Genomic DNA, 55,962 nt, shown 5'->3' with positions numbered 1-55,962 from the left:
CAATCGCTGGCCCGGATCACCGAAACGGTGCAAAAGCTGCTGAGCTTCAACCCGGATCGCGTGGCGCTCTATGGCTATGCGCATGTGCCTTGGATGGCCAAGCGGCAGCAGATGATCCCGTCGGAGTCGCTGCCGACACCGGCCGAGCGCCTCGCACTTTTTGAAACCGCGCAACGTCTGTTTCTGTGGGACGGCTACGAGGACGTTGGCATCGACCATTTTGCGCAGCCATCGGACGGGTTGGCGATTGCGCGTAAGGTGGGCAAACTGCGGCGTAATTTCCAGGGCTATACCGACGACACGGCCACGGCGTTGATCGGTATCGGGGCGTCGTCGATCTCGCGGTTCCCGCAGGGGTTCGCCCAAAACGCATCGGGCACCTCAGCCCATACCAACGCGATAAGGAGTGGGTCGTTCTCGACGGCGCGTGGACATGTCTTCCAGGGCGAGGATCTGCTGCGCAGCCGTTTGATCGAGATGATCATGTGCGATTTCCGGATCGACATCGCTGAAATCCTGCAGCAATTCCAGATTTCCCGCCCGGCGCTCATGGCGATGCTGCGGGATGCGTCCGGGCAGTTTGAAGACCTGCTGCACCTCAGCGATGAGGCGCTGGTCGTTCCCGTCCATGCCCGCCCCCTGACGCGGATGGTGGCGCGGGCTTTCGATGCCTACGATCTCAGCAAGGCCGGGCACAGCTCCGCGATCTGAGCCCGTTGCCCTGCGTTCGGCAGGACCGGTCAGGTGGCGGGTTCAAGGAACGCCGCATCGAACAGCGCCCGGGTGTAGGCATCCTTCGGGTTGGCGAACACCTCTGCGGCGTCGCTGGCCTCGACCACATCGCCCTGTTTCATCACGATGACCTTGTGACTCATGGCGCGCACCACCTTCAGGTCGTGGCTGATGAACAGGTAGGCGAGGTTGTGCTTGGCCTGCAGTTTGCGCAGCAGATCAACGATCTGCACCTGCACCGTCATATCGAGTGCGCTCGTCGGTTCGTCCAGAACAACCAGCCGGGGGCGCAGCACCATGGCGCGGGCGATGGCGATGCGCTGGCGCTGGCCGCCGGAAAACTCGTGTGGATAGCGGTGCATGGTGGCCGGATCGAGGCCAACCTCAAGCATCACCTCTGTTACGGCCTCGCGGTGGGGGCGGCCATCGGGCGAGCCGTGGACTCCAAGGCCTTCTGCGATGATCTGTTCGCAGGTCATGCGCGGGCTGAGGCTGCCGAAAGGGTCCTGAAAAACGATCTGCATCTCCGAGCGCAAACGGCGTAGTTCGCGCGTCGACCATTGGCGTACATCCTGCCCGCGATAGGTTATGCCGCCCTCCGACTGGATCAGCCGCATGATGGCCAGTGCGAGCGTGGTCTTGCCCGAGCCGCTCTCTCCCACGATGCCCACGGTCTCCCCGGCGCGCACAGACATGCTTGCGTCATTGACCGCCTTTACATAACCGACCGTGCGTTTGAGCAGGCCCTTCTGGATCGGAAACCAGATTTTCAGATGATCGGTCCGCGCGATCTCTTCCGCGCCTTCCGCCACCGGCTCAGGCAGGCCGGTGCTTTCGGCCGACAACAGCATCTGCGTATAGGCGTGCCGTGGATTCTCGAAGATTTCCTGCGTCGGCCCCTGTTCGACGATCTCGCCATCCTTCATCACGCAGACCCGGTCGGCGAATTTGCGCACGATGGTCAGATCATGGGTGATGAACAGCAGGCTCATGGACTCCGCGTCCTTCAGGTCGGCAAGCAGCTGCAGGATCTGCGCCTGGATCGTCACGTCGAGCGCCGTGGTCGGCTCGTCCGCGATCAACAGGTCCGGCCCATTGGCGAGCGCCATGGCGATCATGACACGCTGCCGCTGCCCGCCGGACAGCTGGTGCGGATAGGAGGACAGGCGGCTTTCGGGATCGCGGATGCCGACCTTGTTGAGCAGATCGATGATCCGGGTTCGCGCTTTGTCGCCGCTCAGCCCCTGATGCAGCAGGAGGCTTTCGGCCAGCTGCTTTTCCAGCGTGTGCAGCGGGTTGAGCGAGGTCATCGGCTCCTGGAAAATAAAGCTGATGTCATTGCCGCGAACCTTGCGCAGGAGCGTGTCCGCAGCGCCGATCATTTGTTGCCCTTCGTAGACGACAGACCCCTCGACATGCGCGGCATCGCCCAGCAGCGAGACAGTCGACAACGCAGTAACCGACTTGCCCGAGCCGCTCTCCCCGACAAGTGCGACCGTCTCGCCGCGCGCGACGTGAAAGCTGACGCCTTTGACAGCCATGTTGCTTTGCCCGTTCTGTCGGAACGTGACCTTGAGGTCCTTCACTTCGAGGATATTGCTCATGAGAAGGTCTTTCGCGGATCGAACGCATCGCGCACGCCTTCGAAGATGAAGACGAGCAGGGAGAGCATCACCGCAAAGACGATGAAGGCGGTGAAGGCAAGCCATGGTGCCTGCAGGTTCTGCTTGGCCTGCAGGGTCAGCTCGCCGAGGCTCGGAGCGGAGGAAGGCAGACCGAAACCGAGAAAATCGAGGCCTGCCAGCATGGCGATCGTGCCGGTTACGATGAACGGCAGCATCGTCAACGTCGCCACCATGGCGTTGGGCAGCATATGTCGGAACATGATCGTCCAGTTCGACACGCCAAGAGCCCGTGCGGCGCGCACATATTCGAGGTTCCGCGCGCGCAGGAATTCGGCGCGGACCACACCGACAAGCGCCGTCCAGCCAAACAGGATCGACAGGATGACCAGAAGCCAGAAACTTCGTCCCAGGATCGCAAAGAGGATGATGATCACGTAGATCGACGGAGTCGCGCCCCAGATTTCAATGAGGCGTTGGAAGATCAGGTCGAGCCAGCCGCCAAAGAAGCCCTGCAACGCGCCGGCGACGATGCCGAGGATGGAGGCACACACCGTGACAATCAACGTGAAGAGGATCGACAGCCGGAAGCCATAGATCACCCGAGCCAGAACGTCCCGTTTGGTGTCATCAGTGCCAAGCCAGTTTTGCCCGTTCGGCGGCAGGGGCGCGGCGCCGGGGCGGTCGACGGGGGTGTTGTAGCTGTAGGGAACAACCGGCCAGAGCATCCAGCCCTTCTTGAAATCGCCATCGAGCGTTTCGCCGTTGTCCACCGCCTCGATCAGCGCCTCGGGCTCGTCGAAGCACTCTTCAAGACCACCGGTCCGGATCAGGCAGCGCACTTCGGGATCGCGGTATGCCGCCTCTGTCCGGAAATCGCCGCCAAAGGCTGTCTCCGGATAGAAGCTGAAGATCGGGGTGAAATGCGCGCCCCGATAGTTGACGAGGATCGGTTTGTCGTTCGCGATGAACTCCGCAAAGAGCGACAACACGAACAAGACCAGAAAGATCCAGAGCGACCAGAAGGCGCGTCCATTGCGGCGAAAATTCCGCCAGCGGCGTTTGTTCAATGGAGAGAGGGTGAAACGACCGCGGGTCTGCGGAACTGGCGGTGCGCCGGGTTCGGGCTGCGCCCGGATACCATCGTGATGGGGAGCTGGTTCAAGAGACATGCCTCAGCCCTCCCGCTTTTCAAAGTCGATGCGCGGATCGACGAAGACATACATCAGGTCGGACAGGATGTTCACCAGCAGCCCGATCATGCCAAAGATGAAAAGCGTGCCGAAGATCACCGGATAATCACGCGCTACGGCTGCCTCGAACCCGAGCCGCCCGAGACCGTCGAGCGAGAAGATGGTTTCGATGATCAGCGAGCTGCCAAAGAACACGCCGACAAAGACCGCCGGGAAGCCGGCAATCACGATCAGCATCGCGTTGCGGAAGATATGACCATAGAGGACACGGCTTTCGCTCAGGCCCTTGGCGCGGGCGGTGATGACATAATGCTTCTTGATTTCGTCAAGGAAGCTGTTCTTGGTCAGCAGGGTCAGTGTGGCAAAGGCCGAGATCGTCGAGGCGATGACGGGCAGGGTGATATGCCAGAAGTAATCACCGATCTTGCCGATCAGGCTCAGCTCATCGAAATTGTCTGACGTCAGCCCCCGGAGCGGGAAGATCTGCCAGTAACTGCCACCGGCAAAGAGCACAAGCAGCAGGATGGCGAACAGGAACCCGGGGATCGCATAGGCCACGATGATCGCGCCGGAGGTCCATGTGTCAAAGCTGCTGCCATCCTTGACGGCTTTTCGGATGCCAAGCGGAATCGAGATGAGATAGGCGATCAGTGTGGACCACAGGCCAAGGCTGATCGAAACCGGCATCTTTTCCAGAACGAGGTCGATCACGCTGATCGAACGAAAGTAGCTCTCTCCGAAATCGAGCGTCATGTAGTTCCACATCATGTTCAGAAAGCGTTCGAGCGGCGGCTTGTCAAAGCCGAACTCCTTTTCGAGCTGGGCAATGAACTCCGGCGGCAGACCGCGTCGGCCCACGCCTTCCTCGCCGGCGGAGGCCACTTCTCCGCCCCCGCCCGCGATGCCCTGGAACACGTCCCCTTCGCCCTCGATCTGCGCCATGATCTGTTCGATCGGTCCGCCGGGGACGAACTGGACGAGGGCAAAGTTGATGATCATGATCCCGATCAAGGTCGGAATGATGAGCAGAATGCGTCTTAGGATATATGCGCCCATGGCGGATTAAAGCGCCCCTGCATCGCGAAGACGCTGTGCCTTGTCTTCATCCCACCACCAGATGGAGGTTTCCCCCATCGACAGCGGCGGCGGGTTGTCGGCGTAGGGGCGGCCGAACACGTCGCGATAAGCGATGTTGTGCACACCCTTGTACCATTGCGGCACCCAGATGTGCATGGCGCGCAGAACCCGGTCCAGCGCGCGCACGGCAACGTCGAGTTCTTCGCGGCTCTGAGCGTCGGCGATGATGCGGATCAGCTTGTCGACACCTTCGTTCTGCAGGCCCGCGACATTCGCGGTCCCGGGCGCGTTGACCGAATCCGATCCAAAGATCTGGCGCAGCTCATCACCGGGGGTTTGCGACATCGCGAAACGCTGGGTCACCATGTCATAGTCGAAGTTCTTTTCGCGTTCCTGGCTTTCCGCCGGATCGACCCGGTTGAGAACCGCGTCAATGCCGAGGCGCTTGAGGTTCTCGATGTAGGGGTTGATGATACGGTCAAAGCTCGGGCTGTCGTTGAGCACTTCAAGCGTCAGTTTCTGTCCGTCCTTGTAGCGGATGCCGTCGTCCCCAACGATCCAGCCTGCCTCTTCCAGAAGCCGCCCCGCGCGGCGCAGAGTGCGGCGGTCGGCGAGTTCATCGGCGCTGGACGTGGCCGGAACGAAGGCCTCTTCGGTAAAGACGCTCTCCGGGAAGTGCTCACGCAATGGTTCGAGCAGGGCGAGCTCTGCTTCGGTCGGCATGCCGCTCGCTTGCAGGGTTCGGGAGTTTTCCCAAAAGCTGTCCGTCCGCTCATAGAGGCCGTAGAACAGGCTTTCGTTCGACCACTCAAAGTTGAAGGCCATGCCGATCGCTTCGCGCACACGTGGATCGCTGAACTTGTCGCGGCGCAGGTTGAACCAAAAGCCCTGCGTGCCAGCGGGACGCCCATCCGGCAGGTCCTCCTTGATGACGTAGCCGTCGTTCAACGCTGGAAAATCATACCCGGTGCCCCAGACCTTGGAGCTGTATTCCTCACGGAACAAATAGGCGCCGCCCTTGAAGGCCTCGAACGCGGTTGTGTAGTCGGCGAAGTACTCGAACTTGAGGATCTCGAAGTTGTTTTGGCCGATGTTCACGGGCAGATCCTTGGCCCAGTAGTCGTCACGCAGGCGATAGCTGACGGACGTGCCAGGCTCGATCTTGTCGAGCAGATACGGGCCAGAGCCGAGTGGCGGCTCAAGACTGCTTTCGGTGAAATCGACGGTTTCGTAATAGGCCTCGGACAGGATCGGAATGGTGCCTGCCGTCATCAGAAGTTCGCGCAGCGGACCGTCAGGGTCAAACGTGAACTTGACAGTGAAGTCGTCCAGCGCCTCGACCTTTGTGAAGTCCTTGTAGGCGAGCCTGTAGCTAGGACGCCCCTGCTCCACGAGGGTTTCATAGGAGAAGACCACATCGTGGGCCGTGACCTGGGAGCCATCGCTGAACTTGGCCTCGGGGCGCATGTGGAAGATGACCCACTCGCGGTTTTCCGGATATTCGAGGCTTTCGGCGACAAGGCCGTACATGGCGTCCGGCTCTTCGAGGTTGCCGGTCATCAGCGAGTCGTAGAAGACAGTGGCTCCTGCGGCTGCGTTGCCTTTGATGATGAACGGGGTCAGGCTGTCGAACGTGCCGGAGGTCCAGGTCGAGAACTCGCCGCCCTTGGGCGCGTCCGGGTTCACGTAGTCGAAATGGCTGAAGTCGGCGTCGTATTTGAGATCGCCGAATGTCGACACGCCATGCGCCGAAATGACGTCGTCCTGCGCGGAAGCAAAAGTCGCGGCAAAGGCCAACACCAGCGCGCCGAGCGCAAGGCTTGTGAGTTTCATGCCGGTTGGTCGGGACTTGGTCTGGCTGATGCTCTGGCTGCGGGCTCGGGTCCGATCCATGTGCTCTCCCTGTTTGTTGTCTGCCAATTCCGGCCTGTTAACCATGTTATTGGGTCTAGCCTTGCATTGATCAAGTTGAGATTGCGTAAACGTGAGAGTTGCGGCGCGGCGCGTGTGTGACAACCCCGATGACGACAAATTGCACGAAAAAAGGCCACACCCGGGAAGGTGCGGCCCTCAAAAAATCGGCTACGAGCGAAGATCAGCCTTCCAGCGTCTGGAGATAGGCGATCAGGTTCGCGCGGTCTGTGTCCTTCGGCAGCCCGTTGAAGCCCATGGTGGTTCCGGGTGCGGCGCTCTTGGGGCTGGTCAGGAAGGTGTTCAGGTGCTCCGGGGTCCAAACATCACCAACCTGCTCAAGCGCACCGGAGTAGCCAAAGCCCGCGACAGAGTCGATTTCACGACCCACGACACCGTTGAGGTGCGGACCGGTTGCGTCGGTGCCGTCGATCTTGTGGCAGGCCCGGCACTTGCCGAACACCTTTTCGCCTTTTGCCGGGTCGGCCGAGGCAAGCAGGGTTGCAAAGTCCACGGTTTCCTCCGGTTCGGCGGAGCCGGTGTCAGCAACCTCGATCACATAGGACGCCGTCTGCTCGCCGCCGTGGCCACCGCCGGTGTGATAAAGCGCTTCAGCGCCCCATTTGCCCAGCAGGAACACCAGAAATGTGCCGCAGACCCCGCCCACGATTTTTGTGAAAGTCATCGTATCAAGCATGAGAAGCCCTGTTCGTCTGAAACTTGGTTCGGCGGGTATCTACGGCTTCCCTTCGCACATGGCAAGGTATAGAAGCCGCGACCAATCGCCCGATGCCGGGATTTCTGCTTGGGGAGCATGTCCATGACCAAACGCATAGCCTTTCAGGGCGAGCTTGGCGCCTATTCTCATCAGGCCTGTGCGGAGGCGCGCCCGGATATGGAGGCGCTGCCCTGCAAGACCTTCGAAGATGTGATCGAGGCGGTGCGCTCCGGAGTGGCGGAGCTGGCCATGCTGCCGGTCGAGAACACCACCTATGGCCGGGTCGCGGACATTCACCGGCTGCTTCCCGAGAGTGGATTGCGCATCGTCGACGAGGCCTTCGTGCGGGTCCACATCAGCCTGATGGCGATGCCGGGGGTGCAGATCGAGGATCTCAGGAAAGTCCGCGCCCATCTGGTGCTTTTGCCGCAGGCGGCGAGCTTTCTGTCGCAATATGGCATACGCGGAGAGGCGGCTGCGGACAGCGCCGGGGCGGCGGCTGAACTGGCACAATCCGGCGCGCGGGACGAGGGCGTTCTGGCATCCGACATGGCGGCAGAGACGCATGGTCTGCAGATTCTGGCCCGGCACATCGAGGACCACGCCCACAACACAACACGGTTCCTGATCATGGGCAAGGCGGCGGATCTGTCGCGTCGGGGCGAGCATGGCATGATGACCACCTTCGTGTTTCAGGTGCGCAACATTCCAGCGGCGCTCTACAAGGCGATGGGCGGGTTTGCCACCAACGGCGTCAACATGACCAAGCTGGAAAGCTACATGGTGAGCGGGTCCTTCACCGCAACGCAGTTCTATGCCGACATCGAAGGGCATCCGGATGATCCCGCTGTCAAACGCGCGCTGGAGGAACTGGATTACTTTACGTCCGTTCTGGAAATTCTCGGGGTCTATCCGCGCGATCCGCGACGGGACTGACCCTGCGGCTCAGGTCTAGAGCGGTCAGATCAGCAAGGACGCGGCGCCTTCGTGTCGCAGCAGCTGCACCTTGGTCTCGATCCCGGTTCCGCCGGAAAATCCACCGAGGCCGGTGGCGGCCAAGACCCGATGACACGGGATGAGGATGGGAATCGGATTGCCGCCGCAGGCCTGTCCGATGGCCTGCGCAGACACGCCGAGGTCGCCGGCGAGATCGCCGTACTGCCGTGTCTCGCCTAAGGGGATCGCTTGCATGGCTTCGCAAACACGCTGCTGAAATGGGCTGGCCTTGATGTGCATCGGCAGCTCAAAGGCCAACAGACGATGCGCGGAGTAGGCGGCAATCTGGGCTTCGGCCTCCAGAAGTACAGGTGTTTTGTCCCTTGCACCATCGCGCCACATGACGCGAATGATCGCATCGTTTTCCGCGACCACGGTCATTCGGCCGAAGGGGGTGTCGAAGGCACGTTCAGGCATGGGCGCGGCCTTTGTCGGACGGGTTGCGCCACAGCATGTGACGAAGCGGTTTCAAATTCACCCGAAGACGCGGTAAAGGCAAGTCAGACACCAACAGGGGATGGGTATGGAGCAGAACGAACTGGCGCGGATCAGCGCCTCGGCGCCGCGGCGCATGATTGGCGTGGGCGCTCTGCTGGGGCTGGGCGGGTTGCTGCTCTACGTGGCGCTCGCAACGCCGATGAACAGTGTGCTGTGGCAGGGGGTGTTGTTGCTGTGCGGCCTTGTGGCGCTTTGGGCGTCGCAGATGATGTGGAAGGCCACGGGCATCACCCTGATCCTGACGGAAGACGGGCTTTTCGAAGACACCGGCACGGTGCTGGCGCTGATGGACAACATTGCAAAGGTGGACCGCTCGCCCTTTGCCTTGAAGCCGTCGAACGGGTTCCTTGTGCTTCTCAAGGAGCCGGCGCCGCGTGCATGGCGTCCGGGCCTGTGGTGGCGGACCGGCAAACGCGTGGCCATCGGCGGTGTCACATCCGGCGGCGCCACCAAACCGGTTGCCGACATCATGACCCTGCGCCTTGTGCAGCGGGCCGAAGAGGCCGCCGGCAAGAACGACTGACTCCCGGAGCATGTCCGGGGGCCTGGTCTTTCGGGTGTCGTGTCCCGGTCAGTCAAGCCCGGCGATCACCATCTTCGGCGAGTAGCGCGGACGCGTGAAGCTGTAGGCGGTGATCGTGAAGGCATCGAGGCCGATCTTGAAGACAGGATTGTGATCGTCCCAGTTCTCCACGAGGATCAGCTGGTCCCCGGCAATACCGGAGGGCAGGCGGTCCTGGTAGTTCTGCATGTCCCCGGAGCCGAGCGCGCCGATGTCGCCGCGGGAATCGGACCAGACAAAGTCCCAATGGTCCGTGTCGCCGTTGTATGTGACCAAGGTCAGGCGCAGCGCGGTGCCCGTGCCATTGGCCTGCGTCAACACGTTCAGCAGCGCGTAAGTGTTGTCGACATAGCTGCCGTCGATCTCATCGGTTTCGCGCGACAGCATGTCGGAAATCACGAAGTTTGCTTTCTGGTTCACCGACTGCTGACGAAATGCATCGAAATAGACCCAGCAGGCGGCAAAGAGCCACAGCAGCACCGGCATGACGATGAGCGCTTCGAGGGTGACATATCCTTCTTCGTCACGGCGAAAGCGCTTGAGAAGACGGGCGGGTGTTTTGAGATCCATAGGTCCTCTCCTTAGCTGGGTTCGTTGACGAAGGCGGTGGAGGAGACGATGGCGGTATAGCCCGCCTCGTCCTTGGCCAGGCTCGAACTGAGCGTGCCTGCCGGCGTGATCGGCTGATACTTGTAGCAGGCGCGCAGCAGCATCATTTCCTGCTCGCCACCCTTGTAGTAGCTCCGCACCGGATTGACCGGCTCGCTCACATCTACGCAGTCGGCGACGGTCTCCGGAGCTTGCCAGTTGCGCATGTCGAGTCGGACCATTTCGAGACGCAGCATATCGGTGCAGGCGGGCAGCACGGCGGCGGACTGGCAGATCTTGTTCTTCAGGTCGTCGTGTGAGGCGACCGAGGTGCTGTCGAGGCGCAGATCCCGAACGGCGTCGTCCAGGGCCCGTTCCAGAGCCGTCTGTCGGATGGTCACGGTGCCAAGCTCGATGGATGACAGGATCAGTCCGAGAAAGACAGGCGTCCAGAGAGCGAAGGGAACAACCATGGATCCGCTTTCTTCCCGGCGGAAACGGGCGAGGGTATTCTTTACACAAGCAATCATTGGATCAGCCTCAGGGTCTGAAGGGTACGGGCAATGGTCGAGAACGTCTCGTTCAGGTCGCTGCCGTTGACATCGTAGTAATGGGCGGGAGAGGTTGCGCAGTCCCGCATGGCGTTCCGGCCACGCTGCGGGGCCTCGACGCCGATTGCATAGACCACCACGCCCTGTTCCTTGGCGGCGGAGCAGACCGTGGAGAGGTATGCGTCCGCCGTTGTGCCATTCTGGATGGTTTCGTAGGCGTAGTAGGCGTCGAGGTACTGGTCATAGCTCACTTTGCCCTTGGTGTAGGCGAACCAGTAGTATTCGTTGCCGAAAGCAGGTGTCTTCATTCGGGCGTACAATTCGGCGTTGGTCATCTGGCGTGGTCCGCCGCCCTGGGTCATCGGGTAAAGATCGGAAGCCGTGCAGGTCTTGAACGAGGCATTGCAGTTTGCGTTGGCGTAGGCCGAGGCGCTCGGATCCGCGTTTCCGGTCAGGTTCCCGACGGTCGCCGTCACGTCATAGAGCACATCATCGAGGACCCAGCTGTAGATCGAGTTCCTGAAGGCATTGTTCGGGTCGCTGTTCTTCTTGTGCGTCCAGAGATAGACATCGTTGTTGCTGCCATAGCGATCCACGACCTTGATGGAATAGCGGTCGTCGGACAGGTCCGCCGTGCCGTGGTCGTCGACCCAGACATTGGAGAGGCCATACTTTCGATTGTCCTTCAGGTCGAACTGCGAGGTGTTTTCCCCGTCGGTCATGACCACGATGAACTTCATCGTCTCGCTGTCATCAAAGGCGGCAGGGCGCGGCGTGGTTGTGGCTTCGATCTGGCCGGAACTGACCATCTCGTCGAGGATCGGCCTTGCGGACGGGTCGAGCAGCGATGCGCCCCACTTCACGCCAAGGTCGATGGCGGTGTTGCCGCCCGCTTCCAGGGCGTCGATCTGGCTCTTGAGGTACTCGGGATTGGAGCTGTGCGGCACGATCCGGGACTTGTTGCCCATCGGACACCAGAAGTTCGAGGCCGCGATGCCGCCATCGAAGGGGTCGAAATGACCGATCTGTGTCAGCTGATCAATGGTGTTGATGGCGGTCGTGTTATAATCCGAGGCATCAAACGTCACACAATGCGAGAACGGCTGGGCGTCTTCGATGTTGAAATAGGAGGCCAGGTCCGGGCCGAGGTTCACGGTCGCATTGTACGGAACCAGCGAGATCGACACGAGTGGGTCGACATTGTCCGCCGGCAGCAACGTGTCGATGAACGACTTCGCCGCTTCCTTGAGCTGCCCGATCTTGGTGCCGCTCATCGAGCCAGAGATGTCCAGAACCAGCGAAATCTCGACGTTGCCGACGCCGTTCAATGCCGTGGCAAGACCTTCGGCAGTCAGCGTATCGACACCGATCAGCCCCATCAGGTGCGAGGGCATCGTGACCTTGCCAGTCGCCGTGACCTGGCGATTGTTGGCGTCCTGAGTGACGGTGACGCCCTGCAACGCGTCGGACATGTTCATCGCCGCAAAGTAGGTTTGCACCGTTTCGGTCGGGTCCATTTCGTTCTTGACGTTCGCGGCGGCGAGCACGGCGCGGTCAAGCGTGTTTTGCACCTTGTTGCGTTTGAGCTCGGCATAGATCATGTCGATGCCGATGCCGCCGAAGACCATCATGACCAAGGCGCCTACGACGGCGAAGTAAGACATGCTGCCGCGCTCTTCGGCCCAGAAGCGTCCCAACCAGCCATTGGTCGGAGAAGCGCTGATTTGACCGGGATATTCTTTCAGGCGATTGAACGCGCTCAAAACCATATTCATTTCGTTACCTTCCCCCCGAAGATTGTTCGGGTGTAAGCCACACTGCACACGTTGCGATTGGGGAATTTATGCTTTCAGAACGGGGCCAAAATGGGGCGATTTGATCGGTAATTTCCCTTAATTTTATGGAAATTTGAGAACAATCTCCGCCGCATTTGCGACTTTGTTTCATAGACCTGCACAGACCCGCGCATTGGAAAGAATGCAGGTGCAGAATCGCGCGGTGAATTGGGCGAAAAGATGTTTGGGTCCTGCCGACGCCCTTGTTAGGGTCGGGGTGCAACAGGGGCGCGCGTGGCTGAGTCTGAACCTTGGGCCTGCCGTGTGCACAGGAGGAGAACCCACCATGTCCGCAGTGCCGTCGAATGAGCCGACATTCCGCCAATCCGTCGATCTGATGTACAATCGAGCCGTGGCGCTGATGGATCTTCCGCCCGGTCTCGAGGAGAAAATCCGCGTTTGCAATGCCACCTATACGGTGCGCTTCGGGGTGCGGCTGCGCGGCAAGATCCAGACATTCACCGGATATCGCTCGGTGCATTCGGAGCATATGGAGCCGGTGAAGGGGGGGATCCGCTACGCCCTTGCCGTGAACCAGGACGAGGTCGAGGCGCTCGCGGCGCTGATGACATATAAATGCGCGCTCGTCGAAGCGCCGTTTGGTGGTTCCAAGGGCGGGCTCTGCGTCGATCCGCGCCTTTATGACGAGCACGAGCTGGAACAGATCACCCGGCGGTTTGCCTATGAGCTGGCCAAGCGGGACTTGATCCACCCGTCGCAAAACGTTCCGGCGCCCGATATGGGGACCGGCGAGCGCGAGATGGCCTGGATCGCCGACCAGTATGCCCGGATGAATACGACGGACATCAATGCCCGGGCCTGTGTCACCGGCAAGCCGCTCAATGCGGGTGGTATCCATGGGCGCGTGGAGGCGACCGGTCGCGGTGTGCAATACGCCCTGCGCGAGTTCTTTCGGTATGCTGATGACAAGGCCGCCGCGGGTCTGTCCGGCACGCTAGACGGCAAACGTGTCATCGTGCAGGGGCTGGGCAACGTCGGGTTTCACGCAGCCAAGTTCCTGCGCGACGAGGACGGGGCCAAGATCATCGGGATCATCGAACACGACGGCGCGTTGCTTGATGAACGCGGGCTGGACGTCGAGGCGGTCCGCGACTGGATCGTTCGACATGGCGGGGTGACCGGCTATCCCGATGCCACCCACACGGCCGAGGGGCACAGCGTTCTTGAGGCCGAATGCGACATTCTGATCCCGGCGGCTCTGGAAGGGGTGATCAACCTGTCGAATGCGCATTCGATCAAGGCGCCGCTGATCATCGAGGCCGCCAATGGTCCGGTAACGGCGGGTGCGGACGAGATCCTGCGAGACAAGGGCGTTGTCATCATTCCTGACATGTTCGCCAACGCCGGGGGGGTGACCGTCTCTTACTTCGAATGGGTCAAGAACCTCAGCCATATCCGCTTTGGCCGGATGCAGAGGCGTCAGGAAGAGTCCCGGCATCAGCTGGTTGTCGATGAGTTGGAACGGCTCGACGCAGCGCTGGGCGATACATGGGACCTCGCGCCGAGTTTCAAGGAAAAGTACCTGCGCGGGGCCGATGAGCTCGAACTGGTTCGGTCGGGGCTCGATGACACCATGCGTATCGCCTATCAGGCGATGCGGGAGGTGTGGCACGGGCGGCCAGAAGTCAAAGACCTCCGGACAGCGGCCTATATCGTTGCCATTGAACGCGTGGCGGCGAGCTATCGGGCCAAAGGCCTGTAATCCCACACCAAAGCATCCCTTCCGGTACGCCGGGTGGGATTTGCCGCGCCACGGCGCTCCCGGCACAGCCGTTGTGGAAACTCTCCATTCATCAAACAGTCTTTGTCGCAGAGGGGGTGGTGTTTCCTGATCCAGCATCCGGTCACGTTGCCTTCACACTTTGGTTGAGAATTAAATGCGTGGGTGTTGGCGGGTCCCCAAAAGCGTGTGGGCCCGCAGTTGCCCAAAGTTGCACGGCTTTGCGGTATGGGGCGGACAACCCCGGTTGAGATTGCCCCATCCGGTTTGGGACGGGGCTTTTAAATTTCATTATATCAATAGGTTGAGTTCAGGGTTCCCTGCGCTGAATCCGGCGTTCGCGGCGGGCGGTTAAGTTGGGAATCGACCCAAAGCGCATGCGGTTTTGTGAAAAATCGGACGGGAAGTTCTAAATCCGGCCACAATTTCGGACGGTTTGGCGACCGCTTTCTTCACTAGCGTTAACTGATCCGCAGCGCCGTTGTGTGCGGAGACAGGAACAAAAGGGACACTGGACATGCATGGCTATGCCAGACGACTCCCGTGCTTCTTGGGGGCAGAAGACGGTACAGCAATCGGACGGCAGCGCGTTCGACCACACAAGAGGAGACGGCGCTGCCCGGTCTGCCGCGCGCGGTTTTGGCGATTTCCCAGGTACGCCCGGCATCTGGCCGAGGAACAGGCTCAGTCGGCTTTCGAGCCTGGTTCTGTGGCCCCTCGGACCGCAGGACCGGACGCCCGTACTCGGCCGGAGAGTTGCCAGGCAACCGTCACACGCCTTGGCGGGGCCGAGATGAAACGCCCGGCACCGACTCGGTCCATCGCGCGGGTTGACCCGATATGAGGCCGCGCAGCACCGAAATCGTCAGACATAATCTTTCGGATAGGTCGCTATCCGAAATAGCCGAAAATGGATGCCTTGGCTTGAGTGGAAAGCCTCTGGAATTGCGTGAATCGGGCGAAGCGAGTCCAATTCGCGCCCAAATCCTGACCGATTCACAATTCATTAACCATTTAACCCCGCTGCGAGTGAGGGGATGGAAAAGAGGAAATCACGTTATGAAACGGACAGATGCTTTGGTCGCTGCCGTCGCGGGGGACGAAGACGGCAATGTCACGATCTTCTCGGTCTTCATGGTTATGCTTACTCTGATCATCACGGGTGCGTCGATTGACATCATGCGCTTCGAGGCAACCCGGGCCAAGATGCAGAGCACAATGGACCGGGCCGTTCTGGCCGCGGCCGACCTTGATCAACAACAGGACCCGGTCGCCGTGGTTCAGGATTACATGTTCAAGGCCGGGCTTGAGTCTGCACTGGCGACGGTGGAAGTCGACAGCGGACTCAATCACAGAACAGTGACGGCGAACGGGTCGGTCGATCTCAAAACCTTCTTCATGAAGATGTCCGGTTTCGACACCTTGACCGCGCCGGCCCGCAGCGTTGCGGAAGAAAAGATTTCGAATGTTGAAATCTCTTTGGTACTCGACATCTCCGGTTCGATGGGGGGATCGCGGATCGCAAACATGCGCGACGCGGCAACCGAATTCATCGACACCGTGATCCGCCCGGTAGACGAGGGCTCCGGTCTGACCACTGTGTCGCTGGTGCCCTACAACGCGACGGTCAACCTCGGTGACCAGGTGGCTTCGTACTGGACGCTCGACACGCTGCACGACTACTCGAACTGCGTGATCTTCGATGACAATGACTTTTACCAATCGGCGATCAGCCCGTCCGACGAACTGACCCGTCTGGCGCATTTCGATCTGTATTCCACCGATGAGAACACGACCGAACTGCCCTCGCCATGGTGTGCCACCGGCAACGACGGCGCAGTCACGATGCACAGCGCCAACGCAACCCTGCTCAAGTCGCAAGTCAATGCGCTTCAGGCTGGCGGCAACACGGCCATCGACCTCGGAGTCAAATGGGGCGTGGCGCTTCTTGACCCGGCGGCCAATCCCGCAGTCGCTGCTGCGGCGGCTGATGGCTTGGTGCCGGTCGAAGCGGCGGACCGCCCTGCTGCCTATGATGATCCGGAGGCGATCAAGTTCGTCGTGGTCATGACTGACGGCGAAAACACCACCGAATACGACCTCAAGTATCACCTCAAGTACGGTCTTTCGAACGTTTGGATCGACGATCGTGGCAACAACAATCCATCTGACGACCGGTTCTCCATGCGGGTCCGTGACTGGAGCGGAACAAGCAACGATGTCTGGTATTGGGACCGCTATAAGAACTACGGTTACAACGACCGGTATCGCGGCTCGCCGGACGGTGGCAGTTCTGCCCGGCAGATGACCAACGCGGAGCTGTTCGGGCGTTTTGGCACCAAGGCTGTCGCACGCAAGTTCTATCTCAAACCCTATTATGACAACTGGGTTTCCTCGGGGCAGTACAACGATGTCTACTACGGTTACGAAAGCATCGTGAACGGTTACCGTGCTGACAACCGGCTGCATAATATCTGCTCGTCTGCCAAGGACGAGGGGATCGTCATCTTCTCGATTGCCTTTGAAGCCCCGTCCGGCGGCAAGGCCGCTCTGAAGGACTGCGCCTCTTCCGAATCCCATTTCTTTGACGTCAACGGGGTCGAAATCACCGAGACCTTCCATGCGATTGCGCGTCAAATCAACAGCCTGAGGTTGATCCAATGATTGCCTGTATTACGAAGCACCTTGCCCGGTTCCGCCGCGACGAAGATGGCAACAGCACCGTCGAATTCGCGCTCTACTTCACCGTATTCTTCCTTATCCTCGCGGCGGGGGTGGAGATCGCCTACATCAACCTGCGCCATGCCATGCTGGAGCGTGGGGTAGATCTGGCGACACGGGAAATCCGGCTCAGCACCGGGCATGTTCCCAGCTATACCGATGTGCGGGGAATGATCTGCTCCAAGGCGGCGGTCCTGGATGACTGCGAAAGCAACCTGCGGCTGGAAATGGTTCAAGTTGCCCCGCGTGATCTGTCCGGCGCACCGAATGACGCCGATTGCCAAAATGCCGCGCAAGATCCCCGTCCGGTTCGGAACTTCGTGGCCGGACAGGACAACGATCTGATGCTGATCCGGGCTTGCCTCAAGTACAAGCCCATGTTGCCGACCACGTCGATCGGCAAGGAACTCAACAAGGACGCGGAAGGTTACGCCCAGATCGTGGTGACCTCTGCCTTCGTCCAGGAACCGAGGTAAGACCATGCTTGCGACTGTTCTATCCAACCTGCGGCGCTTTCGCCGCGACGAAGCCGGAAACGTCACCATCGAGACTCTGATCTGGATGCCATTGATCCTGGGGATACTGGCGGCCACGTTCTCCCTGCATGATGCATTTCGCTACAAGAGCCTGAACGTGAAGGCCGCCTATACGATCTCCGATGCGCTATCGCGTGAGACCGATCCGATCGACAATGCTTACCTCGACGGGATGGTGGATCTTTTGTCGTATCTGACGCGCTCGGAAGGGCCGTATTCTTTGCGGGTCACATTGGTGCGCTACAACGCCAATCAGGACAAGTATATTTCTGAGTGGACCCAGACACGCGGCGATTTCACCAACCTCACGACACAGGACCTGGGTTCGATGCATGAGAAACTGCCAAATCTGCTTCACAACGAACGGGTCATCGTGGTTGAAACCGCGACGATGTACAAACCGCCGTTCGAGGTGCCAGGCTTGAATACCGATAGCCTCTTCTACAACTACGGATTCACGCGTCCACGTTTCGCTCCGAAGATCGTGTGGAGCGACGCCTGATCCGGAACCATTTCGGATGGACCGGGCCTGACGAAAGGTCTCCTGCATCCATCGTGTTGCGTTTCGCAGAGTAAACAGGGCTGCCAGAGGTGGCCCTGTTGTCTGTTGCTCGCTGCTCCATCGGTGTTTGGTTGCCGGACGCGGTTGCCGAGTTGAAAGGCGCAAACTATGTAAGCGCAAACCGGACCGGAGAATTTTCATGCGTTTGTCTTTTGCGAGCCTGCTTTGCCTCACCCTTGCCAGCCCGGCTTTCGCGCAGGAGGCCGTGGCCGACTGTGATGCGCAGTTGGTCGTTGTTTCAAAGGCGGTCGACGCGCGCGAAGCGGGACAGAGCAAGGGCAAGACCCGCCGTGAATTGCGCAGTGAATACGGTCGCACCGCCGCCGATATGCTTGTCGATTTTGTCTACGGCGTGCCGGACGATCAGGTCGCCGAGATCAAGGACGCGTATCGCCAGCAATGTGAGGCGATGTGAGCGCGGCTTGCCCGCTGAACCATTTTCCCTGTGGACAATCTGCTCTGTGATCTGGACTCGGGCGCTGTCTGAGCCAATATAGGTCCCCATGAGCCTACCCCCCGGATTTTTGGACGAACTGCGAAACCGCACCAGCATGGCCCAGGTGGCCGGGCGCAAGGTGCTGTGGGACAGCCGCAAATCCAATCAGGGCAAGGGTGACATGTGGGCGCCGTGCCCCTTCCATCAGGAAAAATCCGCGTCATTTCATGTGGATGACCGGAAGGGATACTACTATTGCTTTGGTTGCCAGGCCAAGGGCGATGCCATCTCCTTCGTCCGCGAAACGGAGAACGTTGGCTTTATGGAAGCCATTGAAATCCTTGCCCAAGAGGCCGGGATGGAGGTGCCCAAACAGGACCCGAAAACCCAGGAAAAAGCAGACCGCCGCACGCTTCTGGCTGATGTCATGGAGCAGGCCGTGCGCTTCTTTCGCCTGCAGCTGCAGCGCGGTGTGGCCGAGGAGGCGCGGCGCTACCTCACCAAACGCGGCCTCGATCAGGGCGCGCTGGATCGGTTCGAGATCGGGTATGCGCCCGGCGGATGGGAAAATCTGCGCGAGGCGTTGAAGGCCAAAGGCGTGCCTATGGAACTGATGCTGGCCGCCGGATTGGTCAAGACGTCCGACAAGGGGCGCGAACCCTACGATGTGTTTCGCGACAGGATCATGTTCCCGATCCGCGACGGGCGCGGCAAGGCAATCGCCTTTGGCGGGCGGGCCATGGATCCGAACGACAATGCCAAGTACCTGAATTCGCCGGAAACCGAACTCTTCGACAAATCGCGAAATCTCTACAATCTGCGGCCTGCCCGCGAGGCCTCGGGCAAGGGGCAGCCGTTGGTCGTGGCCGAGGGATACATGGACGTCATCGCGCTCAGCGAGGCGGGGTTTGGCGCATCGGTTGCGCCGCTCGGTACGGCGGTGACGGAGCCGCAGTTGCAGCTGATGTGGCGGCTCAGCGACGAGCCGATCATTGCGCTCGACGGAGACAAGGCGGGCCTGCGCGCAGCCTATCGGGTCATTGACCTCGCTTTGCCGCTGCTGGAGGCGGGCAAGGGGCTGCGCTTTGCGATCATGCCTGACGGCAAGGATCCTGACGATCTGCTGCGCGCCGAAGGGCCGGACGCTGTAAAGCGTGTGCTCGACAGTGCCATGCCCATGGTGCAGCTGCTTTGGCGGCAGGAAACCGAAGACAAGGTCTTTGACAGTCCGGAGCGCAAGGCCGGGTTGGACAAGACGCTGCGCGCCCGCATCGCCCGGATTCAGGACCCCTCGTTGCGGCATCACTACGGCGAAGAGATCAAGGAACTGCGTTTTGAGCTGTTCCGTGCCCGGCGGGGCGGGCAAACAAATGGCGGACGTGGGCAACGGCAAGGCAACTGGACCCGCCGTGACTGGCGTGCGCCGCCGCCGGCCTCGGCGGGGGCCAAAAGCTCGCTTCTGGTCTCGGCCGGTGACAAAGCGGAGTTTCAAATGCGCGAGTCGGTGGTCCTTGCGGCCATCTTGTCGTCCCCGGAAATCGCGGCGGAATTCGAAAGCCAGCTCGAAGCCATGCCCTGCACGGACCCGCAAAGCAGCGTGATCCGGGACGTGATCCTGCGGTGCATCGGGACAGAAGATCAGATGCGCAGCCGTGTCGAGGACGCTATTGGCATCGAGTCTCTTGAAACGTTGCTCTCCGCGCGCCATCTGTCCGTGGTGCCCTGCATCCGCCGCCCCGGAGATGCCGAAATGTCACGCATGACGGTGGCCGAAGAACTGGCCAAGATGGAAGCGCACAAGGGGTGGCAGGCAGAGTTGAGCGAGGCCGAGGAGGATCTCGAAGATCTGGCAGACGAGGCGATGACCTGGCGTCTGGCGCAAGCGGCGCAGGCCAAGGCGCAAGCTGGCCGGATCAGCGACGAGGACGATGCGGACTTTGACGTTGGTCCCAACGGGGCGCATATCGATAAATCGGAGCGCAGCGCGCTTGATTCGCTGCTGTCGCAGATTCGCTTTGATAAACAACGCCGCTGAGTGTGATGCAGAAACCGACGTGGTGAAGAAACAGTAAGTAAAACAGGGTAAACGAGTCTGCGAATCACTCGAATGCCATGATGATTCGTGATAACGAATCACATCGCGACCCGAATCCCCGACGAGGAGAGCCTGATGGCCGCCAAGGATAACGACGACGCCAAGCCGCAGGATCAGGACGAGGATGTCAGCCTCGACATGAGCCAGACGGCGGTCAAAAAGATGATCGCAGAGGCCCGCGAGCGCGGCTACATCACCTACGATCAGCTCAATTCGGTGCTGCCGCCGGATCAGGTCAGTTCGGACCAGATCGAGGACGTGATGTCCATGCTCTCCGAGATGGGCATTCAGGTCACCGAGGATGACGAAGAGGCTGACGACGACGACAAGGGCTCAACCGACCTTGTCGAGACGAAGAAGGCGGGCGAGGTTGCCGTCTCCGCCGGCAGCTCGGAAAAGCTTGATCGCACGGATGATCCGGTTCGCATGTATCTGCGCGAGATGGGCAGCGTCGAACTGCTCAGCCGCGAAGGCGAGATTGCCATCGCAAAGCGCATCGAGGCGGGCCGCAACACGATGATCCTCGGGCTTTGTGAAAGCCCGCTGACCTTCCAGGCGATCACCATCTGGCGCGAGGAACTTCTCTCCGAAGACATCCTTCTGCGCGATGTGATCGACCTTGAAACCACGTTCTCCGGCCAGATGGGCGAAGATGGCGACGTGGAAGAGCCGGTGGTCGACACGTCTGGCGTCGAAGCGGCGGCCAAGCCGAAATCCGATCAACCGGAGCTTGATGCCGACGGCAACCCCATTGCCGACGACGACGACGACGACGACGACGAGCAGGCCAACATGTCGCTCGCCGCGATGGAAACGGCGCTAAAGCCGCGCGTGCTTGAAACGCTGGACCGCATCGCTCAGGATTATGAAGAACTGGCCGAGATGCAGGACAGCCGGATCTCGGCGACCCTGAACGAAGACGGCACCTTCAGTGCCGGCGACGAAGAGCGCTATCAAAAGCTGCGCGGCGAGATTGTCGAACTGGTGAACGGGCTTCACCTGCACAATAACCGCATCGAAGCGTTGATCGACCAGCTCTACGGCATCAACAAGCGCATCATGTCCATCGACAGCGCCATGGTGAAGCTGGCCGATCAGGCCCGTATCAACCGCCGCGAGTTCGTTGACGAATACCGCGGCCACGAGCTTGATCCGAACTGGCTGGAGCGCATGGGCGAGAAGGCCGGTCGCGGCTGGCAGATGTTCATCGAGCGTTCCTCCGACAAGGTCGAAGAACTGCGTGCCGACATGGCGCAGGTCGGCCAGTATGTCGGTCTCGATATCTCCGAATTCCGCCGCATTGTCGGTCAGGTCCAGAAGGGTGAAAAAGAGGCGCGTCAGGCCAAGAAGGAAATGGTCGAGGCGAATCTGCGTCTGGTTATCTCCATCGCGAAGAAATACACCAACCGGGGCCTGCAATTCCTTGATCTTATTCAGGAAGGCAACATTGGCCTGATGAAGGCCGTGGACAAGTTCGAGTACCGCCGGGGCTACAAGTTCTCGACCTACGCGACGTGGTGGATCCGCCAGGCGATCACTCGCTCGATCGCCGATCAGGCGCGCACGATCCGTATCCCGGTGCATATGATCGAGACGATCAACAAGCTGGTTCGTACAGGCCGTCAGATGCTGCACGAGATTGGCCGCGAGCCGACGCCGGAAGAACTGGCCGAGAAGCTGCAAATGCCGCTCGAAAAGGTCCGCAAGGTGATGAAGATCGCCAAGGAGCCGATCTCTCTCGAAACGCCCATCGGCGACGAGGAAGACAGCCAGCTTGGCGATTTCATCGAGGACAAGAACGCGGTTCTCCCGCTCGACAGCGCCATTCAGGAAAACCTGAAAGAGACCACCACCCGTGTTCTGTCGTCGCTCACGCCGCGCGAAGAGCGTGTTCTCCGTATGCGTTTTGGCATCGGCATGAACACGGACCACACGCTCGAAGAGGTCGGTCAGCAGTTCAGTGTGACCCGCGAACGGATCCGGCAGATTGAAGCCAAGGCGCTGCGCAAGCTCAAGCACCCGTCGCGGTCGCGCAAGCTGCGCAGCTTCCTCGATCAGTAAGGCGGGCGCATGTCCTTTTGGAAGAAACTTTTTGGCGGCGGTGGGGAGCCTCAGGCACCCGCCGCCGATCCGATTGAGTACAAAGGCTTTCGTATCACGCCGCAGCCCATAGACGAGGGCGGGCAATTCCGCATCTGTGCCGTGATCGAAGGAGAAGTGAACGGCGAGGTAAAGACCCATCGCCTGATCCGGGCTGACATGATCCGCGAATTTGACGTTGCGGCCGAGGCCTCCGTGGACAAGGCTCGCCAGATGATCGACCAGATGGGCGAGAGTCTCTTTCGTACATGAGGTTGCTTTGCGCCGTTGAAAACGCGCTGACCTGGCCGATCCTCATATTTCTTTGTGCGACCGTGGGCCTGGCACCTTTCTTTCCGGAGCCGCATATCTGGGAAAAAATGAAAATGTTGGCGGCCGGTGATCTCGTGCGACCGACCGACAGGTTCGATCTTGCGCTGCACGGTATTCCTTGGGTTTTTCTTGTTCTGAAGCTGGCGCTTACGCGGAGACGCACGCTATAGGCGAGGCCTGAGTCAACGGTTTACCAACGGAACGGAATTTAGCCAAATTCGGTGTATTCTGCGCCTGAGCCAAAGGTGATCTGCACCATTTCTGCGGAACCTAAGTGTCATAATCCACGTTAAGCACTCAGGAGGCCCAAGCAGATGAAGAAAATTCCTCTCTACACCATCGCTCTGCTCTTTACTGCCGCAGGGACATTTGCTGCCACGGCAGCTCTGGTTGATCGCGAGCCGAGCGTGATCGAAATCGAAGTCGATGCTCAGGACTTGGCGCGATGTCAGGAGACCTTGGCGCAGGTCGCCCAGATGCCGGCTGTTACAGACGGCGGATCCCCGATTTTGTTCGACAGTGCAGACGATCTCCCGCAAGTCGCCTGCGTCGTCCGGGACGTTTGATTTCGTGAGCCATAAGGCCCCGGCCCGAACCGGGGCTGCTTCAATCAAACACCTAATGATTTCTCGTGGCGCAATCTTGCTACCGGCCAGATCGACGGGCACCTTTACACTGCGTCGTTTGAAGCAGGAAACTCGAAATGCCATCTACGACCTTTACGATTTCAACCAGCGGACAAGGGCTTTACGAGTTCAGCGATGACGTCGCTGCATGGGTGCAGGGCAGCGGTCTTCTGACCCTTTTCGTGCGCCACACGTCTGCAAGCCTGCTGATCCAAGAAAACGCGGACGCGGACGTTCAGAGTGATCTTCAGGCATTCTTTCACAGATTGGTCCCGCCAAGCACCGACCCATCCATGTCCTATCTTACGCACACCTACGAGGGCCCCGATGACATGCCGGCCCACATCAAGGCGTCCATGATGCCGGTGAGCCTGTCGATCCCGGTCAGCAATGGACAACTGGCGCTCGGCAGATGGCAGGGCATTTACCTGTTCGAGCACCGCACCGCGCCGCACCGGCGACAGGTTGTTGCACATTTGGGCTAGGATGGCGGGACGGGAATCTGCCACTTGCAGGCGACAGCGCGCATGGTACCTTCACAGCCATCTGCTCTGCCGCAAAACAGGTCCGTGAATGTCGCGTATGCCATCGGGAAAAACGCTTGCCGTTGTTGCGGTCCTGCTCGCCGGGGCTTTGGCGTTTGGTGTTCCGGAGTTCCTTGCCGATCGCGCGGACCGGTCCGGCGCGCTCTGTCTGGGGCCGGGGCAGGAGGGCACGATCTGCCGTTTCGTGGGTGGCCCGATCGAGATGGGTGGAACGCCTGTTTTCGTTGCGAAGTTCAAGCACGCGTTCCTGCCGACCACCCGGAAAATCGATTTTATTGATGGTTTCGGACAGACATGGACCGCTCCGCCAAAAACGCTGACGGACGGGGCGTCTATTCCGATCCTGTTCGAGCCACTGATGGGCGACCGGCAAAGCCGCGAATACCTCGAAGCGGCCGCGCTGCATGATGCTTACTGCGGCGTCGGCAACGAGACGCTTGAAACCTACCAGACGAAACGCTGGGAAGAAGTGCACCGGATGTTTTACGAGGCACTATTGGTAGCCGGAACGCCCCCGATCCGCGCCAAGATGATGTTTGCCGCTGTCTATCTCGGTGGGCCGCGCTGGGATGATCCTGAGCGTTCGCTTGACGATGTCGACCCCGAGGCGATGAAGCGCGAAGCCAAGTGGTGTTTCAAGTGGATCGAGGACACGGACCCGACGGCCGAGGAAATCATCGCGTGGATGACCCGCCGGGAGGCCGCGTTGAAAGCCGGCGAAAACACCAAGCCGGTTTATTCCGTGCCCGAGGGCCTCTGATATGCCGAATGCCGCAATCCGGGTGGTGGATGATTTCATCAGCGCGCGCCGCGAAGATTTTTCCGACTGGTGCGCGACAATCTTCGATTTCGCCGAACCTGCATGGCGGGAGTATCGCTCCTGCAATTGGTACGTGGCGCGGCTGCGCGCCGAGGGTTTCGAGGTCGAGGAAGGCTCCGGCGGAATGCCAACCGCGTTCTGCGCCCGTTGGCGCAATGGCGACGGGCCAACCGTCGGGTTCTATGCGGAATATGATGCGGTGCCGAGCAATTGTCAGGCGGCTGTGCCGGAGCGCGCCCCGCGTGAGGGGCTCGGCTTCATGGCGGCAGGGCATACCGACCCGCATTCGGCTCTCGGGATGGGATCGCTCGCGGGTTTGCTTGCGACCAAGGCGGCAATGGAGGCGCAGGGCATTCGCGGCATTCTGCAAATCACTGGAGAGCCTGCGGAAAAGGTTCGTGGCTCCAAGCCCATCCACGCGGCAAAGGGGTATTATGACGGGCTGGATGCGATGCTGTCCTTCCATCCGTTTTACATGCTGCCGCTGTGCAACACCGTGCGCTGGGACACGCATTGCGGCGCGGCCTACAGCTTTGTTTACCGCTTTCTGTGTGAGGCGCCGCAGCACTGGGGGGCGACGGACGGCGCACCAATCCCGCAATCGCATTCGGATATCCGCGCGCCGGGCGCGAATGATGCGCTGATGCAGATGTATCAATCGGCCAGGGCGCTGCGCGGAAGCATGTTGCCGCACCAAGGCGGCTGGTCCGTGTCAGAGGCCATCCTATCGACCGGGCAGGCGACGGCGGACAACCTTCCCGCCTTGATGGCAGATTTGCAGTATATGATCCGGGTGCCGGATCTCGCCATGGCGGAACAGATTACGGCGCAGCTGGATCGTCTCGCCGACCTCGCGGCGCAGATGACCGGATGCCGTGTCGAAAAGCACTGGGTGTCGAAGTCCCGTCCCGGCTTGGCCAATCATGCCATGGCGCGGGCGGTCTGGACGGGATTGCAAGAGGTTGGGCCGCCGGATTGGGACGAGGCTGCGCTCGATCTCGCGCGGCAGGTGCAGGTGGCTTGTGGAACGGAGCCAGACGCGGTCCCGCTGATCTCCGAATGCACACGCTTGATTGATCCCGAAACTGCCGAGGCGATCCTGCGCCGGGACTTGCCGCCGTCCCAAGCGAACAGCACATCCGACGATTACACGGATATGACATGGCATTGTCCGACCGCGCGGTTCTATGTCGCGCGCCCGGCTTTGCGGGGCGGGCCCTATCCACCCTGGGCGATGAATGCTCTGGGAGGCATGCCGGACTTGATCGACCCGACAGTGATCTGTGCCGGTCGTGTCTTGGCCCGAGCGGCCTTGCGGGTTCTGACCGATCCCGCGCTGCGAACGGCGGCTTGGGCGGAATTCGAAGCGCGGCGCGAAGCCGCGGGTGGGATCCCGCCGCTTGCCGATTATCCGGCGCCGACGCATCTGCCCTGGCCGGAGTATGTCGAAACCCGGCGCGGACGCGATTGGCATATCCCTTCATAGCCGCGCAAACCGGACTGAGTCTCTTTCGCCACGGCGGAAACAGTCACCATATAGCGGCCAAAATTGACCACTACCCAAAACCTTGGGACTGACCTATAGTGGCTGTGGATAAGTGCGGGAAAACCGCGCAATCAGGCAAGAAGAGCAGAAAAACGGAACGAGGGGGACGGCCAATGCGCTGCCCGTTTTGCGGTAATATTGACACTCAAGTGAAAGATTCGCGCCCGGCGGAAGATCACGTCGCCATTCGGCGTCGGCGCTTTTGCCCTGCGTGCGGAGGACGGTTTACGACCTATGAGCGTGTGCAGCTGCGCGACCTCGTGGTGATCAAGTCCAACGGCAGGCGTGAGGATTTTGATCGGGACAAACTCGAACGGTCGATCCGGATCGCGATCCAGAAACGACCGCTGGAACCGGAACGCGTCGATCAGATGATCTCCGGTATCGTGCGGCGGCTCGAAAGCATGGGCGAGACCGATATTTCCTCGCACCAGATCGGGGAGATCGTCATGGAGACGCTGGCCCGGATCGACACCGTCGCCTACGTGCGCTTTGCAAGCGTTTACAAGAACTTCCAGGCTGCGGATGATTTTGACAAATTCGTCTCCGAGCTGCGCCCGGAAGCAGCGGTCCCACCGGCCGAAAAGTGAGCGAAGCCGATCGGCATCACATGGCCCACGCGCTTGCGCTGGGGCGTCGCGGGATGGGCAAATGCTGGCCCAACCCGGCGGTTGGCTGTGTGATCGTGCGCGATGGACGTGTCGTGGGCCGAGGTTGGACACAGCTCGGCGGCAGGCCGCACGCAGAGACCGAGGCGTTGGCCATGGCGGGCGCGGCGGCGAAGGGGGCAACCGCCTATGTCACGCTTGAGCCCTGCTCTCATCATGGCAAGACGCCGCCCTGTGCGCAGGCGCTGATCAAGGCCGGGATTGCGCGGGTTGTTGCGGCGGCGCCGGACAGCGATCCACGGGTGTCGGGCAAGGGCTTTGCCATGCTGCGCGATGCGGGGATCACGGTGGAAACGGGCCTTCTCGCCGACGAGGCCCTGCGCGACCATGCTGGTTTTCTACTCAGGACAGAACACGAGCGCCCGTGGCTGACACTGAAGCTGGCGATGAGTCTGGATGGTCGGATCGCAACTGCAACGGGAGAGAGCCGCTGGATCACGGGTCCGGACGCCCGCCGCGCGGTCCACGCGCTGCGCAATACGCATGATGCGGTCATGGTCGGGGGCGGAACGGCGCGTGCGGATGATCCGTCGCTGACCGTGCGCGGCTTTGGTGCCGTGCCACAGCCTGTCCGAGTGGTGGTATCCCGGTTTCTCGATCTTCCACTGATGGGGCAATTGGCGCGCACGGCGCAGGACGTTCCGGTTTGGGTCTGCCATGGCCCTGACGCCGATCCGCAATTCCTGCGGACTTGGGAGGGGCTAGGCGCGCGCCTGTTGCCGTGCCGCGTGCAAGGCGGTCGTGTTGATCCTGCGTCGGTTCTGTCGGCGCTCGGCAAGGCGGGGCTGACCCGTATTTTTTGCGAAGGGGGCGGACAGCTGGCGGCGTCCCTGCTCGCCAGTGATCTGGTGGACGAACTTCAGGTCTTCAGTGCCGGGATGACGCTGGGCGCCGAAGGGCATCCGGGAATTGGTGCCCTGGGCGTGGAAAGACTGAGCGAGGCACCGCGATTCCAGCTTGTGGATTTCTCGGTGGAGGGGCGTGACATCCGCCATATTTGGCGCCGCATCGCAGCGGAATAGAAATATTCTTGTTATCATGGGATTGTCTGCGACACTTCGCGCAATCATGTCCGGGGAATGCTGCTGTGGAAAACTGGAAAATCGCTTTCCCAAGAGTGGCTTAGGACCCTCTTCTTAACCTTTTGTTAAGAAGGCTGCGGTCAAGCGTCTCGCGTAAAGGCATTTCTCCGAATGCAGGCTGCCAAACCTATCGGCGCCAGAGATGGGCCTGGCTTGCAAATATTCCCTGAAGCTTCGACATGCTGCGATTGAATGGCCCTCTGCGCGGCAGATCATCCTGTTCGAGTCGGTCCACGATGATCTCGACCGGGCAGGGCAGCCCGGTGCGTGGGTCGCGATAGCGCGGATACTCGATCAGCACGGCATGGGCGAGCAATGCAATATCCGGTCTCGGCCCGGCGATCCGCCGGGCGGGCACCGGTCCAAGATCCTGTGTGAGACCCCAACCGGCATAAAACGGCGCGCCCAGGGTCGTGACTTTGCAGCCGCGTAGCAAGGCTTCGAACCCGGTCAGCGACGTCATGGTCCAAACCTCGTCAACCAGATCAAGAAGCGGGGCGATTGGTGCGTTCACGAGTGTCAGGTCGGCCCAGGTCTCGGGATTATCGACGCGTCCAGCGCGCAGGCCCGCTTCGACATCGGGATGCGGCTTCCAAAGCAGAACCGCATCGGGATTCGCGGCCCGCACCCGTTCGAGAAGGGCGGCATTGCTCTGTAGATCCGGGCTGCCGGTCAGGATAGAGGCATCATCTTCGACTTGGCCAGGCACAAGTATCCGGCGTCCGGCCGGCACTGTGGGTAAATCTCCGGATAGATTGTATTTGGACAAGTTTCCGGTCGTGACCCGCTCGATCAAGCGCCGGGCGCGTTCGATTTGGTCAGGTCTGTGATCCGCAGCGCGATTGCGGATCAACATTTCCAGCCGCGAGGTTCGGGACGGATCGTAGTAAATGCCGTGATCGTCCAGCACCAGCGAGAGCGGCGGGACAAGCTCGGCGCCCAAGCCGCGTGAGCGCAAAAATCCGTCCTCCACGCGCACGGCCTCGGCATCCATGGCCTTGCCGGCCCAAACCATGCGGCGGCGCCCGGTTTTATTCGCCAATCGGCGCGACTTTTCCACATCCGCTTCGAAGCGTATCTTCTTGTCTTGACCAAAGAAGGCCTGCAGATGCGCGCGTTTCCACAGGCGCATGCCTTCGGCGATCCAGCCTTGGCGGTCTTCCCGCCACGCCCGTGTCTGCGCCTCAAGCGCGCCCAACACGTCTTCGATCTCGCACAGCCTGTCACTGTAGGGGCAGTACCAGTGTGGATAGAGGATCATCGCTCCCGCGAAGAGTTGCGCGCGGGTCAGCCTGCGCTGGCGGCGGGTACTGATCATTTCATCATCAGTCAGGCCCCATCCGGCGTAAAACGGCAGGCCGAACACGCGGGGTTTATGCCCGGCCAATATGGCCTCAAAGCCCATCTGTGAGGAAACCGTGTAAACGGCGGTCGCGCCCTCCAGCAGTTGCCACGGCGAGGCCGCCGCGTCGCACAGGCTGACCGGGCCGGTGGCATCCTCCTCCCTGAAATGGCCGGGCCGATGCCCCGCTGCGGTCTCCGGGTGGGTCTTGATCACGATCCGGGCGCCGGGGTTCTCTTCTCTCGCGACGAAAAGCATTTCAAGAAAGCGGTTACGATCGGCACCGGACGCCAGGACGGAGGCATCGCCGCCTGTCTGGTCGATCACCAGAACATAGCCGGGATCGGGGATGTCCAGATCGAGCCGAGTGGCGCTGTATTTCGACAGGTGTGCCGATTTCATCCGCGCCATGGCGCCGCGCGCCCGGTCGAGCAGGGCCGTATCGTCCAGCGGTTCCCTTGCCAGCAGGGCTTCCAGATCGGAGGGGTTGCGACCGTCGAAATGCACACCGGTATGATCAATCAGTAGCCCAAGCGGCGGCTCCCCGTCACGCCCAGGGTTGAGGGATCTCAGGAAGCTGTCCTCGATCCGCACGATTTGCGCGCCGGTTCGCCGTGCCATGGCCTCGCCCCGGTGGGCAAAGGGCGACTGCCCCCAGACGCCAATGAGTTCGTCAGGCGCAGGACGTCCAAGAGAAACGCGATACCCGGCGAGGCCGAGAATCCGCCGGAGGCGAGGCTGACGCAGAAACCCGGCGTTGTAGACAAAAAGACGCCGAGGGATCTCTCCCCCGGCGTTGCCCTGTCCCTCGGGTCTGTTTTTCAAACGGTTAGCCACCGGATCCGCCGAGAGTATCGGCCGCAGAGGTGATGGTCGTGGCCGCGCCAAGCGTGCCGGTCAAGGCGGCAATCGTCCTGTTCCACTGGGTGAACGGCGCTTCGGTCACATAGAGCGTATCTTGATCCCGAACCACGAAATCGCGGGCCATGAACATGCCGTTCGGCTGCGTCAGGTCCAGAACATAGACCATACGCTGTGCGCCGATCAGATCGCTGCGGCCAAGCACGGTGTTGGCGATTTCCGCCGGTTCGTTGCGGAAAACGAAAACGCCGGTCGGGTCCGCAGAGCCTGCCAAAAGGCCGCCAACCTGCGCAATGGCCTCGACGGCGCTGATGTTCTGGCTCTCGAAGGGCACGCGGGCCTGTGCGCCCGTCGCGCCAAGCGCGGTGAAGGCGCGGGTGTCTTCTTCGACGAGGATGCGGTCGCCGCCGCGCAAGGCAATATCGAACTCCGGATGCTTGTACAGGTCCTGGAACCAGATGGTCTCGGTCCGGTTGCCGCGTAGCACTTTGACCTGGGCAATCTCCGGTTGGATCGTGATGCCGCCGGCGCGCGCCAGCATGGTTGACAGTGTCCGCGTGGGCCGTTCGATGGCATAGACGCCCTGTCCGCCGACGGAGCCGACGAGGCTCACGGTCGAGCCATCCCCGGCAAGGCGGCGCACCTGAACCTGCGGGTCCGGCGTCTGCTCTTCGAGCTTGTCGGTGATGATTTGGCGCAGCCGCTCCGGCGTGTTGCCCGCTGCGCGGATCCGCCCGGCATAGGGCACGAAGATGAACCCGGAGCCATCCACCTGTACCTCTTCGAGGGATGTGGCATTGGCGGGGCCGCTCGACAGCAGGCCGTCGTCGACATTTTCCCAGACCGTCAGCCCCAGCGTATCGCCGGGCCGGATCGTATCGGAGCCGAGCGTTTCGGCGTTGGTGAAGGCTTCGGAAAATCCAAGCGCGGGCACAACGGCCGTGGCGCGGGTCACGCGGTCATTGATGGAGACGACAAAGGCGTCGCCTTCGCGCTGAACGGAACCAGCGAAAATTTCACGTTTGTTGGGGCCGACGCGCGGCAGGCCGCAGGATGCCAGGATTGACACCGCAGCCATGAGGGCGACGGACTGCGCCCACCGGGAAGGGGAGTTTTTCACTGCTCGGTCTCCTCGACCTTATGTTCTGCCTCGGGTTTTTCTTTTTAAGCTACCGTCAATCCATGAAAAACGCCAGCATTAGAGGCAGTAAGGCCTAGTGCACGACCCGCAACTGTTGCCGAGGGGCCGCGGTCCCGCGCCTGAGCGCATCGTAGGGATCGTCCGGAGCGAGCATCATGTCGACCACCTGACGGAGCAGTTGCCGCCGTCCGCGCGCCGAGTAGAATCCTCCGGGAAGCTGTGATGTTTCAAGCAGATAGCGGCGATAGTCCTTGTAGGCGTGCATGTTCGGGCGCGACGGGGTCGAAAAGAACTCGGGGAGTGGCTGAGTTGAGACGAACTCGGGTTTGGAGTAGACGGCATCGCCAAAGACCTTGATCGGAATACCGCGCCAGAGCGCCTGTTGGGCCGCAGTGGAATTGACCGTCACGGCGGTACGGGCGTCAGTCAGAAGCTGCGCCAGCTTGCCGCCACGCACGTAATGGACCCGGTCGGACACGCCATATTGCCGGGCGAAGTCCCGTATGGCGCGCCTGACGTTGACACGGCCGTCCTCTAAAGGATGGGCTTTGAAAACAAGGTGATGATGCCCCGGCGCCCCGCTGGCAAAGCCGTCGATCACCTGTTCGAGGAACTCTGGCATTGAGGTGAAGGGGGAATGCTTCTGGAACGAGCTGTCATGCTCAAGCTGCATCAGCACGAGGTGATATGGAAAGCCGCCAAGCCGTATGCGCATTGTTGCGATCGCCCGGTCGAGCCAGGTTGCGGGCATCAAAACCAGCCTGCGCAGGTAGAGCAGGAATTCCTGCACCACGGTCAGCGAGCGGTGCGGCCGAAAATTGCGGTAATCCCCATTCCGGAACATGATGAACCAGTGGTAGAGCGCGCCGTAGAAGATGTGATGCCGCATGTCGCCCCAATGGGCCGGAGGCAGCGGCGCCTCCATATCCGACATTTCCAGCGCGCGCTTCATCTGGTCGATGGTCATGGTCATCAGGCGCGAATGACCGTTCGATCCGCCGCGTTCGTAGGTCACCCAATAGGGCCGCATGTACCCTTCCTCGAAGACATGCACCGTCAGACCGCGCCGTTTCGCCTCTTCCACGGCTTCGGCATGGATGCGGCGCACGTCGCCGTACAGAACAATGTCCGTGACCTGTTTCTGCGCGAGCAAATCGACGAAGGTCTGACGCCAGTCGTCCTGCGTGCCGCGGAATGGAATGTAGCTGCGTGGATGAAACCAGAAGGCACGGTCGCCCGCATTGAACCCGACGCGCCAGACCTCGGCCCCGGTCTTGCGCAGCATAGCACCAAGACGGTTGAAGAAGGGGCCATGCGGTCCCTGCAGGAACAGGAAGACCCGTTGCTGTCCGGTTGCGTTGTTCATTGCGGCGTTCTATGTCCTTGCCCTGAACCTTTTATTAACGGCGGAACCCGGCGAAAATAAGGCCCGGATTTGCCAGTGCCAGCGGGAGCTTCCATGTTTACAGGCATCGTCACCGATATGGGCGAAATCCGCGCCTTGGAACAGCGCGGCGATCTGCGGGCGCGCATCGGCACCGCCTATGACACCAATGGCATCGAGATCGGCGCGTCCATCGCCTGTGACGGCGTGTGCCTCACCGTGATTTCTCTCGGGGACGATTGGTTCGACGTGGAGATCAGCGCGGAGTCTGTCTCAAAGACGAACCTCGATGTCTGGGCCCTCGGACGGCGGATCAACCTGGAGCGTGCCCTGAAGGTGGGCGACGAGCTTGGTGGCCATATCGTTTCCGGGCACGTCGATGGGGTGGCGGAGATCATCGCCATGCGTAACGAGGGCGACAGCACCCGCGTAACCCTGCGCGCGCCGGATCGCCTTGCCCGGTATATCGCGCCGAAGGGGTCGGTCGCGCTCAACGGCACGTCCCTGACGGTGAACGAGGTGGAGGGCTGTGATTTTGGTATCAACTTCATTCCGCACACCAAGGACGTGACGACCTGGGGCAATGCCGCAGTCGGGGATCGGGTCAATCTGGAGATCGACACGCTTGCCCGCTATGTCGCGCGTCTTCGGGAATTCGACTGATCGCGTGGATCACTCCGCTGGCTGGAACCCGACGATGAGCTGGCGCAGTCCCAAAGCGGCACCGGCAAAGATCGCCAGAAAGGTCACCGGGGCTGAGATCGCCAGCACGGAAAAGGCGCTCAGCCCCTGACCGACGGAGCAGCCAAGCGCGGTCACCGCGCCCATACCCATCAGAGCCGCGCCGAAGATCTGCCGACGCAGCTCGCGAGGATCTTCGCAGGCTTCCCAGCGGAAATGGCCCTTGATGCTGGAGCCGATGAAAGCGCCGATCCAGACCCCGGCAATCGAGCCAACGGCAAAGGAGAGGGGGCGGGCGGAGCCGGTCATCCACCACAAAATGGATTCGCCCAGCGGCGCGGCAAAGCTGTGTGAGACCACGGGCAGGGCTTCAAACCCCTCTCGCGCCACCCAAGCCGTCCCGGCCCAGCCGATGATGATGCCGATACCGACCACAGCGGCCCAGAAAACCTGGGACGGCTTTTTCCAGAGCGCGGGGGATGCGGCGGACGCGCCAAGAATGACAAGCCCAAGCGCCATGCCGATGACTGGAATGGATATCCCCAGAAGGCCGCCGAGATAATGCGCGATGCCGGGCGGGGTGTCGCCGAGCGAGAGATCCTGCTGCGGAAAGGCAAATTCACGCAGCGGGGCCACCGGGCCGGACAGGGCAACATAGGTCGAGACGCCCATGACCAGCACAATGACAAAGCTGCGCAAATCGCCGCCGCCGAGGCGCGCTACCGCGCCGTATCCGCAATTGCCCGACAGCGCCATGCCATAGCCAAAGACGAGCCCACCGACGATGGAGGCCATCGGCATCCATTGGAGCGACAGGTAATATGTGCTGGTGTCGACGAGCCAGCCGACGGACATCAGGGCAAAGCTGCCAAGCACCGCGACCCCGATGGCCACGCCCCACATGCGCATCCGGGTGTTCGAGCCGCCGTACAGCACGTCCTCTATGGCGCCCAGCGTGCAAAACCGCCCCAGCCGCGCGGCAAGTCCAAGACAAAGCCCGCCCAGAAGGCCGAAAAGAGCCACCCAGTGATGTTCGGAAAGCAGTTCAAACACGTCCGGCCTCCTCCCGACCTGAGCGTTTCATATTAGCATTATGCTATGTTTGAGCTGTTCTTACAAGACACGTCAGAGAGCGCGTCCGGGAGGTGCCGGGCTCAGTCGTCGTCTTTGCAGAACAGCTCGTAAACGCATTCCAGCATCTTGCGCGGCCGATCATCGGCCAGGCGATAGTAGATCGCCTTGCCATCGCGGCGGGGCACGACGAGCCCCTCAAGCCGCAGTCGCGACAGTTGCTGGCTGACCGCAGCCTGCCTGGCCGACAGCAGGTCTTCCAGTTCGGTCACCGATTTCTCACCACTCACCAGATGGCACAGGATCATGAGCCGTCCTTCGTGGCTGATCGCCTTGAGAAAGGCCGACGCCGTGGTCGCCTTGTCGACGATCGTGTCGAGTTCTTCTTCGCTCAGATCGTCGCGCAGAACGGGCAGTGATTGGCTCATGCTCCGGGGTCCCTCAGTTCAATGCCGGTTCGAAGTCGGTGTTTTCTTCAAGAAGCTTCGCATAAACAGGCCAGAAAAAATCTTCGCCGACATACCCTTCCATTCGAGCGATTTCGACGCCGTCGTCAATCAGAATGAACGTCGGCGTGAAATTTACCCGCCGCGCATAGGTGACGCCCTCCGGCGGACCCATTTGCAGATCGGCGCGGATCAGCGGGGCGAATTGTCCCTCTGCGGTCTTGTCATAGGCGGGCGCGATCTGATCGTCCCAGGCGGCGCAGTAGGCGCAGCCCGGTTGCTCGACCATCACGAGCTTTACCTCCGCAACAACAGCGCTCGCAGCCCCGATACCGAGGGCGAGTGCCGCAGCAAGAACCATTCCGAAGACTGCCATTTTACACCGAATGTCTATTGACTGACGCAATACATAATCTGAATATGTGAATTGATCAAGAAGGAGGTCGCCTGTGTTCGACATTTCATTCGCAGGTGCGGCATTTGCGGGATTATTGAGCTTTTTTACGCCCTGTATCCTGCCGATGGTGCCCTTCTATCTTTGCTACATGGCGGGCATTTCGATGTCCGAGCTGCGCGATGACAGTGGCATCACACCCGGTGCGCAGCGTCGGCTCATCATTTCCGCGATTTTCTTTGCGGCGGGTGTCACCACGATTTTCGTCCTTTTGGGCATGGGGGCGACGGCCATCGGGCAGGCATTCGGCCAATGGAAGGACACGTTGTCCTACGTCGCCGCGGCGGTTTTGTTCGTCTTTGGGTTGCATTTCTTGGGTGTTATCCGCATCGGTCTGCTGTACCGTGAGGCGCGCATGGAAAGCTCGGCCGAGCCGACGACGCTGCTTGGCGCCTATGTCATGGGGTTGGCCTTCGGGTTTGGCTGGACGCCCTGCGTCGGCCCTGCGCTCGCCTCGATCCTGATGATCGCAAGCGGCATGGGCGATATCTGGCGGGGCGGTCTGTTGCTGCTCGTATATGGGCTGGGTATGACGGCACCGTTCGTGATCGCCGCGCTGTTTTCCGGCCCGTTCCTGCGATGGACCGCGCGCCATCGGAGCAAACTGCAGTACGTGGAAAAGGCAATGGGGGTCATGCTGATCGTTTTTGCCATCCTGATCGCGACGAATACAGTGAACGTAATCGCACAGTGGATGATCGACACGTTTCCGGGTTGGACATCGCTTAGCTGAATGGGAGAGATCTTGTGAAACATTGGATCGTAGCAGCGGTGGCGCTGCTTATGGCGCTGCCCGCGATGGCAGAGATCGGCGATGACGGGCTGCACAAGCAGCCGTGGATGCGGGACACCTTCAAGGACCTGCGAGAGGACCTTGCCGAGGCGAACTCGGAGGGCAAGCGCCTCGTGATCTTCGTCGAGCAGCGCGGCTGCATCTATTGTCAGAAAATGCACGAAGAGGTTTTCGTCAATCCCGAGGTCAGCGCGTACATCGAGGATCATTACTTTGTTGTTCAGGTGAACCTGCACGGCGACACCGAGGTAACCGATTTCGACGGAGAATCGTTGGCCGAAAAGGACCTCGCCCGGAAGTGGAATGTGCTTTTCACGCCGAACATCGTTTTCTTTCCGGAGGCGGTGCCGGATGAGACACCCGGCATCCGCGCGGCGGTCGCGGTCATGCCTGGCGCGTTCGGCAAGGGAACGACCCTAGACATGTTTACATGGGTGGCGGAAAAGCGGTATGCGCTTGATAACGGGGAAGATTTTCAGCGCTACCATGCCCGTAGAATCCAGGAGCGCGACAACGGAAAAACCGACTGACTTAAGGCTTCATAAGTATTAATTCATTTCTGTGAATTTGTTGTTGCGTTATGTCGGTGCGGTGGCCTACGGTATACACCAGCCAAATCGGAGCGACGGCCTGCAAGGGCGGCGTCAGGCCTAGGGAGGGAAAATGAAGCTAACAGCAATCACGGTGGCGGCAACGCTGATCGCAGGAGCGGGGTACGCCCAGGAGGTGGCACCCGGTGACGTTCAGTTCGGTGAATATGGGGCGGTCGAGACGTCGTTGAGCGGCGTTGAGGGCAACGCGGACAGCGGTCGGAAGATCTTCTCGACCAAGTCGCAGGGCAACTGTGTCTCCTGCCATCAGGTGAGCGCTCTGGCGGATGTTCCGTTCCAGGGCGAGGTTGGTCCGGTTCTGGACAGTGTCGGCGAATATCGCTCGGCCGAAGAGCTGCGGGGCATTGTCGCCAACGCCAAGATGACATTCGAGGGCACGATGATGCCGGCCTTCTACAAGACCACTGGCTTCATCCGTCCGGGTGATGGCTACACGGGCAAGGCCCCGAAGGGCGAGCTGTCGCCGATCCTGTCGGCACAGGAGATTGAAGACTTGGTCGCCTTCCTGCTCACGCTCAAGGAAAGCTGATCCAACTTAGGGTTCAAGGAGACAAGACGATGGACTTTACGCGTCGCGAAACGCTGGCACTGGGTGCAGGTGCCGCGCTGATGACGATCCTTCCGTTCCGCGCCAATGCCGCGGTCGAGGACGTTATTGCACAATTCACCGGTGGTGCCGCTGTGGCGGATGGGGGCGTCGACCTCACCGCGCCGGAAATCGCCGAAAACGGCAACACCGTTCCGGTGTCCGTGGCCGCAGAGGGCGCTTCCGCGATCCTGCTGCTTGCCGCTGGCAACCCGACACCGGGTGTCGCCACTTTCAATTTCGGTCCGCTTGCCGGGTCGCGCAGCGCTTCCACGCGCATTCGCCTTGCCGGAACGCAGGACGTGATCGCCATTGCCAAGCTGGCCGATGGCTCGTTCGGCCGCGCATCCAAGACCGTAAAGGTCACCATCGGCGGCTGCGGCGGCTGAGGCACAACAGGAGATTTGAACCATGGCATCTGATGCAAAACCCCGTGTGAAGGTCCCCAAGAAGGCGTCGGCCGGTGAGGTGATCACCATCAAGACCCTGATCTCGCACAAAATGGAGTCCGGTCAGCGCAAAGACGGTGACGGCAACCCCATTCCGCGTTCGATCATCAACCGCTTCACCTGTGACTTTAACGGTCAGAACGTGATCGACGTGAAGATGGAACCGGCGATTTCGACCAACCCCTACTTCGAATTCGACGCCACCGTTCCCGAAGCCGGTGACTTCAAGTTCACCTGGTACGACGACGACGGTGACATCTACGAAGAAACCAAGTCGGTCGCGGTCGGCTGACGGCCTGTCTCTTGCCCTGCCGATCTGGCGGGGCAGGGCACCTTTAGGGAGGGATAATAATATGAAATTCAAGGCACTGACGGCTGTTGCCGCTCTGCTTGCCGCCCCCATGGTGATGGCGGGCGGGGCGGATGACGACACGCTCGTCATCAACGGCGATCTGGAGATCGTGACCAAGACGGCCGCGCCCGATCACATGGCGGATACGGGCATCGACACGATCATGTCGGGCTGGCATTTCCGCTCGGACGAGACACAGCAGCTTGAGATGGATGATTTCGACAATCCCGGCATGATCTTCGTCGATCAGGCCATGGATGTCTGGAATGCTGCCGACGGCAGCGAAGGCAAGTCCTGCGCCGATTGCCATGGTGATCCCGGCGAAAGCATGGCGGGCGTCGCGGCGAGCTATCCCAAATGGAATGATGGCGCCGAGGAAATCCGCACGCTGCAGATGCAGGTCAACGATTGCCGCACAGAGCGCATGAGCGCCGACGCATGGAAATATGACGCCAACGACGCGATCAACATGGAAGCGATGATCACGTCGCACTCCCGCGGTATGCCGGTCGATGTGGCCATTGACGGTCCCGCTCAGGCGGCGTGGGAGCAGGGCAAGGAGCTGTACTATACCCGCACCGGTCAGCTCGAGCTGTCCTGCGCCAACTGCCACGAGCAGAACTATGGCAACTACATCCGCGCCGATCACCTCAGCCAGGGGCAGATCAACGGCTTTCCGGCCTATCGTCTGAAAAATGCCAAGCTGAACGGGGTTCACAGCCGTTTCAAGGGCTGCGTGCGCGACACCCGCGCCGAGACCTATGGCGCCGGTTCGCCGGAATTCGTGGCGCTTGAGCTTTATGTGAAATCGCGTGGCAACGGCCTGTCGGTCGAAGGCCCCTCGGTCCGCAACTAAACCCACCAGCCCCCCGCGGTCATCAATGGCTGCGGGGTTTCTTGCTTACATCCCATTCACACATGCGCATGTGTGTCGCGAAAGAGAAAGAAAGTTCCTCCCATGATCTCAAGACGCGATTTTCTGCAGGTGTCCATGGCAGCTTCGGCGATGGTCGGGGCTTCCGGTTTCGGCAACTGGGCACGGCTCGCCGCCCAGCAGGCGTTGACACAGGATCAGCTCCTGGAATTCGACACCTTCGGCAATGTCAGCCTGATCCACGTCACCGACATCCATGCGCAGCTCAAGCCGATCTACTTCCGCGAGCCGTCGATCAATATCGGCGTTGGCGGCAACAAGGGGCAGGTGCCGCATGTCACCGGCGCCGACTTCCGCAAACTCTATGGCATCGAGGATGGCTCGCCTTCGCATTATGCGCTGAGTTCCGGAGATTTCTCCTCGCTGGCACAGGCTTATGGCAAGGTTGGCGGTCTGGACCGCGTGGCCACCGTGATCAATTCGATCCGCGCCGCGCGCCCTGACGCGCTGTTGCTTGATGGCGGCGACACCTGGCACGGCTCCATGACCTGCTACAAGACCGAAGGCCAGGATATGGTCAATGTCATGAACGCGCTCAAGCCTGACGCGATGACCTTCCACTGGGAATTCACCCTTGGCAGCGACCGCGTGGCCGAGATTGTCGAAGGTCTGCCCTTCGCCGCGCTTGGTCAGAACATCTTCGACGCCGAGTGGGATGAACCCGCCGAGCTGTTCCCGCCATACAAGTTTTTTGAACGCGGTGGGGTGAAGATCGCCGTCATTGGTCAGGCCTTCCCTTATATGCCGATCGCCAACCCGCGCTGGATGTTCCCGGAATACAGCTTTGGCATCCGCGACGAGAACATGCAGGAAATGGTCGATGAGGTACGCGCGCAGGGCGCCGAACTGGTCGTCTGCCTGAGCCACAACGGCTTTGACGTCGACAAGCAGATGGCGAGCAAGGTTGCGGGCATCGACGTGATCCTGTCGGGGCACACCCATGACGCTCTGCCCGAACCGGTTCTGGTGGGCGAGACGATCATCATCGCGTCCGGCTCCAACGGCAAATTCGTCTCCCGTGTCGATCTGGACGTGCGCGATGGCCGGATGATGGGCTTCCGCCACAAGCTGATCCCGATTTTCTCGGACGTGATCGAGCCGGACAAGGAGGTCGCCGCGCTGATCGACGAGCAGCGCGCGCCCTACAAGGCCGAGCTTGAGGAAGTCATCGGCCAGACCGACACGCTGCTCTATCGCCGGGGCAACTTCAATGGCTCTTGGGATGATCTGATCTGCGACGCGCTGATTTCCGAGCGCGAGGCCGACATTGCCATGTCGCCCGGCGTGCGTTGGGGGCCGTCCTTGATCCCAGGCGATGACATCACGCGCGAGGATATCTGGAACGTGACGTCGATGACCTACGGCGAGGCCTATCGTTCTGAAATGACCGGTGAATTCATCAAGGTGATCCTTGAGGACGTGGCCGACAACATCTTCAACCCCGACCCCTATTACCAACAGGGCGGCGACATGGTCCGGATCGGCGGCATGGCCTATCGCTGCGACGTGTCGAAGCCGCAGGGCGAGCGCATCTCCGGGATGACCTTGCTCAAGACCGGCGAGGCGATTGATCCGTCAAAGACTTACGTGGTCGCCGGGTGGGCCTCCGTGAACGAAGGCACCGAAGGGCCGCAGATCTGGGACGTGGTCGAAAACCACATTCGCAAGCTTGGTACTGTCACGTTGGAGCCGAACAACAGCGTCGCGGTGACGGGGCTCTGATCCGGAGCCCGGGCCCGTCGATTTTCAGGAGGAGAACCGGACCATGAAACATATCTTTGTGACAGCAGCTCTCGCGGCAACCCTTGCAACCGGGGCGCTTGCCGAAGGCAAAACCCATCACATCGCCGTGCATGTGAACGATGGCGATCCGCGCGTGATGAACATGGCGCTGAACAATGTGGCCAACGTGAACAGCTACTACACATCTCAGGGCGACACGGTGGTGATCGAAGTGGTGGCCTATGGTCCGGGTCTGTTGATGCTTGTCGACGGCAAGAGCCCGGTGGCGGACCGGATTTCGACCATGTCGCTGGAGATCGACAGCCTGACGTTTGCCGCCTGCGGCAACACCCATCGCAAGATGTCAGAAAAGGCAGGGGCCGAAGTGCCTTTGCTGGATGAGGCGAGCATCGTGCCCTCTGGGGTCGTCCGTCTCGTGGACCTGCAGGAGCAGGGATACGCCTACATCCGGCCCTGAGCCGGGCCGACCTACCGGAAACATGCAATCTGAATTGTGGAGACTGGCATGAGCACTCAGAACAAGGGCGCGTCGCGTCGTCAGTTCCTGACTGGCGCGGCTGCGATCGGGGCGGGAACTGTGGCTGCTGGCGTGTCACGCGCCGCCGGGCCCGACCCGCTGATCACCGAGGTGCAGGAGTGGGCCACTGGCCTCGGCGATGGTGTCGATGCCACGCCCTACGGCCTGCCCATCAAGTTCGAAGACGACGTGATCCGCCGCAACGTGGAGTGGCTGACCGCAGATACGATCAGCTCGATCAACTTCACGCCGATCCACGCGCTTGACGGGACGATCACGCCGCAGGGTTGCGCTTTCGAGCGCCACCACTCGGGTGCAATCGAACTGGCCAAGAAAGATTATCGTCTGATGATCAATGGCTTGGTCGACAAGCCTTTGGTCTTTTCCTACGAGGATCTCGAACGGTTCCCGCGCGAAAATCACGTCTATTTCCTCGAATGCGCGGCCAACACCGGCATGGAATGGGCGGGAGCGCAGCTCAATGGCGCGCAGTTCACCCACGGCATGATCCACAACATGGAATATACCGGCGTGCCGCTGCGCACGATCCTCGCAGAGGCCGGTCTCGATGCCGCGGGCGATCTCAAGGACAAGTGGGTCTATGTCGAGGGCGCGGATGCCTCTTCGAACGGCCGCTCCATCCCGATGGAAAAGGCCTTGGACGACGTGCTGGTCGCCTTCAAGGCCAACGGCGAGGCGTTGCGCAAGGAGCACGGCTACCCGGTGCGCCTTGTCGTGCCCGGCTGGGAAGGCAACATGTGGGTCAAATGGCTGCGCCGCGTCGAGGTCATGGATGGCCCGGTGGAGAGCCGCGAGGAGACGTCGAAATACACCGACACGCTCGCCGACGGCACGTCGCGCAAGTGGACCTGGGTCATGGATGCGAAATCGGTCGTCACCTCGCCCAGCCCGCAGGCCCCGATCACCCACGGCCACGGCCCGCTGGTCATCACTGGCATGGCCTGGTCCGGTCACGGCAGGATTACTCGTGTCGACGTGTCGAAAGACGGCGGCAAGACATGGCAGACAGCGCGGTTGGCCAAGGATGGCGAGGATAAGGCGCTGACCCGCTTCTATCTCGACACCACGTGGAATGGTGAGGAAATGCTGCTGCAATCGCGCGCCATGGACGAAACCGGCTACGTTCAGCCGACCAAGGCGCAGCTTCGCGAGGTGCGTGGCCTGAACTCGATTTATCACAACAACTGCATCCAGACCTGGCATGTGAAAACAAATGGAGAGGCCGAAAATGTCGAAGTCTCTTAAGCTCTTTGGCGGCACGGCCGTCGGCCTCGTGGTTCTGGGAACCGCCGCCTACAACTTCGCCGACAGATCTGTCGCGGGGTTCCCGAAGAATCCGCCAACCCTCGCCGCGCTGCCCGCTCCGATTCCGGAGCCGGAAGTTCCGGTTCAGGCCGCCGCCGCGCCTTCAGCAGCGCAAGGCGCGATCGAAACCGTAGCGACCGATGGTGCAAGCGGCCTGTTGGTGTCGGCGGCCTATGCTGATGAGGCGAGCACCGGCACTCGGTTTGGCCTTGGCCGCGAGGCCCTGCCCGAAGAGGTCTCCGCGTGGAATCTGGACGTTAGCCCCGATGGCACCGGTTTGCCGGACGGATCGGGCAACGCGTTGGACGGAGAGGCGATCTTCGAGGAGAATTGTGCAGTCTGCCACGGCTCCTTCGCGGAAGGCGTCGGAAATTGGCCCAAACTGGCCGGCGGCGATGGTACGTTGGCCGATGCCGACCCGCTCAAGACCGTGGGCAGTTACTGGCCGTATCTGTCAACCGTTTTCGATTACGTGCACCGCTCCATGCCGTTCGGCAATGCGCAGTCGCTGTCGAACGATGAGGTCTACGCCATCGTCGCTTATATCCTCTACTCCAATGATATCGTCGAGGATGACTTCGAGCTGTCGAAGGCGACTTGGGGCGATGTCGTGATGCCCAATGCGGACGGCTTCATTGTCGATGACCGCGCAGAGACGGAATACAGCATCTGGCGGACCGAGCCTTGCATGGAAAACTGCAAGGACAGTGTCGAGATCACCATGCGCGCCACGGTTCTGGATGTGACGCCGGAACAGGAGGGGGCCGAGGCCGCCGCCGCGCCGGGAGAAGAGGCCGAAGCGCCGCAGGCCGCTGCAGAGGTTGCGGAGCTCGCCGCAGTCGAGCCTGCCGCCGCCGCAACTGCTGCGCTCGACCCCGCGCTTGTTGCCGCGGGCGAGAAGGTCTTTCGCAAGTGCAAGGCCTGTCATCAGGTGGGCGACAGCGCCACGAACCGCACCGGGCCGCAGCTCAACAATGTGGTCGGTCGCGAGATTGGCGGCGTCGAAGGCTTCAAGTACTCCGGTACGCTGGCCGAGATGGGGGGCGCATGGGATGAGGACAGCCTGCACGCCTTCCTCTCCGACCCGCGCGGCTATGCCAAGGGCACCAAGATGGCCTTTGCCGGGATTCGCAAGGAAGACGAGCTCGATGCCATCATCGCATTCCTGAAGTCCGTCTCCCAGTAACCTGCGATTTTCTGCGCCGATCAGGGGCCGGGGCGTTCAGTTGCCTCGGCCTTTTCTGTGCGTCCTCCCTCCGCCGGTTCGGGAAAGACGCTTGAGGTCTGGAATCCCACAGTTTTCCCAACTCGCAATTCGTCGCATTATCGAATCGTGGCCTGCTGCGATCGCCTCAGGGCGTGTCTTGGTGAATGCTGGGCCGGAACGTGAGTGTGAGTGGGAGACGATATGTCATTTCGGTCTGGAATTGTGATCCTCGGAGCTATGTGCGCGCTCGCCGCCGCCTTTGGTCTCTTGCCTGCCTGATTTTGTTGCGCGGGTTCTCATGGGTCGGCAGGGCATGAACGGAAGGCCCGGCTGAATGTGGCCTTTCATTCGCGCGAATCCTTGACGTTCGCCAGCGAGTTCGGCCCATTGGGCGCATGCCACACGATCATCATCACATCGACCCCGAATCCGGCGACCGCCGCGTTGCGGCTGCCGTCGGGGTCAACATGCTTCTCACCGTTGCGCAGGTCATTGGCGGGGTGCTGTCCGGCAGTCTCGCCATGATCGCCGATGCATTGCACAACTTCAGCGATGCGATCAGTCTGATCATCGCTTTCTGGGCGCGCAAGATCGCCCGGCGTCCGGCGGATGCCGACATGACGTTTGGCTATGGCCGTGCGGAACTGGTGGCGGCGTTGGTCAACCTGACGACGCTGATCGTGATCGGTCTTTACCTGATCTACGAAGCGATCATGCGCTTTTTTGCGCCCGAGCCGGTGACCGGCTGGCTGGTGATCATCATAGCCGGTGTGGCGCTGGTGATCGATCTGATCACGGCGGCGCTGACCTACAGCATGTCGAAAGACAGCGTGAACATCCGCGCCGCGTTTCTTCACAATCTGGCGGATGCGCTTGGCTCGGTTGCGGTGATCGGGGCAGGGACGCTCATTTTGCTGTTTGGCTGGACCTGGGTCGATCCGGCGGTGACCCTGCTGATTGCCGGTTATATCCTGTGGATGGCGTTTTCCGAGATCGGCGGCGTCGTGCGTATTCTGATGCTCGGAAGCCCGCCTCAGCTTGCCCCGGATGCGGTTCTTGCCACGGCGGGCGGGGTGGACGGTGTCCTGGAGTTGCACCACGCGCATCTTTGGCAGCTCGACGAACACCGGGCCTCGCTCGAAGCGCATCTGGTTATCGAAACCGGGTCATGGGGCCGTGCGGATGCCATCAAGGATGCGGTAAAGCGGCAGCTCATGGAGATCCATGGCCTGTGCCATGTGACGCTTGAGCTGGAATGCGCCCGGCACCGCTGTGACGACGCGCTGCCAATCGGACATGCTCCGGGCTGAACGCTAGGCGGCCTGTTTGCCTGCCATCTGGTGCAGCAGGTCGGGGATGCTTTTGTTGAACTTGAAGAACCCCGCCGTGGCGTGGGGCCACGTCAAAAGATCAAGCGGACGCAACGGCTTGATGACGGGAATATCATCGATGGCATTCACGATATCCGCGACTGGCCCGACCGGGGCATAGGGTGTCACGATCTGCTGCGCACCGACCTGCCGTGCCCAAGCGCTGATTGCCTCGGCATTGCCCAGCCCGTGCGAGACCGGCCCGATCAAACCATCGCACCGCGCGCAGGCGTTTTCGATGGCGGCCCGTTTCCAGGCGATCACATGCGGCGACACGGCCAATGGTGTCAAACCGGCATGGCCGCTGATCGTTGCCGTCGCCACAGGGGACAGTCCGCCCATGAGCAGCCAGTTTGGCGAGAGGTCATCACTGTGCAGGATCAGTGCGGTCGGCACGGACGGATCAAAGGATTGTTGTACCGGCGGGGCGATGCGCTCTGGCACTTGGGGGCCATCGACCGGCGTCGCTTTTGTCGCGAGGGCGCTGGCCTCCGGTGAAAATCTGCCTTCCGTGAAAGTCTCGATGTTGTCCGGCCGGGCCAGGTAGGTCTTGCCGGGGGTCTGAATGCCTGCAACCCACCGCCACGACAGCGTGTTGGAGGCCGGATCGCCATCGACAAGATGCCTCAGGAAGAAATCGGCGCCCAACTCCCACGGCAATTGCAGGGTAAAGATCCAGATCGAGGCAAACCACATCCGGGTGTGGTTGTGCAGGTAGCCGCGCGATGTCAGCTCTTTTGCCCATGCGTCGAAACAGGCGATGCCGGTTGCACCGTTGCAGGCGGCCTCCCAGCGCGCGCGCAGACCTTCTTGCGTGGCGATGTCGTCCAGATGTTGAGAGAGCGCGTGTTGATATTGCCTCCAGACGCCGGGCCGCAACTCCAGCCAACCCTTCCAATAGCTGCGCCAGAGCACTTCCTGGACAAATTTTTGTGCTTCACCGGCCCGGTGCCGGGCCAGAACCGCCTTCAGGCACTCTTCTTCCGTAATGACGCGGTGCCGCAGGTATGGCGACAGGCCTGAAACGTCGCTTCGCGCGTCCGGGCCAGGGTCATAATTGCGCCGTTTCACATAGTCGCTGCCCGCACGCGGGGCAAAATCGGCAAGCCGTGCCAGGCCGGCCAGACGCGTCGGTGGAAAATCGTTCAAGACCCGCATGCAAACCCTATCGCTCTGCTTCAAGCCTTAAATAGCACAGCCTGCAATCGCGACAAGAAAGGTGATTTTTCCAGCGCCCCTTGCGGGTGTCTGGGGGCAGTAATAAGACTCTGTAAACCCCTAGGCCTTAGGCATCCACAAAGACACGAACAGGCAGGTCCCCGATGAAAGATCCGATTGACGTCTATATGAATACCCTCGTGCCGATGGTGGTCGAACAGACCAGCCGCGGCGAACGCGCTTACGATATCTTCTCGCGCCTGCTGAAGGAGCGGATCATTTTCGTGAACGGTGCCGTGCACGACGGCATGTCGAGCCTGATCGTCGCGCAGCTGCTGCACCTTGAGGCGGAGAACCCGTCCAAGGAAATCTCCATGTATATCAACAGCCCCGGCGGTGTTGTGACCTCGGGCCTGTCGATCTATGATACCATGCAGTACATCAAACCGAAGGTGTCCACGCTCGTGATCGGGCAGGCGGCCTCCATGGGCTCGCTGCTGCTGACGGCCGGCGAGGGCGGCATGCGCTTCTCGCTGCCGAACAGCCGCATCATGGTCCACCAGCCGTCCGGCGGCTACCAGGGGCAGGCGACGGACATCATGATTCATGCCGAGGAAACGCTTAAGCTGAAGCGTCGCCTGAATGAAATTTACGTGAAGCACACAGGTCAGACGCTAAAAGCGGTTGAGAGTGCGCTGGAACGGGACAACTTCATGGATGCGGAAGACGCAAAGAAATGGGGTCTGATCGATGAAATCGTGACCTCTCGTGAAACCGGCGACGCAGAGACCGGCAAATAAACAGAGTGTCTCGCCCGATCCACGGGCGAGACCAACTTTCGGATTGCTCGCCCCATTTGCCTGCCATAAGCTGTGTGGAACGGGGCGGTCAGTGCGAAATTACGGTGCGTTCTTCGATCCGATCCGCGGACGGAGGGCGGCCAGGAAAGGTGCAAAATGGCGACGAATTCAAGCGGTGACAGCAAGAACACTCTTTACTGCAGCTTTTGCGGCAAGAGTCAGCATGAGGTGCGCAAGCTGATCGCCGGCCCCACAGTGTTCATCTGTGATGAATGCGTCGAGCTGTGCATGGATATCATCCGCGAAGAGACAAAGGGCGCAGGCCTGAAGGCTTCCGAAGGTGTCCCGACCCCGCGCGAGATTTGCGATGTGCTCGACGATTATGTGATCGGACAGTCCAAGGCGAAACGGGTGCTCTCGGTTGCGGTTCACAACCATTACAAGCGGTTGAACCACGCGCAGAAGTCTTCGGATATCGAGCTGGCGAAATCGAACATCCTGCTGATCGGCCCCACGGGCTGCGGCAAAACCTTGCTGGCGCAAACGCTGGCGCGCATTCTCGATGTGCCGTTCACGATGGCCGATGCCACCACGCTGACCGAAGCCGGTTACGTGGGCGAGGATGTGGAAAATATCATCCTCAAGCTGCTTCAGGCGTCGGAGTACAATGTCGAGCGCGCGCAGCGCGGCATCGTCTATATCGACGAGGTCGACAAGATCACCCGCAAGTCGGAGAATCCCTCCATCACCCGTGACGTGTCGGGAGAGGGGGTGCAGCAGGCTCTGCTCAAGCTGATGGAGGGTACCGTGGCCTCCGTCCCGCCGCAGGGCGGCCGCAAGCATCCGCAGCAGGAGTTCCTGCAGGTCGACACGACGAACATCCTTTTCATCTGTGGTGGTGCGTTTGCCGGTCTGGACCGGATCATCAAACAGCGCGGCAAGGGGTCCGCCATGGGCTTTGGTGCGGATGTGCGTGACGACAGCGAAGCGGGGATCGGTGAAACATTCCAGGAGCTTGAGCCGGAAGATCTGCTGAAATTCGGTCTGATCCCGGAGTTCGTCGGTCGTCTTCCGGTCGTGGCGACGCTTGAGGATCTGGATGAAGACGCGCTTGTCACCATCCTGACCCAACCGAAGAACGCCTTGGTCAAGCAGTATCAACGGCTCTTTGAAATGGAAGACACCGAGCTTTCCTTCACCGACGACGCGCTGACCTCGATCGCCAAGAAGGCCATCGAACGGAAAACCGGCGCGCGCGGCCTGCGCTCCATTCTGGAGGGCATTCTGCTCGATACCATGTTCGAATTGCCGGGCATGGACGAGGTGACGGAAGTCGTGGTGAATGATGAGGCCGTCACATCGGAAGCAAAGCCGCTGATGATCTACGCCGATCAGAAGAAAGAAGGCGCCTCGGCGAGCTGAGGTTGTCTTCGTGTGCAACGGATTGTAGGGCGGGGTTGTTGACCCCGCCTTTTTCTTTGGAAGTGGGACAATGATCAGACGAATCTCATCCGGCGGACCGTTCGAAGAGAAGATCGGATATTGCCGTGCGGTGGTGGCAGGCGGTTTCGTACATGTGGCCGGGACTGTCGGCGCGGGCGATACGGTCGAAGCGCAATGCCGCGCGGCGCTTGATACTATTAGCAAGGCCCTTGCCGAGGCCGGCGCGTCCTTTGCCGACGCGGTGCGCGTCACCTATTACCTGCCCGATGCCTCCGAATTCGAGCGCTGCTGGCCGATGCTCAGCGAGCGCTTCGGAAACAATCCCCCGGCGGCCACGATGATCGTAGCGGGCCTGATCGACCCAAAGTACCGTATCGAGATCGAATTGACCGCGCTCGCCCCGGCGGGCTGATCAGCGGGCATCCCGAGTACGGACCTGAACGGAATAGTCCGGTCCTAACGTGGTCTGCACCTCTGCCTCGCTCAAGGCTGGCCACACGGGGCCGGGGGCGAGAAATCCGTTGCGGACCAATCCCGCGTGCAGCACGGGCATGTCGGGTTCCCCGATGGCCAGCCGTGCGCGGCCGGATGGACCATGCTCCCAAACCCGGCGCAAGGTATTGAACAAAAATGGCTGTTTTCCGGAAAAGCTGCGAAGATGCGACAGGATATGATCCGTGGCGACAGATTTTCGCCGCGCGATCACACCGACTTTTTGATCCGGGGTGCAGGCAAAGGCATAGACGTGAAGCGCCGAGCCTTCGCTGGCAAGAACCTGCCGCGCCGCCTTGTAGCGCGCGATCTGCACGGCAAGGTCATGTTGCTCAGGATGGAAAATCTCGTAGCCCTGTTCGGCCAGATACGCCTCGATCCGACCTTCGCCCAGCAACGCACCACGACTCGGCCCAAGCGCGCTGCGTGAAATATAGAGCTTATCCAGCCCCTCCGGCGCGATGTCCCGACCAAATCGCCCCTGTATAAAGGCCCGGAAAGTTGGCGTTCCGGCGCTGATCTCTCCAAGCCCAAAACCTTGCCCCGGCACGATGAGCCGTTCGATACGGGCTGCCGGATGCACCACCTTGATCGGCAGGTTGAGTCCAAGCACCTCGAAAAATGCCCGCTGAAATGGCTCCAGATCTGCGACCGGACGGTCCCGCCGTGGGATGAACACGATACCGTCCGGCGCGCGCTTGAGGTGATCCAGACCCCAGAGGCGGCAACTGCTCTCCACGATGAAATGCGCGAAATTTGTCCAGAGCATTCCGCCCCAGAGCCATGTTCCGGCGATCTGCTCCACCGATTCCTGCGGTGCGGCGAATGGCAGGTTGAGCCTGCGCCGATTGCGCCAGAGCGGCGCCTCCGGAACGTCCTGTCCGCGCGCTGTCATCACACCCGACGGCACAGCCAAGCCGCGCATTGCCGGTGCCTGGATCAACGCGGCGGGGATCACCCTCAGACTCTGGGACCATCCGCCGTCCGGGCTTGGCGGCGCGGTCATCTGCTGCGAGGGGGCCACCGCGCGGGTGCAGGTCCAGACAAAGCGCGTGGAAACCGCATCGACCTGCCGGAAGCCGTTGCGCCGCAGGATGTCCTTGCAGGTCTTGGCGCCTTCGGTCCCGTACACGGTGGGATGAAACTCGATGACTACGGCGCGGATGCCCGAAAGATCAGCGTCTCTCAGCAGCGCCAGTTCGCCGCCTTCGATGTCAATCACCAGCACAGTCGGGCGGAATTGATCGCGCACCACGTCAAATCGCTCGACATTGACGGAAACCGCCCGCGTTTCGCGCGCCTCATGGTCGATCAGGGATGAACCAAGGAAGGAGTTTCGCACATAGAAGGGGATGTGTTCGGGCGCATCCGGCGTACTGAGCAGCACCGCGTTCCGAAGCGTGATCCTGCTCTCCAGCGCGTTTGCGGCGTAAAGCCTCCTGATATGCGGGATCAGAGCCGGGTTCGCTTCGAAGGACAAAATTGCCTCCGGCCTCGCATTCGCTGCAATCACCGCGCCCACGATGCCGAGGCCCGCACCCAGTTCCAGCACACGATCGTTAGGGCCGATCACCGCCAGCGCCCCGGCGATTTCCTCCCGCTCATAGCGAGAGTCCGCGATCCGGCGGATGCGGGTGTCGGTCAGAAATGGCGAGGGTGGGACGCGCACCCCCTTGCATTCCACCGCCGTGGCGATCTCGGTCATTGCTCCGCCTGCTCACTGCTCTTGGGAAATGCTAGGAGAAGCACTTGCAATGCGCCAGATTTTTTCCCGGATCCTGCCACGCAACGGGCCGCCTGCGGCACGTCGGACACTGGACGCCGCGCCCGCTTTTCGCCATACAGGGCAGCAAGAGACACAGGAGTCGTCCATGGGCATTCTCAACACACTTCTCCGCGCCGTGACCTGGTGGAACGGGCAAACCCTGAACACCCAGATCTACACCTGGCGCAACGGCAAGAAGGTCGGCGAGGATGAGCAGGGCAACATCTTTTACCAGACCGAAGATGGCAAGCGTCGCTGGGTGATCTACAACGGTGAGGCAGAGGCCAGCCGCGTATCCCCCGACTGGCATGGCTGGCTGCATCACACTTTTGATGATCTGCCGACGGAAAAACCGCTGGCGCATAAACCTTGGGAAAAGCCGCATCATGAGAACCTGACCGGGACGCAGCTGGCCTATGCGCCTGCGGGCTCCCTGCGCCGGGTGCAGCCTGCCGATCGCAGCGACTACGAGGCATGGAGCCCCGAATGAGTCATTCGACCACCGAAGTGCTCGTGGGCGGCGGCGTGTTGGCCGCCGCTTTGGCGTTTGGCCTCTATGCGGTTCAAAGCGCGGGCTTCGATTTCAGCGGCGGTGAGTATCCATTGCGTGCATCCTTCCGTTCGCTAGAGGGGGTCAGCGTTGGCACCGATGTGCGGCTTGCCGGGGTCAAGGTGGGCACAGTCACGGATATCGACCTGAACCGCGAAACCTTCCGCGCCGACACGGTCGTCAGCATTCGCGATGGTATCGAAATCCCGGACGACAGCGCCATTATCGTGGCCTCTGAAGGGTTGCTGGGGGGCAATTTCATCGAGATCAGCCCGGGCGGATCGCCCTTCAACTTTGAGTCCGGCGATGAAATCCTCGACACGCAAGGTGCGGTCAGCCTGCTGTCGCTCTTGTTGAAGTATGTCGGCGGCGGGAGCAGCAGCGAATGAGACTTCGCGCGCTGATCACGGCTTTGGTCGTGGCTTTCGGTTCGGGGCCTCTCTCGGCTCAGGAGACGGTCAACCCCGGCACCGGTGCGGTTTTGCGCGTTCTCGACAAGCTGAATGCGAAGGTGTCCGACGTTACTTTGGCAAACGGGCAGTCGGCTCAGCAGGGTCTGATTGAAATCGTGCTTGGCGAATGCCGCTATCCCGTCGGCAACCCGGCTGGCGACGCCTATGCCTTCATCACGATCCGCGAGGCTGGCATCGCGCAGCCGGTGTACCGTGGCTGGATGGTTGCCTCGTCACCGGCGCTCAATCCGCTTGATCACTCGCGTTACGACGTTTGGGTGATGCGCTGCACTACGTCCTGACCGCAGTCCGCCAGCGGCGCGGAAAGCAGGTCTGCCTCCTTTTCCAAAGCCTCGGCAAGTAAAGCGCGATAGCCGCCGCGCGAAATCTCGATTCCTCCGAGCGATGCCAGATGTGACGTCACGAATTGCGTGTCAAAGAGAGTAAAGCCGCAGCGCCGCAACTGATCGACCAACCAGGCCAGTGCGATTTTCGAGGCATTGGTGCGCCGCGAAAACATCGATTCCCCGCAGTATGCCCGCCCGACGGTCACACCGTAGACGCCGCCGACAAGATCGCCCTCCATCCAGACTTCAAGCGAATGCGCGTGCCCGAGGCTCTGCAACCGGCTGTATAGTTCGGTGATCTCTTCGTTGATCCACGTCTCCGGCCGATCCGCGCAGCCTTCCAGAACGCCGCGAAAATCCTGGTTCAGCGTGACCGTGTAATTGTCCCGCCTCAGGGCGCGGGCGAGACTGCGCGAGATGTGAAAACCGTCCAGCGGGATGATCCCGCGTCTGCGCGGATCAACCCAGAAGATTTCCGGATCGTCGCGGTGCTCGGCCATCGGAAAGATGCCCGAGCGGTAGGCATGTAGCAGCAGGTCAGGGGTGACGCGATGCTCGTCGGCCATGGATCAGTCGAGACCCCCGGCCTCCAGCCACTTCTCCAGCCAGTGAATGTTGTACTCGCCGGTGTGGATGTCCTTTTCCTGCAACAGGGCGTGAAACAGCGGCACAGTGGTGTCGATTCCATCTACGATCAATTCGCCAAGCGCCCTGTTCAGACGCGCTAGAGCTTCGGGTCGGTCGCGGCCATGCACGATCAGCTTGGCAATCAGGCTGTCGTAATAGGGCGGGATCGAATAGCCATCGTAGAGCGCACTGTCCATCCGAACCCCCAGACCGCCGGGCGCATGAAACGCCGTGATCTTGCCGGGACAGGGGGAGAATTTCGGCAGCTTTTCCGCGTTGATCCGAACCTCGATGGCGTGGCCGTTGATCGTAAGGTCTTCTTGCCGGAACGACAGTTTCTGACCGGAGGCGACGCGAATCTGCTCGCGCACGAGATCCTGCCCGAAGATGGCCTCCGTAACCGGGTGCTCAACCTGTAGACGGGTGTTCATCTCGATAAAGAAAAACTCCCCATCCTCGTAAAGGAATTCGACCGTCCCCGCGCCAGAGTAGCCCATCTCGCCTATGGCCTTGGCACAGATGCCGCCGATATGAGCGCGTTCTTCGGGCGTGATGGACGGGCCGGGGGCCTCTTCGAACACCTTCTGATGGCGGCGCTGCAAGGAACAATCCCGCTCCCCAAGGTGCACACCACCGCCTTGGCCATCGCCGAACACCTGAACCTCGATATGGCGCGGCTTTTGCAGGTATTTCTCAATATAGACTTCGTCATTGCCGAACGCGGCCTTTGCCTCAGAGCGCGCGGTCATGAACGCCCGCTCCATCGACGCGTCATCCTTGGCCACCTGCATTCCGCGGCCACCGCCGCCGGCCGTGGCCTTGATGATCACGGGATAGCCGAATTCCGCGCCGATCCTCTTGGCGTCGTCGACTGTCGCAACACCGCCTGCGGAGCCAGGAACCACCGGAATTCCCAAGGCTTTCGCGGTTTCCTTGGCAGTGATCTTGTCCCCCATGATGCGGATGTGCTCGGCGGAGGGGCCGATGAAGGTCAGGCCGTGATCTTCGACGATCTGCACGAAACGCGCGTTTTCCGACAAAAAGCCATAGCCGGGGTGGATCGCCTGGGCACCGGAGACTTCACAGGCCGAAATGATCGCGGGGATCGACAGGTAGCTTTCGGAGCCGGGCGCAGGGCCGATGCAGATCGTCTCATCGGCCATCCGCACGTGCATTGCGTCGGCATCCGCAGTGGAATGCACAGCGACGCTGGCAATGCCCATTTCACGGCAGGCCCGAATGACACGCAGGGCGATCTCGCCGCGGTTGGCGATCAGGATTTTGTCAAACATGCCCAGACCCTTATTCGAGGATCACAAGAGGGGCGCCGTATTCGACGGGTGCGCCGTCTTCGACCAGAATCCGCTTGATGGTACCCGCACGTGGCGCGGGAATGTGGTTCATGGTCTTCATGGCTTCGACGATCAGCAGCGTATCGCCTTCCTTGACGGTGGTGCCAACGCTGATAAAGGCCGCCGCGCCGGGCTCGGCCTGCATATAGACGGTGCCCACCATCGGAGAGGTCACGGCGCCGGGATGGGCCGCAGGATCTTCGGGCAGGGTTTCTGCCGCCGCGCTGGCTGCCGGGGCTGCGGCGGGCGCCGCGTATTGCAGGGGGGGCGAGGCAACCGGCGCCTGCGGCTGCATGCGGCTGACGCGCACGTTCAAGCTGTCATCTTCGCCGTAGTCGCGTTTGACCTGCAACTCGGTCAGATCGTTGTCGCGCAGTACGTCCGCCAATGCCTTGATGAAGGCGACGTCCGCCTCGTGGTTCTTGTTGCTCATGCGATCCTCACCAAAATTCCTGAGCCGTCGGTTCTGCGCTAACGGCCTGACTGAGGGGCTTATAAGCCAAGCATCGTGCGGTGAAAAGCCGCGTGGTAGGGGAAAAGCGGGAAGGGGCGAAAACCGGCGGTGAACGCCCGACTCGCGGGCAGGACATCAGGGTGTTGTGGTTCTTGATGGCGCGTCGCCGCCGGATCGAGGGCATTGCCGCTCAGAAATGGTGACCTTTCAGCACGACGGGCCGACGTCCGTCGGGGCCGCCCCGGTCAGCTGCATGGAAAACGGCATCGCGCGCCGCGCGGTGATACACGGAGCGGTAATGGGATTGATACGTCCGTGCGCTGCCCGGTTGCGCGGGCGGACGGATGTCACACCGCGGCCCGCGCCAGGGTAGAAGCTTCTTCATAGCCGTTTCGCGCCGTTTGTTTGATGGCCTCCGCCTCAGCTCCCGCTCTATTCTGTCCGGGCAGTTCGGTGCCGGTCTGTGCCTCCTGGCGTGCCTCCGGAACCGGGGGGCGTTTCGCGTCCGGGAGCGCCGCGCCCGGCTCATCTGCATTGGGATCGGACTCGTCCGGGGCAGCATCGGCAGTCGCTGGTTCGACGTCGGTGTCCTCCTCTGGGCCTTTCTTGTTGGCCTGCTCGTCGAGCATTTGGGAAATCTTGATCTGTATGATCGACGGTGGGGCGACATGGGTGGCCGGATCAGGCTCCGCTTTCGTGCGCCATTCCTGCGGCATCGGCGGTGCTTGGCGCGTGTTCGAAGAGGCCGCGCCGTTGGACTGGCTGAGCGGCTGCACCCGTTGTTGCGGAGTCGTTTGTTTCTGAGCGCCCGGCAAACCGAGGGGGTGTCCCGTGGCCAAGGGCGCGATCCATGCTGGAGTCGGGCCTGCGAGTAGCATTGCTATGCTCCGTCCTGTGGGCCCCCACCCGAGAAAGATAACATATTTCTAAGACTATCGCAGCGGGTTCTCTAAAATTGAAAGCACTTTGGACTTTTGTGGTTAACCTCGTCTGAGGTTCTGTAGCGGGCAAGCAAGACGTTTTGGTTCAGCTGGCCGCATGCGCAAAACGGGAACGGCGGACCGTCAAGGCCCGCCGTTCTGTTACTTTTCAGTGTCTTACTTGTGCATTCTGTTATCGATGAGGTCATCGACGACGGATGGGTCGGCGAGTGTTGATGTGTCGCCCAATGCGCCGTAGTC

56 protein-coding genes (1 of these 56 only partly in view) are annotated in these 55,962 nt (G+C 61.0%); 35 read left to right on the top strand and 21 right to left on the bottom strand.

Translation table 11 applies throughout. The annotated features are described in order from the left end of the window. Positions 1-711: the 3' portion of an oxygen-independent coproporphyrinogen III oxidase gene (hemN, locus tag ACN2XU_RS11775; RefSeq protein WP_419410639.1), read on the top strand. Its footprint begins 645 nt before the window's first position; the window shows 711 of its 1,356 coding nt (coding positions 646-1,356); its start codon lies beyond the left edge, outside the window; it ends in the stop codon at positions 709-711. A gap of 29 nt (positions 712-740) precedes the next feature. Here hemN and ACN2XU_RS11770 read toward each other — a convergent pair whose 3' ends face one another. The 5 genes from ACN2XU_RS11770 to ACN2XU_RS11750 all read right to left on the bottom strand — a co-directional run bounded on the left by ACN2XU_RS11770 (position 741) and on the right by ACN2XU_RS11750 (position 7,232). Then, positions 741-2,336 carry an ABC transporter ATP-binding protein gene (locus tag ACN2XU_RS11770; RefSeq protein WP_419410638.1) on the bottom strand — a complete coding sequence of 532 codons (1,596 nt, stop codon included), beginning with the start codon at positions 2,334-2,336 and terminating at the stop codon, positions 741-743. Next, positions 2,333-3,526, bottom strand: coding sequence for an ABC transporter permease (locus ACN2XU_RS11765; RefSeq protein WP_419410637.1), 1,194 nt, complete (start codon positions 3,524-3,526; stop codon positions 2,333-2,335). The genes ACN2XU_RS11770 and ACN2XU_RS11765 overlap by 4 nt, the downstream gene beginning before the upstream one ends. A gap of 3 nt (positions 3,527-3,529) precedes the next feature. Continuing rightward, the gene (locus tag ACN2XU_RS11760) at positions 3,530-4,603 is read right to left on the bottom strand and encodes a microcin C ABC transporter permease YejB (RefSeq protein WP_419410636.1); all 1,074 of its coding nucleotides are present in this window, start codon (positions 4,601-4,603) and stop codon (positions 3,530-3,532) included. Positions 4,604-4,609: 6 nt separating this feature from the next. Then, positions 4,610-6,517 (bottom strand): extracellular solute-binding protein, encoded by a 1,908-nt coding sequence (locus tag ACN2XU_RS11755; protein WP_419410635.1) that lies wholly within the window; start codon positions 6,515-6,517, stop codon positions 4,610-4,612. Positions 6,518-6,719: 202 nt separating this feature from the next. Continuing rightward, positions 6,720-7,232: a c-type cytochrome gene (locus tag ACN2XU_RS11750; RefSeq protein WP_419410634.1), complete on the bottom strand. Its 513-nt coding sequence runs from the start codon at positions 7,230-7,232 to the stop codon at positions 6,720-6,722. Positions 7,233-7,355: 123 nt separating this feature from the next. Between ACN2XU_RS11750 and ACN2XU_RS11745 the strand changes: the two genes are divergently transcribed. Then, a complete protein-coding gene (locus tag ACN2XU_RS11745; RefSeq protein WP_419410633.1) occupies positions 7,356-8,189 on the top strand; it encodes a prephenate dehydratase in 834 nt (277 codons plus the stop codon). Between the two features lie 24 nt (positions 8,190-8,213). Here the strand turns inward: ACN2XU_RS11745 and ACN2XU_RS11740 are convergent, their stop codons facing one another. Beyond that, the gene (locus ACN2XU_RS11740) at positions 8,214-8,666 is read right to left on the bottom strand and encodes a methylated-DNA--[protein]-cysteine S-methyltransferase (protein ID WP_419410632.1); all 453 of its coding nucleotides are present in this window, start codon (positions 8,664-8,666) and stop codon (positions 8,214-8,216) included. A 106-nt stretch (positions 8,667-8,772) separates the two neighbouring features. Between ACN2XU_RS11740 and ACN2XU_RS11735 the strand changes: the two genes are divergently transcribed. After that, complete coding sequence (locus ACN2XU_RS11735) at positions 8,773-9,270, top strand: hypothetical protein (protein ID WP_419410631.1); 498 nt, start codon at positions 8,773-8,775, stop codon at positions 9,268-9,270. 48 nt (positions 9,271-9,318) lie between these two features. On the opposite strand, the gene ACN2XU_RS11730 is transcribed toward ACN2XU_RS11735, so the two are convergent. From ACN2XU_RS11730 to ACN2XU_RS11720, 3 genes are read right to left on the bottom strand one after another with little or no spacing between them, the layout of a single operon-like run. Next, complete coding sequence (locus ACN2XU_RS11730; protein ID WP_419410630.1) at positions 9,319-9,879, bottom strand: TadE/TadG family type IV pilus assembly protein; 561 nt, start codon at positions 9,877-9,879, stop codon at positions 9,319-9,321. Positions 9,880-9,890: 11 nt separating this feature from the next. Further along, complete coding sequence (locus ACN2XU_RS11725) at positions 9,891-10,370, bottom strand: TadE/TadG family type IV pilus assembly protein (protein WP_419410629.1); 480 nt, start codon at positions 10,368-10,370, stop codon at positions 9,891-9,893. Between the two features lie 53 nt (positions 10,371-10,423). Then, complete coding sequence (locus tag ACN2XU_RS11720) at positions 10,424-12,223, bottom strand: pilus assembly protein TadG-related protein (protein ID WP_419410628.1); 1,800 nt, start codon at positions 12,221-12,223, stop codon at positions 10,424-10,426. A gap of 346 nt (positions 12,224-12,569) precedes the next feature. Here ACN2XU_RS11720 and ACN2XU_RS11715 point away from each other — a divergent pair, with 346 nt between their 5' ends. From ACN2XU_RS11715 to ribD, 14 genes are all read left to right on the top strand, one after another. Then, positions 12,570-14,006 (top strand): Glu/Leu/Phe/Val family dehydrogenase, encoded by a 1,437-nt coding sequence (locus ACN2XU_RS11715; RefSeq protein ID WP_419410627.1) that lies wholly within the window; start codon positions 12,570-12,572, stop codon positions 14,004-14,006. Between the two features lie 1,077 nt (positions 14,007-15,083). Then, a complete protein-coding gene (locus ACN2XU_RS11710) occupies positions 15,084-16,688 on the top strand; it encodes a pilus assembly protein TadG-related protein (protein ID WP_419410626.1) in 1,605 nt (534 codons plus the stop codon). Beyond that, positions 16,685-17,221 (top strand): TadE/TadG family type IV pilus assembly protein, encoded by a 537-nt coding sequence (locus ACN2XU_RS11705; RefSeq protein WP_419410625.1) that lies wholly within the window; start codon positions 16,685-16,687, stop codon positions 17,219-17,221. Before ACN2XU_RS11710 ends, ACN2XU_RS11705 begins: the two co-directional genes overlap by 4 nt. 4 nt (positions 17,222-17,225) lie before the next feature. Continuing rightward, positions 17,226-17,783: a TadE/TadG family type IV pilus assembly protein gene (locus ACN2XU_RS11700; protein ID WP_419410624.1), complete on the top strand. Its 558-nt coding sequence runs from the start codon at positions 17,226-17,228 to the stop codon at positions 17,781-17,783. 199 nt (positions 17,784-17,982) lie between these two features. Next, positions 17,983-18,258: a hypothetical protein gene (locus ACN2XU_RS11695; RefSeq protein WP_419410623.1), complete on the top strand. Its 276-nt coding sequence runs from the start codon at positions 17,983-17,985 to the stop codon at positions 18,256-18,258. 88 nt (positions 18,259-18,346) lie between these two features. Further along, on the top strand, positions 18,347-20,314 hold the full coding sequence (gene dnaG / locus ACN2XU_RS11690) for a DNA primase (protein WP_419410622.1): 1,968 nt from the start codon (positions 18,347-18,349) through the stop codon (positions 20,312-20,314). A 135-nt stretch (positions 20,315-20,449) separates the two neighbouring features. Then, positions 20,450-22,435, top strand: coding sequence for an RNA polymerase sigma factor RpoD (rpoD, locus tag ACN2XU_RS11685; RefSeq protein ID WP_419410621.1), 1,986 nt, complete (start codon positions 20,450-20,452; stop codon positions 22,433-22,435). A 9-nt stretch (positions 22,436-22,444) separates the two neighbouring features. After that, positions 22,445-22,726 carry an HlyU family transcriptional regulator gene (locus ACN2XU_RS11680; protein ID WP_419410620.1) on the top strand — a complete coding sequence of 94 codons (282 nt, stop codon included), beginning with the start codon at positions 22,445-22,447 and terminating at the stop codon, positions 22,724-22,726. 374 nt (positions 22,727-23,100) lie between these two features. Then, entirely contained in the window at positions 23,101-23,352 is a 252-nt protein-coding gene (locus tag ACN2XU_RS11675) for a hypothetical protein (RefSeq protein WP_419410619.1), read from the top strand. A 137-nt stretch (positions 23,353-23,489) separates the two neighbouring features. Then, positions 23,490-23,897: a secondary thiamine-phosphate synthase enzyme YjbQ gene (locus ACN2XU_RS11670; protein ID WP_419410618.1), complete on the top strand. Its 408-nt coding sequence runs from the start codon at positions 23,490-23,492 to the stop codon at positions 23,895-23,897. A gap of 88 nt (positions 23,898-23,985) precedes the next feature. Next, positions 23,986-24,717, top strand: coding sequence for a DUF1353 domain-containing protein (locus tag ACN2XU_RS11665; protein ID WP_419410617.1), 732 nt, complete (start codon positions 23,986-23,988; stop codon positions 24,715-24,717). A gap of 1 nt (position 24,718) precedes the next feature. Continuing rightward, entirely contained in the window at positions 24,719-26,263 is a 1,545-nt protein-coding gene (locus ACN2XU_RS11660; RefSeq protein ID WP_419410616.1) for a zinc-binding metallopeptidase family protein, read from the top strand. 173 nt (positions 26,264-26,436) lie between these two features. Further along, positions 26,437-26,913 carry a transcriptional regulator NrdR gene (nrdR, locus tag ACN2XU_RS11655; RefSeq protein ID WP_419410615.1) on the top strand — a complete coding sequence of 159 codons (477 nt, stop codon included), beginning with the start codon at positions 26,437-26,439 and terminating at the stop codon, positions 26,911-26,913. Then, a complete protein-coding gene (gene ribD, locus ACN2XU_RS11650; RefSeq protein ID WP_419410614.1) occupies positions 26,910-28,013 on the top strand; it encodes a bifunctional diaminohydroxyphosphoribosylaminopyrimidine deaminase/5-amino-6-(5-phosphoribosylamino)uracil reductase RibD in 1,104 nt (367 codons plus the stop codon). The genes nrdR and ribD overlap by 4 nt, the downstream gene beginning before the upstream one ends. 187 nt (positions 28,014-28,200) lie before the next feature. Here ribD and ACN2XU_RS11645 read toward each other — a convergent pair whose 3' ends face one another. The 3 genes from ACN2XU_RS11645 to ACN2XU_RS11635 form a co-directional block, all read right to left on the bottom strand. Continuing rightward, positions 28,201-30,036 carry a capsule polysaccharide biogenesis protein gene (locus ACN2XU_RS11645; protein ID WP_419410613.1) on the bottom strand — a complete coding sequence of 612 codons (1,836 nt, stop codon included), beginning with the start codon at positions 30,034-30,036 and terminating at the stop codon, positions 28,201-28,203. 208 nt (positions 30,037-30,244) lie between these two features. Beyond that, positions 30,245-31,396, bottom strand: coding sequence for a polysaccharide biosynthesis/export family protein (locus ACN2XU_RS11640; protein ID WP_419410612.1), 1,152 nt, complete (start codon positions 31,394-31,396; stop codon positions 30,245-30,247). Between the two features lie 94 nt (positions 31,397-31,490). Further along, entirely contained in the window at positions 31,491-32,783 is a 1,293-nt protein-coding gene (locus ACN2XU_RS11635; RefSeq protein WP_419410611.1) for a capsule polysaccharide biogenesis protein, read from the bottom strand. Between the two features lie 93 nt (positions 32,784-32,876). Here ACN2XU_RS11635 and ACN2XU_RS11630 point away from each other — a divergent pair, with 93 nt between their 5' ends. Continuing rightward, complete coding sequence (locus ACN2XU_RS11630) at positions 32,877-33,464, top strand: riboflavin synthase (protein ID WP_419410610.1); 588 nt, start codon at positions 32,877-32,879, stop codon at positions 33,462-33,464. A gap of 9 nt (positions 33,465-33,473) precedes the next feature. Here ACN2XU_RS11630 and ACN2XU_RS11625 read toward each other — a convergent pair whose 3' ends face one another. From ACN2XU_RS11625 to ACN2XU_RS11615, 3 genes are all read right to left on the bottom strand, one after another. Continuing rightward, positions 33,474-34,535, bottom strand: coding sequence for a YeeE/YedE family protein (locus ACN2XU_RS11625; protein ID WP_419410609.1), 1,062 nt, complete (start codon positions 34,533-34,535; stop codon positions 33,474-33,476). A gap of 101 nt (positions 34,536-34,636) precedes the next feature. Then, positions 34,637-34,981 carry an ArsR/SmtB family transcription factor gene (locus tag ACN2XU_RS11620; protein WP_419410608.1) on the bottom strand — a complete coding sequence of 115 codons (345 nt, stop codon included), beginning with the start codon at positions 34,979-34,981 and terminating at the stop codon, positions 34,637-34,639. Between the two features lie 13 nt (positions 34,982-34,994). Further along, a complete protein-coding gene (locus ACN2XU_RS11615) occupies positions 34,995-35,360 on the bottom strand; it encodes a thioredoxin fold domain-containing protein (RefSeq protein ID WP_419410770.1) in 366 nt (121 codons plus the stop codon). Between the two features lie 88 nt (positions 35,361-35,448). Between ACN2XU_RS11615 and ACN2XU_RS11610 the strand changes: the two genes are divergently transcribed. The 11 genes from ACN2XU_RS11610 to ACN2XU_RS11560 all read left to right on the top strand — a co-directional run bounded on the left by ACN2XU_RS11610 (position 35,449) and on the right by ACN2XU_RS11560 (position 45,281). Further along, on the top strand, positions 35,449-36,186 hold the full coding sequence (locus tag ACN2XU_RS11610) for a cytochrome c biogenesis CcdA family protein (RefSeq protein WP_419410607.1): 738 nt from the start codon (positions 35,449-35,451) through the stop codon (positions 36,184-36,186). A gap of 14 nt (positions 36,187-36,200) precedes the next feature. Beyond that, a complete protein-coding gene (locus ACN2XU_RS11605; RefSeq protein WP_419410606.1) occupies positions 36,201-36,776 on the top strand; it encodes a thioredoxin family protein in 576 nt (191 codons plus the stop codon). A gap of 133 nt (positions 36,777-36,909) precedes the next feature. Then, on the top strand, positions 36,910-37,386 hold the full coding sequence (gene soxX, locus ACN2XU_RS11600; RefSeq protein ID WP_419410605.1) for a sulfur oxidation c-type cytochrome SoxX: 477 nt from the start codon (positions 36,910-36,912) through the stop codon (positions 37,384-37,386). Between the two features lie 29 nt (positions 37,387-37,415). After that, entirely contained in the window at positions 37,416-37,832 is a 417-nt protein-coding gene (soxY, locus tag ACN2XU_RS11595) for a thiosulfate oxidation carrier protein SoxY (protein ID WP_419410604.1), read from the top strand. A 22-nt stretch (positions 37,833-37,854) separates the two neighbouring features. Further along, a complete protein-coding gene (soxZ, locus tag ACN2XU_RS11590; RefSeq protein WP_419410603.1) occupies positions 37,855-38,184 on the top strand; it encodes a thiosulfate oxidation carrier complex protein SoxZ in 330 nt (109 codons plus the stop codon). Between the two features lie 61 nt (positions 38,185-38,245). Beyond that, positions 38,246-39,100, top strand: coding sequence for a sulfur oxidation c-type cytochrome SoxA (soxA, locus tag ACN2XU_RS11585; protein WP_419410602.1), 855 nt, complete (start codon positions 38,246-38,248; stop codon positions 39,098-39,100). Between the two features lie 102 nt (positions 39,101-39,202). Then, positions 39,203-40,900, top strand: a complete 1,698-nt coding sequence (gene soxB / locus ACN2XU_RS11580; RefSeq protein WP_419410601.1) for a thiosulfohydrolase SoxB — start codon at positions 39,203-39,205, stop codon at positions 40,898-40,900. 43 nt (positions 40,901-40,943) lie between these two features. Further along, complete coding sequence (locus ACN2XU_RS11575) at positions 40,944-41,378, top strand: DsrE family protein (RefSeq protein ID WP_419410600.1); 435 nt, start codon at positions 40,944-40,946, stop codon at positions 41,376-41,378. A 48-nt stretch (positions 41,379-41,426) separates the two neighbouring features. Continuing rightward, positions 41,427-42,704, top strand: a complete 1,278-nt coding sequence (gene soxC / locus ACN2XU_RS11570) for a sulfite dehydrogenase (protein ID WP_419410599.1) — start codon at positions 41,427-41,429, stop codon at positions 42,702-42,704. Next, positions 42,688-43,950 carry a c-type cytochrome gene (locus ACN2XU_RS11565; protein ID WP_419410598.1) on the top strand — a complete coding sequence of 421 codons (1,263 nt, stop codon included), beginning with the start codon at positions 42,688-42,690 and terminating at the stop codon, positions 43,948-43,950. Before soxC ends, ACN2XU_RS11565 begins: the two co-directional genes overlap by 17 nt. Positions 43,951-44,366: 416 nt before the next feature. Next, positions 44,367-45,281 (top strand): cation diffusion facilitator family transporter, encoded by a 915-nt coding sequence (locus ACN2XU_RS11560; protein WP_419410597.1) that lies wholly within the window; start codon positions 44,367-44,369, stop codon positions 45,279-45,281. Between the two features lie 3 nt (positions 45,282-45,284). Here the strand turns inward: ACN2XU_RS11560 and ACN2XU_RS11555 are convergent, their stop codons facing one another. After that, positions 45,285-46,490, bottom strand: a complete 1,206-nt coding sequence (locus ACN2XU_RS11555; RefSeq protein ID WP_419410596.1) for an FAD-binding domain-containing protein — start codon at positions 46,488-46,490, stop codon at positions 45,285-45,287. Between the two features lie 173 nt (positions 46,491-46,663). On the opposite strand from ACN2XU_RS11555, the gene ACN2XU_RS11550 reads away from it, so the two are divergent. From ACN2XU_RS11550 to ACN2XU_RS11540, 3 genes are all read left to right on the top strand, one after another. Next, on the top strand, positions 46,664-47,299 hold the full coding sequence (locus tag ACN2XU_RS11550; protein WP_419410595.1) for an ATP-dependent Clp protease proteolytic subunit: 636 nt from the start codon (positions 46,664-46,666) through the stop codon (positions 47,297-47,299). A gap of 156 nt (positions 47,300-47,455) precedes the next feature. Then, positions 47,456-48,721 carry an ATP-dependent Clp protease ATP-binding subunit ClpX gene (clpX, locus tag ACN2XU_RS11545; RefSeq protein WP_419410594.1) on the top strand — a complete coding sequence of 422 codons (1,266 nt, stop codon included), beginning with the start codon at positions 47,456-47,458 and terminating at the stop codon, positions 48,719-48,721. Between the two features lie 70 nt (positions 48,722-48,791). Continuing rightward, positions 48,792-49,154 carry a RidA family protein gene (locus ACN2XU_RS11540; protein WP_419410593.1) on the top strand — a complete coding sequence of 121 codons (363 nt, stop codon included), beginning with the start codon at positions 48,792-48,794 and terminating at the stop codon, positions 49,152-49,154. Here ACN2XU_RS11540 and ACN2XU_RS11535 read toward each other — a convergent pair whose 3' ends face one another. Continuing rightward, positions 49,155-50,939, bottom strand: a complete 1,785-nt coding sequence (locus ACN2XU_RS11535; RefSeq protein WP_419410592.1) for an FkbM family methyltransferase — start codon at positions 50,937-50,939, stop codon at positions 49,155-49,157. Between the two features lie 166 nt (positions 50,940-51,105). Between ACN2XU_RS11535 and ACN2XU_RS11530 the strand changes: the two genes are divergently transcribed. Genes ACN2XU_RS11530 through ACN2XU_RS11520 form a run of 3 tightly spaced genes read left to right on the top strand, consistent with a single transcriptional unit; the run spans position 51,106 to position 52,303 of the window. After that, the gene (locus ACN2XU_RS11530; protein ID WP_419410591.1) at positions 51,106-51,489 is read left to right on the top strand and encodes an NADH:ubiquinone oxidoreductase subunit NDUFA12; all 384 of its coding nucleotides are present in this window, start codon (positions 51,106-51,108) and stop codon (positions 51,487-51,489) included. Continuing rightward, positions 51,486-51,938 (top strand): outer membrane lipid asymmetry maintenance protein MlaD, encoded by a 453-nt coding sequence (mlaD, locus tag ACN2XU_RS11525; protein ID WP_419410590.1) that lies wholly within the window; start codon positions 51,486-51,488, stop codon positions 51,936-51,938. Before ACN2XU_RS11530 ends, mlaD begins: the two co-directional genes overlap by 4 nt. Then, the gene (locus ACN2XU_RS11520) at positions 51,935-52,303 is read left to right on the top strand and encodes a DUF2155 domain-containing protein (protein WP_419410589.1); all 369 of its coding nucleotides are present in this window, start codon (positions 51,935-51,937) and stop codon (positions 52,301-52,303) included. Before mlaD ends, ACN2XU_RS11520 begins: the two co-directional genes overlap by 4 nt. On the opposite strand, the gene aat is transcribed toward ACN2XU_RS11520, so the two are convergent. From aat to ACN2XU_RS11500, 4 genes are all read right to left on the bottom strand, one after another. After that, positions 52,267-52,914 (bottom strand): leucyl/phenylalanyl-tRNA--protein transferase, encoded by a 648-nt coding sequence (aat, locus tag ACN2XU_RS11515; RefSeq protein ID WP_419410588.1) that lies wholly within the window; start codon positions 52,912-52,914, stop codon positions 52,267-52,269. The two genes, ACN2XU_RS11520 and aat, sit on opposite strands and share 37 nt — an antisense overlap. Before the next feature lie 3 nt (positions 52,915-52,917). Continuing rightward, a complete protein-coding gene (accC, locus tag ACN2XU_RS11510) occupies positions 52,918-54,267 on the bottom strand; it encodes an acetyl-CoA carboxylase biotin carboxylase subunit (protein ID WP_419410587.1) in 1,350 nt (449 codons plus the stop codon). Positions 54,268-54,277: 10 nt separating this feature from the next. Continuing rightward, a complete protein-coding gene (gene accB, locus ACN2XU_RS11505) occupies positions 54,278-54,760 on the bottom strand; it encodes an acetyl-CoA carboxylase biotin carboxyl carrier protein (RefSeq protein WP_419410586.1) in 483 nt (160 codons plus the stop codon). A 368-nt stretch (positions 54,761-55,128) separates the two neighbouring features. Then, positions 55,129-55,497, bottom strand: a complete 369-nt coding sequence (locus ACN2XU_RS11500) for a hypothetical protein (RefSeq protein WP_419410585.1) — start codon at positions 55,495-55,497, stop codon at positions 55,129-55,131. Positions 55,498-55,962: the final 465 nt, after the last annotated feature.

The organism is Pacificoceanicola niger (assembly GCF_048553275.1).
Lineage (GTDB): Bacteria > Pseudomonadota > Alphaproteobacteria > Rhodobacterales > Rhodobacteraceae > Pacificoceanicola.
This window is presented reverse-complemented; position numbering and strand designations above follow the sequence as displayed.

Bases quoted from the DNA above. Each gene is read 5' to 3' on its own strand.
- ACN2XU_RS11770 (WP_419410638.1), bottom strand. From the start codon at position 2,336: ATGAGCAATATCCTCGAAGTGAAGGACCTCAAGGTCACGTTCCGACAG.
- ACN2XU_RS11765 (WP_419410637.1), bottom strand. From the start codon at position 3,526: ATGTCTCTTGAACCAGCTCCCCATCACGATGGTATCCGGGCGCAGCCC.
- ACN2XU_RS11760 (WP_419410636.1), bottom strand. From the start codon at position 4,603: ATGGGCGCATATATCCTAAGACGCATTCTGCTCATCATTCCGACCTTG.
- ACN2XU_RS11755 (WP_419410635.1), bottom strand. From the start codon at position 6,517: ATGGATCGGACCCGAGCCCGCAGCCAGAGCATCAGCCAGACCAAGTCC.
- ACN2XU_RS11750 (WP_419410634.1), bottom strand. From the start codon at position 7,232: ATGCTTGATACGATGACTTTCACAAAAATCGTGGGCGGGGTCTGCGGC.
- ACN2XU_RS11745 (WP_419410633.1), top strand. From the start codon at position 7,356: ATGACCAAACGCATAGCCTTTCAGGGCGAGCTTGGCGCCTATTCTCAT.
- ACN2XU_RS11740 (WP_419410632.1), bottom strand. From the start codon at position 8,666: ATGCCTGAACGTGCCTTCGACACCCCCTTCGGCCGAATGACCGTGGTC.
- ACN2XU_RS11735 (WP_419410631.1), top strand. From the start codon at position 8,773: ATGGAGCAGAACGAACTGGCGCGGATCAGCGCCTCGGCGCCGCGGCGC.
- ACN2XU_RS11730 (WP_419410630.1), bottom strand. From the start codon at position 9,879: ATGGATCTCAAAACACCCGCCCGTCTTCTCAAGCGCTTTCGCCGTGAC.
- ACN2XU_RS11725 (WP_419410629.1), bottom strand. From the start codon at position 10,370: ATGGTTGTTCCCTTCGCTCTCTGGACGCCTGTCTTTCTCGGACTGATC.
- ACN2XU_RS11720 (WP_419410628.1), bottom strand. From the start codon at position 12,223: ATGAATATGGTTTTGAGCGCGTTCAATCGCCTGAAAGAATATCCCGGT.
- ACN2XU_RS11715 (WP_419410627.1), top strand. From the start codon at position 12,570: ATGTCCGCAGTGCCGTCGAATGAGCCGACATTCCGCCAATCCGTCGAT.
- ACN2XU_RS11710 (WP_419410626.1), top strand. From the start codon at position 15,084: ATGAAACGGACAGATGCTTTGGTCGCTGCCGTCGCGGGGGACGAAGAC.
- ACN2XU_RS11705 (WP_419410625.1), top strand. From the start codon at position 16,685: ATGATTGCCTGTATTACGAAGCACCTTGCCCGGTTCCGCCGCGACGAA.
- ACN2XU_RS11700 (WP_419410624.1), top strand. From the start codon at position 17,226: ATGCTTGCGACTGTTCTATCCAACCTGCGGCGCTTTCGCCGCGACGAA.
- ACN2XU_RS11695 (WP_419410623.1), top strand. From the start codon at position 17,983: ATGCGTTTGTCTTTTGCGAGCCTGCTTTGCCTCACCCTTGCCAGCCCG.
- dnaG (WP_419410622.1), top strand. From the start codon at position 18,347: ATGAGCCTACCCCCCGGATTTTTGGACGAACTGCGAAACCGCACCAGC.
- rpoD (WP_419410621.1), top strand. From the start codon at position 20,450: ATGGCCGCCAAGGATAACGACGACGCCAAGCCGCAGGATCAGGACGAG.
- ACN2XU_RS11680 (WP_419410620.1), top strand. From the start codon at position 22,445: ATGTCCTTTTGGAAGAAACTTTTTGGCGGCGGTGGGGAGCCTCAGGCA.
- ACN2XU_RS11675 (WP_419410619.1), top strand. From the start codon at position 23,101: ATGAAGAAAATTCCTCTCTACACCATCGCTCTGCTCTTTACTGCCGCA.
- ACN2XU_RS11670 (WP_419410618.1), top strand. From the start codon at position 23,490: ATGCCATCTACGACCTTTACGATTTCAACCAGCGGACAAGGGCTTTAC.
- ACN2XU_RS11665 (WP_419410617.1), top strand. From the start codon at position 23,986: ATGTCGCGTATGCCATCGGGAAAAACGCTTGCCGTTGTTGCGGTCCTG.
- ACN2XU_RS11660 (WP_419410616.1), top strand. From the start codon at position 24,719: ATGCCGAATGCCGCAATCCGGGTGGTGGATGATTTCATCAGCGCGCGC.
- nrdR (WP_419410615.1), top strand. From the start codon at position 26,437: ATGCGCTGCCCGTTTTGCGGTAATATTGACACTCAAGTGAAAGATTCG.
- ACN2XU_RS11645 (WP_419410613.1), bottom strand. From the start codon at position 30,036: ATGGCACGGCGAACCGGCGCGCAAATCGTGCGGATCGAGGACAGCTTC.
- ACN2XU_RS11635 (WP_419410611.1), bottom strand. From the start codon at position 32,783: ATGAACAACGCAACCGGACAGCAACGGGTCTTCCTGTTCCTGCAGGGA.
- ACN2XU_RS11630 (WP_419410610.1), top strand. From the start codon at position 32,877: ATGTTTACAGGCATCGTCACCGATATGGGCGAAATCCGCGCCTTGGAA.
- ACN2XU_RS11620 (WP_419410608.1), bottom strand. From the start codon at position 34,981: ATGAGCCAATCACTGCCCGTTCTGCGCGACGATCTGAGCGAAGAAGAA.
- ACN2XU_RS11615 (WP_419410770.1), bottom strand. From the start codon at position 35,360: ATGGTTCTTGCTGCGGCACTCGCCCTCGGTATCGGGGCTGCGAGCGCT.
- soxX (WP_419410605.1), top strand. From the start codon at position 36,910: ATGAAGCTAACAGCAATCACGGTGGCGGCAACGCTGATCGCAGGAGCG.
- soxY (WP_419410604.1), top strand. From the start codon at position 37,416: ATGGACTTTACGCGTCGCGAAACGCTGGCACTGGGTGCAGGTGCCGCG.
- soxZ (WP_419410603.1), top strand. From the start codon at position 37,855: ATGGCATCTGATGCAAAACCCCGTGTGAAGGTCCCCAAGAAGGCGTCG.
- soxA (WP_419410602.1), top strand. From the start codon at position 38,246: ATGAAATTCAAGGCACTGACGGCTGTTGCCGCTCTGCTTGCCGCCCCC.
- soxB (WP_419410601.1), top strand. From the start codon at position 39,203: ATGATCTCAAGACGCGATTTTCTGCAGGTGTCCATGGCAGCTTCGGCG.
- ACN2XU_RS11575 (WP_419410600.1), top strand. From the start codon at position 40,944: ATGAAACATATCTTTGTGACAGCAGCTCTCGCGGCAACCCTTGCAACC.
- soxC (WP_419410599.1), top strand. From the start codon at position 41,427: ATGAGCACTCAGAACAAGGGCGCGTCGCGTCGTCAGTTCCTGACTGGC.
- ACN2XU_RS11565 (WP_419410598.1), top strand. From the start codon at position 42,688: ATGTCGAAGTCTCTTAAGCTCTTTGGCGGCACGGCCGTCGGCCTCGTG.
- ACN2XU_RS11560 (WP_419410597.1), top strand. From the start codon at position 44,367: ATGCCACACGATCATCATCACATCGACCCCGAATCCGGCGACCGCCGC.
- ACN2XU_RS11550 (WP_419410595.1), top strand. From the start codon at position 46,664: ATGAAAGATCCGATTGACGTCTATATGAATACCCTCGTGCCGATGGTG.
- clpX (WP_419410594.1), top strand. From the start codon at position 47,456: ATGGCGACGAATTCAAGCGGTGACAGCAAGAACACTCTTTACTGCAGC.
- ACN2XU_RS11540 (WP_419410593.1), top strand. From the start codon at position 48,792: ATGATCAGACGAATCTCATCCGGCGGACCGTTCGAAGAGAAGATCGGA.
- ACN2XU_RS11535 (WP_419410592.1), bottom strand. From the start codon at position 50,939: ATGACCGAGATCGCCACGGCGGTGGAATGCAAGGGGGTGCGCGTCCCA.
- ACN2XU_RS11530 (WP_419410591.1), top strand. From the start codon at position 51,106: ATGGGCATTCTCAACACACTTCTCCGCGCCGTGACCTGGTGGAACGGG.
- mlaD (WP_419410590.1), top strand. From the start codon at position 51,486: ATGAGTCATTCGACCACCGAAGTGCTCGTGGGCGGCGGCGTGTTGGCC.
- ACN2XU_RS11520 (WP_419410589.1), top strand. From the start codon at position 51,935: ATGAGACTTCGCGCGCTGATCACGGCTTTGGTCGTGGCTTTCGGTTCG.
- aat (WP_419410588.1), bottom strand. From the start codon at position 52,914: ATGGCCGACGAGCATCGCGTCACCCCTGACCTGCTGCTACATGCCTAC.
- accC (WP_419410587.1), bottom strand. From the start codon at position 54,267: ATGTTTGACAAAATCCTGATCGCCAACCGCGGCGAGATCGCCCTGCGT.
- accB (WP_419410586.1), bottom strand. From the start codon at position 54,760: ATGAGCAACAAGAACCACGAGGCGGACGTCGCCTTCATCAAGGCATTG.
- ACN2XU_RS11500 (WP_419410585.1), bottom strand. From the start codon at position 55,497: ATGCCGCAGGAATGGCGCACGAAAGCGGAGCCTGATCCGGCCACCCAT.